We start from the raw sequence: 53,446 nt of genomic DNA on the forward strand, positions 1-53,446 counted from the left end.
GACGATGATCCCGAGACGGTCCAGGACGATGAAAACGGGTCGTTGGAAGACCGTGAAGTCCCAGTCGTGTCCACCATCCTTCGCCCTGCGGGCTTCGGATGAATAGCCGGGTTCCCTACATTCAAGGCAGTGTGCCGCGTCGAAGGCGGACGGCTGATCACCGCCCCTCGAACTTCGGCGCCCGCTTCTCGCGGAAGGCCTTGATCCCCTCGCGGACGTCGGCGCTCGGGTTGGCGATCATCACCGCGTGCTGGGCGTCGATCATCGAGTCCTCGAGGCTGATCTGGCCGGCGCGTTGCATCATCGTCTTGCTCAGGCGGACGGCCAGCGGGGCGCGGGTGGCGAGGGCGGCGGCGAACGCCAGAGTCCGCTCTTCGAGGGCGGCGTCGGCGACGACTTCCGTCACCAGCCCCAGCCTCGCCGCCGTCGGCGCGTCGTAGATCTCGCTCAGCAGGGTCATCTTCAGCGCGCGGTCCAGGCCCATCAGGCGCGGGAACAGCCAGGCGCCGCCCTCGTCGGGCAGCAGGCCGACCTTGTTGCTCGTGTCGCCCAGCTTCGCGCTCTCGGCAGCCAGCCGGAAATCGCAGGCGCAGGCCAACGCGAGCCCGCCGGCCACCGCATATCCGCGCACCATGGCGATCGACGGCTTGTCCAGCCGATGCAGGGCCAGCACAACGGCCTGCATGCCCTCGCGCATCTCGCGCCCGTGGCCCATGGGCGCGGAGGCGACATGGGCCGAGTGCTCCGGGTCGTCGCCGGAGATATCGCCGCCCGTGCAGAAGGCCCGCTCCCCGGCGCCTGTGAGGATCAGCACCTTCAGCGCGTCGTCGTCGCGGAACGCGCCGACGGCCGCCTGCAGGTCCTGGGTCATGCCGAAGCTGTAGGCGTTCATCGCGCCCGGCCGGTTCAGGGTGATGCGCGCCACACCCGCCGCCGGCCGGTCGCACAGCAGGGTCTCGTAGGTGGTCCGTCCGAACGCCACACCCTTCATCGCCTCGACTCCCGCTGCTGCTCGTCTACGCTCCCGCCAAACAGAACCGGGAGGCCGCCATGAGCTATCAGGACATTCTCTATCAGGTCGAGGACGGCGTCGCGGTGGTGACCCTCAACCGGCCCGACCGGCTGAACGCCTGGACCGGCCAGATGCACGTCGATGTGCGGGCCGCGATGCGCGCGGCGAGCGATGATCCGGCCGTGCGGGTGATCGTGCTGACCGGCGCGGGCCGCGGCTTCTGCGCCGGGGCCGACATGAACGCCCTGCAGGGCATCGGGGCAGGGACGCGGGCGGCGGTCGCGGACGGCCCGTTCGATCCGCAGGCCCGCGAGGATTTCCGCAAGACCTATTCCTACTTCCCCAGCGTGCCCAAGCCGATCATCGGGGCGATCAACGGCGCCTGCGCGGGGCTGGGCATGGTGATGGCGCTCTACACCGACATCCGGTTCGCGGCGGACAACGCCGTCTTCACCACCGCCTTCTCGCGACGCGGCCTGATCGCCGAGCACGGGATCAGCTGGTTGCTTCCGCGACTGGTCGGCATCGCTCACGCCGCCGACCTGCTGTTCTCCGCGCGCCGGGTGACCGCCGCGGAGGCCGAGCGCATCGGCCTGGTCAATCGCGTCATCCCCGCCGAGGGCTTCATGGACGAGGTGATGGCCTACGCGCGGATGCTGGCCACCGAGGTCTCGCCCCGCTCGATGCGGGTGATGAAGGCCGAGATCTGGGGCGCGCAGTTCCAGGGTCTCGGCGACGCCATCGAGACCGCCAACGGCGACATGCAGGACAGCTTCACGTCGGCGGACTTCAAGGAGGGCGTCGCCCACTACGTCGAGAAACGGGCGCCGGCGTTCACGGGTCGGTAGCGGCTCGCCGTCGCTCCAGCAGGCCGACGATCCCGCCCCAGCCGAGAGACGCCAGCACCAGGTAGCTCCAGATCATGTAGGCGGTGATCGAGGCGCGGGGCCAGATCCGGGGATCGAGGATCATGGCGAAATGGGTCGCCATGGTCAGGACCTGGAAGGCGGCCAGGGCGGTCAGCCAGAGCGGGCGCCAGCGCAGGGCCAGGGAGATGAAGACCACCGTCAGGACGACGTCCAGGGCCATGGTGAGAAACTGCGGATGGCGGAAGGTTCGGTCCTCGGCCGCGGCCGAGGCGATCCAGCCGACAAAGACGACAGCCGCCGCCACCTTCTGCGGGCGCCGGCCGGCCCAGCCGACGAACAGGCAGACGGCGGCCATGATCACCAGGCCGATCTGCGATGCAGGGGTCTGAAACATGGCCGGAACGTCCCCCAGGGGTTGCTCCGGCCATCAGACCCCAAACCGGGGCCGGACGTAAGCCTCAGGCGGCGCGGCTTCTGGCCACGGCGCGCAGGCGTCCTTCCAGGGGCGGCTCGTTTTCATCGGGCTTGTCGTGGCCGCCGAGAGCGACGGCGCCCAGGCCGATGCTGTGCTGCAGTCGGGTCAGTTCATGGTGGGTCTCCACGATGCCCCGGCGCGCCTCGGTGAGGGCGGCGATGGTCTGGCAGGACCGGTCGAACACGCCCTGGCCGACGACGGCCGACAGGCGCGCCTCGATGCGGGCATTGGGCAGCATCGCCGTCAAGGTTGCGACGGCCGACAGGGCGCCGTCGATGGCGGCTTCGGCGGCGAACAGCTGGTCGGCCACCTGATGGCCGAGAATTTTGCGCTTCATGGCATGCTCCTCCGGTCCGCGCCGAAGGCTCGACGCGGCGGTTCCGTGCGAATTTTCTGAAGGGGTGTGGGACCCTCAGGTCCCGGCTAGTTGTCCCAGCCCGACATGCTCTGCTGGATCACGTAGGCGAACTGGTGGCTCGCGATGATCACGGCGCTCAGCAACAGGGCGGCCAGGACGGCGGCGCCTCCGATCAGCGCCAGGCGGCCGAGGGGTCCTAGGTCATGGAGGAGCCCTCCTCGCGACCGCCCTTGAACGTCTCGTCCGCGATCACCCAGGCGATGCAGAGAATCTCCTTCAGGATGTGTCCCGAAGGCAGGTACCGGGCCTGCTTGCGCGTGGCCGAGACCAGGTTCTCGATCATGTCGTGCTGTTGCCGGCTCGCCGCCAGCTCGCTCAGCGCGTCCTCCAACTGGCTCCAGGTCCACACCGGCATGTCCGCCGCCGCGTTCCAGAGTTCCGGCTCCGCCGCCGGTTCGATGATTGGTGGGACTCCCACGTCCCAGGTCGTCTGATCCTTGATGCCGTCCATTTCCCGCCTCCCGCAGCAACTGCGTCAAGGCTGATGGATCATCGGGCAGGACGGCTATCCCCGCCGCGGCGCCCCCTAGATCATTGAGGGGGTCATGGCCGTTCTCCCAGTCGCGCAACAGGCGGGCGGCGTCGCGGCGGCTGGCCACGCCGAGGCGTCGGCGCGCCTCGTTCAGGTGGCCATCGACGGTATGCTGCGAGATGTGCAGCCGCCGGGCGATCTCCTTGGAATGGAGGTGTTCCGCGACCAGACGGAGGCATTCCCGCTCACGCGGGGTTAGCCGTTCTATCGCCAACGGGTCGTGCTGCTCCCCCATGAACGCAGAGGTAAATGCCGACGGCGCCGTTCGTCCATCCCCCTTGTTAGCCCTGCGATGAAGAGACATTGACGCATTGGCCGCGCAGGGCATGTGGAATAAGGATTGCTTGCGCCAGAGACGCATTCCCAAAAAGGGCAGGCCGTGAAGATTTTGAGTATCGATCTACCGGCGCCGATGGCCGCGGCGTTCCGCGCCTGCCGGCCCCATTTCATCGGTATCGCCGTGTTCAGCGGCCTGCTGAACCTGCTGTTCCTGACGCCATCGATCTACATGCTGCAGGTCTACGACCGGGTCGTGCCGACCGGGGGGCTGATGACGCTCGCCTTCATCACCCTGGTGGTGGCGTTCGCCCTGGCGACCCTCGCGGCGCTGGACGCCCTGCGCGCCCGCCTGCTCGTGCGCGCCAGCCTGAGGCTGGACAAGATCCTGGCCGGTCCGCTGCTTGAAAAGCTGATGGCCCGCAGCGCGCCCGGCGCGCCGATCCTGGGCATGCGTGAGTTCGACGTCCTGCGGCAGGCGATTTCGGGACCCGCCGCGCTCGGCTTCCTGGATGCGCCCTGGACGCCGATCTACGTCATCATCGCCTTCATGCTGCACCCGGCCCTGGGCGGGCTGACCATTCTCGGCGGGGTAATCCTCGTCGGCCTGGCGATATTCAACGAGCGGTCGACCAAGTCGAAATCGCAGGACGCCATGAAGGCGACCAACGCGGCCTACGCCTCGCAGGAAGCGGCCGCCCAGAACGCCGACATCGTCCGGGCGCTGGGCATGCGCGGCGCCCTGCGCGAGCGGCAACTGGCCGACCGGCGAACCGGCCTCAGCCTTGCCGGCCAGGCCCAGTTCACCGGCGGCGGTTATGCGGCCGGCACCAAATTCCTGCGTCTGTTCCTGCAGTCGGCGGCGCTGGGCCTGGGCGCCTGGCTGGCGGTTGAACGCCAGATCTCCGCCGGCGCCATCATCGCCGCCTCGATCCTGATGAGCCGGGCGTTGCAGCCCGTCGAGCAGGTCGTCGGGTCCTGGAGCACCGTCGTCCAGGCGCGCGGCGCCCTGAAGACGCTCGCCGAACTGTTTTCCTCCGCCGAGCCGGAGACCCCGCGCACCCAGCTGCCGGATCCGAAGGGCGCCCTGCTGTTCGACAAGGTGGCCCAGCGCGCGCCGGGATCGGACACAGTGGTGCTGAAGGGCGTGTCGTTCGCCCTCGCGGCGGGCGAGGTGCTGGGCGTGGTCGGTCCCAGTGGGGCCGGCAAGAGCACGCTGGCCCGTCTGGCCGTCGGCGCCCTCGCGCCGGACGCCGGGGTCGTGCGGCTGGACGGCGCCAATCTCGCCGACTGGGACCCGGACCGGCTCGGCCGGCACATCGGCTACCTGCCGCAGGACAACGCCCTGATCGCCGGCACCGTGCGTGACAACATCTCCCGCTTCGCGGTCTGGCGCGGCGAGGATCCCGTCGCGATCGACGCCGCCGCTGTCGCCGCGGCCCAGGTGGCCGGCGTCCACGACATGATCCTCAAGCTCCCCCAGGGCTACGACACCGTGCTGGCCCACGGCGGTCGCGGATTGTCCGCCGGGCAGGGGCAACGCGTGGCCCTGGCCAGGGCGCTCTACGGCGACCCTGCCCTGCTGGTGCTTGACGAGCCCAACTCCTGCCTCGACGCCGAGGGGGAACTGGCCCTGTCCAAGGCCTTGACCAACGCCAAGGCGCGCGGCGCGTCGATCATGATCATCGCCCACCGCACCGGCGTCCTCGCCGCGGCCGACAAGCTGCTGGTTCTGCGCGATGGCATGGTTGAACGCCTCGGCCCGCGCGCCGAGGTGCTGGCGGCCATGACCGGCGCGGGCCGGCCCGCGCCGAGCTCCAACGTCGTCGAGCTGAAGGGCCAGTAATGAGCGTCTCCGATATGACCGTCGCGCTGGACCATCCCGGGACGGCCTCGCCGACACCCGACAGCCTCAGCGACGACCCCCGCAGCGAGCTGCGCTGGGGGACCATCGTCGCCGGCGCCTTCTTCGTGTTGTTTCTCGGCTGGGCGGCGATCACCCGGCTCGACGCGGGCGCCTATGCCCAAGGTGTGATCGCGGTGTCCGGCAACCGGCAGAGCGTCCAGCACCGTGAGGGCGGACTGGTCAGCGCCATCCACGTCACCGAGGGCCAGACCGTCGCCAAGGGCCAGATGCTGGTCGAGATCGCCGCCGGCGACCTGCGCGCCAACGAGCGGGCCGCGACCAGCGAGGTCTTCACCCTGCTGGCCCAGCGGGCCCGGCTCGACGCAGAGCGGCGGCAGCTGTCGAGCTTCTCCGCGCCGCCCGAGTTCTCGAAGCTGGCCCCGGAAGACGTCACGCTCGCCGCCGAGGCCATGATGTTGCAGCGGCAGCAGTTCGACGCGCGCCGCAACGCCATTGCGGCGCAGCGCGGCGTGCTCGGCCAGCGGATCGGGCAGCTGACCGAACAGGTCACCGGCTTCCAGCGCCAGCTCGACGCCAACGCCGAACAGCAGCGGCTGATCGGCGAGGAGCTGGACGGCATGCGCAAGCTCGCCGCCCAGGGCTATGCGCCGGTCAACCGGGTTCGGGCGCTTGAGCGCAACGAGGCCGCCCTGGCTGGCGAGAACGGCTCCTACCGCGCCCAGATCGCCCGCTCGGGCGAGGCCGTCGGCGAGACCCGGATGCAGCTCCTGTCCCTCGACCGCCAGATGATCGAGGAAGTCACAAGCCAGCTGCGGGATGTGGGCGTCCGGCTGGACGAACTGCAGCCCAAGCTCAGCGCCATGCGCCAGCAACTGTCCCGGGCGACCGTCCGGGCGCCGGAAAGCGGGAAGGTCGTGGGCCTGAAGGTCTTCACGGTCGGCGGCGTCGTCGGTCCAGGCGACGTGCTGATGGAGATCGTGCCGCAGGATCGCGCCCTGGTGATCCAGGCGATGGTCGCGCCGAACGACGCGGACGATCTCAAGCTCGGCCAGGAAACCCAGATCCGCTTCACCTCGCTGCACGAGCGCAACCTGCCCATTCTCAAGGGCCGGCTGACCAAGCTCTCGGCCGACAGTTTCGTCGACGAACAGTCGGGCCAGCGTTTCTTCCGCGCCGAGATCTCGGTTCCGCCGACTGAACTGGCGCGGATCCAGAAGGTGCGTGGCGCCCAGACGGGTCTCCAGGCGGGCCTCCCGGTCGAGGTGCTTGTCCCGCTGCGCAAGCGCACCGCGCTGGACTATCTGCTGGAACCGCTCACGCAGACCTTCTGGCGCTCCGGCCGCGAGCACTAGAGCGGGAGCGTCAATCCACGCGCCGGTGGAAGACGGTCATCTGTCCGACCGGCAGGCCCCAGAGGAAGACGCGGACGTGTTTCAGCGCGACCGTCGACGAGATCTGGGTGAAGCGGGTCAGGAAGCGGGGCCTGGGCCCGCCGTCGGATCTCAGCGGCCGTCGGAACGAGAGCACATAGTCCGCGCCCTCGTAGCGCCCCTGAATGCCGGGTCCGGCCAGGGCCTCGGCGGCGACATACTGGCCGTTCAGCCCGCGAGTCATGGCCCAGCGCCACTCATCGAACTCGCCATCTTCCCAATGGAAGGCTTCGTCGAACTTGATCGCGCGGTAGGCGTCGTCCAGTCGTCCCTCGGTGATGACCTGGCAGCGCCGCTGCAGCCTGCCGGTCGGGCCGCGGGTCAGCCCCCAGCCCTCCGTGCGGCCCACGAAGAAGACCTCCGGCCTGAAAGGACCGATCCTGCCGTGCGCGTCTCCGTCCAAACGATTGTCCCCCGCCGAGGGTGAACGGCGTTCGGCGACCTTATGGCCGGCCACGCGCGTCCACCACGACGCGGAATGTCGCGGGGCGGGATTGGTTGCCGATCCGTCCTGCGACAGGCTGTCGCGGCGGGCGTGGAGCGTCAGCGCCGCTTGCTTGCGGCGAGGGCCTTGGCCTCTTCAGGCGTCAGCCTGGTGATCTTCGACACAGGACAGCGGTAGGGCCCGACCGAGGAGTTCGTGATCAGGGTGACGTCCAGCCCGTCGCAGATCGCCGTACCGCCGCCGCGGGTCTCGACGCCGATGGAGATCGCCTCGTTGAGGCCGTTGCAGGGCCCGAACATGTCCAGCCGGTAGACGTCGTGCGCGTTCACATCGAGGTAGACGACGTTGTCGCGCGCGGACCTGTCTTCCCGCCACCCGTTGATCTGGTGAGAGAAGAAGCATGCTCGCTTCGCAGGAGGGTTCGCGGCCGGCCCGGGCGCGGCGTCGGACGCCAGCGCCGAGGCGCCGGCGGTGAGGGCCAGTCCGACAATCAGGCATGCTGTGGTCAGTGTTTTCATAGCGGTCTCCAGACGTGTGGCTCCCGGTCCCGGTTGCATCCTGACACGCGGTTACGTCCGGATCGAGGCGCGGCGCCGCGCACGGGCCGCGAACCGGTCGGGATCGACCAGGGCGGCCAGGTCAGCCGGCAGGGGGGAGGGCGAGCCCGTGACCAGCGCCGCGAGATGTTCGGCCAGCAGCGGCGCCGTCGAAAAGCCGCGCGAGCCGAGCCCCGCCAGAATGAACCGCCCCGGAGCATCCGGAACCGGCCCGGCCAGCGGCAGCCGGTCGCGGGTCGCCGCCCGGATCGAGGCCCGCCCCTGCAAGTCACGGTCGGCGACCCGCCCGGCGAGCCGGGGCAGGGTCTCGGCCAGCAGGGTGCGGTTGCGGTCGTGATCGGCCGGCGTGGTCGCCGTGTCTGTCCGGTCCCGGTCGAAGGTGGCGCCGAACAGGACGCCGCCACCGCGCAGCGGGATCACATAGCCGCCCTTCGAGAGCGCGACGGCGGGCTCCGGATCGACGGTCCAGCTGGCCTGGCCGCGGATCGGTTGCAGGGTCAGATCCGGGGCAAAGGTCGCGCTGGCGTGGCCGCCGGCGATACAGACGGCGTCGACGGTGCAGAGCACCACGCCCTGCGCATCGATCAGGGCCTGGCGACCCTCTCGCGCCTCGATCCGGTCAACGGTCGCGACCCGGACCGGCCCTGTCCAGGCCTCCAGCGCCGCCGCAGGGTCGAGCACGACGGCGTCGCGGATATCGAGGCCGGCCGGAGCGTGTTCGCCGAGGCGGGCGCCGACCTGCGCGGCGTCCAGGCGCGCCAGGGTTCCCGCCTCGAACAGGTCCGCCCCGGCCAGGGTGTCGAACCGGGCGGCGTCCCTGGGCGTCGCCTCCAGCTGCAGGGCTCCGTGCGCGATGACGGCGGAGGGCAGGGCGCGATAGAGGTCCACGGCATGGGCGAAGGCCTGCGCATGCAAGGCGGCCGACGGGCCGAGGCCGGCGTCGAGCCGCGGCGAGACCAGCGCCGCGGGATTTCCGGACGCGCCGGCCCCTGGTCCCGCCGTGTCGATGAGCACAGGCTCTACGCCCAGCCGGCGAAACGCCCGCGCCAGCGAGGCCCCGGCGATCCCCGCGCCGAGGATGGCGACCGTGGGCAGGGCCGGGATGATCGTCGGCTCCCCGGCGAAGCGGGCTTCCAGCCGCTCGCGCTTGCGACCGTGGCCAGGGTGCTTCTCGACGGTGAATCCGGCGGCCTGCAGACCACGCCGGACGACTCCGGCGACGGTGAAGGTGGCGACGCGGGCCGCGGGCGCGCTTGCGGCGGCGATCCGGTCCAGAACCGGCTGGCTCCACATCGCCGGATTGGTCGCCGGGGCGAAGCCGTCGAGGAACCAGGCGTCGGCGCGCCCGGTCCACTGGCCGAGGGCGCTCTCGACGTCCATCACCGCCAGATCGAGCGTCGCGTCGAGTTCCGGCAGGTCGAGGCGATGGAAACCCGCCGCCCGCCGCGGCCACTGCGCCAGCATCCGGTCGGCGACCGGCGCCAGCTCGGGCCAGCGCCCCAGCGCGCGCGCGGCGTCGTCCCGCGAAACGGGAAAGGCCTCGACGGAGAAGATGTTCAGCCTGCCGCCGGCAGGCCGGCGGCGGCTCCACAGATCCAGCAGGGCGGCGATGTTGAGCCCTGTGCCGAAGCCCAGTTCACCGACCACGAAGCGACGTCGTCCGGCCCAGGCCTCAGGCAGGCCGCATCCGGTCAGAAATACCGCGCGCGTCTCGGCCAGACCGTCATCGCTGGAGAAATAGACATCGCCGAACCGGCCCGACCGGGGCAGGCCGTCATCGCCCCAGACGAGGGCCGGATCGGCGGCGCGGGTCGAGTCTGACGTCATCTGAACCGGAAAAAGAAAAAGGGCCGCCCCGGAGGACGGCCCTTCCTTACAACGCGTGAAGCGTTGTGACGTGTCTTACTGCGCGGGCGCGGGCGCGGCCGGAGCAGCGGCAGCGGCGTCAGCGGCCGGAGCAGCAGCGGCGTCAGCGGCCGGAGCGGCGGCGGCGGCGTCAGCGGCGGCCTTCGAAGCGTCGGCGGCGGCGGCGTCAGCGGTCGCGGCGGCGTCGGTCGCCGTAGCGGCGGCGGCGTCGGCGGTCGCGGCGGCGTCTTCGGCCTTTTCAGCGGGCTTGCCGCAGGCGGCGACGGAGAGAGCGGCGACGGCGGCGCCGGCGACGAGCAGCTTACGGAGCATATCGGAGGTCATGTCCTGGAGTCCCCTGTGAGGATTTTCTAACGCGCCCCGTCGGGGAGGCGCACACCGGACTATGCCGCTCTCAGCGAGGAGCGCAAGGGCCGACTTCACGCCCCTGTGATCACTTTTTTCCGCGACGAAAGGCCTCAGGCTTCATTCGGTATGGTGGACAGGGCTTCCTCGAGTTCGAGGAAGCTGGGCTGGGCCGCCGAGGGGACGCTGCCGCGGCCGATCTCGACGGAGATCTGCGCAGCATTGCCGTGCAGGTGCGCCACCAGCACCGCCTGGATGATTCGATAGAAGGCGGCCTCCTCGTCCACGACGGCCTTCAGTCGCGCGGCGATCGGACCGACCAGGCCATAGGCCAGGAACACGCCGAGGAAGGTGCCGACCAGGGCGCCGCCGATCATCCCGCCCAGCACGGCGGGCGGCTCGGTGATCGAGCCCATGGTCTTGATGACGCCGAGCACGGCGGCGACGATACCCAGCGCGGGCAGGGCGTCGGCCAGGTTCTGCAGGGCGTGCGCGGGCTCGCCGTGTTCGTGATGGTGCTTTTCGAGCTGCTTCTCCATCGCGTCCTCGACCTGGTGGGGATCTTCCAGGTTCATGGTCATCATCCGCAGCGTGTCGCAGATGAAGTCGACGGCGAAGTGGTCCTTCATGATCCGGGGGAAGCGCGAGAAGATCGAACTGTCGCCGGGCTTTTCAATGTGGCTTTCGAGGGCGATCACGCCCTTGGATTTCATCGTCTTGGTCAGCAGGAAGAGCAGCGACAGCAGGTCGCGGTAGTCGCTCGCCTTCCACTTCGGGCCGGCGAAGGCCTTGCCCAGACCCCCCAGCGAGCCCTTAACGACCGTCATCGAGTTCGAGATCAGGAAAGCGGCGACGCCGGCCCCGCCGATGGCCATCATTTCGTGAGGCAGGGAGTGAAGGATCACCTCCATCTTGCCGCCGGAGATGATGTAGCTGCCGAACACGAGGCCGAAGAGCAGCACGATGCCGATGATCTGGAACATGGAGTGAGACGCCGCCTGTCGGGGTTAACGGACGAAGAATCCGCCGGAATGCTTAATGGGCGATGAGCGCGGGGGCCGTTGCGCCGCTGTTTCGACGCGCCCTAGACTGCAGCCATGACCTCACAGGCGCGATCCGTCCCGAAGCTCGCCCCGCGATCCTTCGCCATCCTGTTCGCCGTCTCGATCGTGGTCGCGATCGGCAACACGGGCCTGATGTCCATTCTGCCGGCGATCGGGCGGCAGATCGGCATTCCGGACGCCTTCATGGCGGCGATCTTCTCGCTGTCGGCGCTGCTCTGGGCCGTCATGTCGCCGATCTGGGCCCGGGAGTCCGACAAGCGCGGCCGTCGCCCGCTGATCATGCTCGGTCTCGCCGGGTTCGCGGTGTCGATGCTTTGCTGCGGCCTGGTCGTGACGGCGGGGTTGCATCACCTGGCGCCCTGGCCGGTGATCTTCATTGTCTTCCTGCTGGCCCGCGCGCTGTTCGGCCTGATCGGGTCGGCGTCCAACCCGGCGACCCAGGCCTATGTCGCCGAGCGGACCTCGCGCGCCGAGCGCACCCAGATGATGGCCAGCCTGGCGGGGGCCTTCGGTCTCGGCACCGTGGTCGGGCCGTTCCTCGCGCCGATGTTCATCCTGCCGGTAGTGTCGCTGGCCGGGCCGCTGTTCAGCTTCTCGCTGATCGCGCTGTGCATGCTGATCGCGGTCTGGCGGATGCTTCCCGAGGAGTCCGTCCCCCGCGAGACCCGCCGCCTGGCCGGGGCGGCGCTGTGGAAGGACAAGCGGCTCGCGCCGTTCCTGATCTACGGCTTCCTGGTGGCCACCTGCCAGACGGCCCAGGGCTACACCCTCGGCTTCATGATCATCGACAAACTGGGCGTTTCGCCGGTCGAGGCGCTGGGCTTCATCGCCGTCTCGATGGCCGCCGGGGCGATGGCGGGCCTGCTGGCGCAGTGGGGCCTGATCCGCATCTTCAACATGGGGCCCAAGACGCTGCTGCGCTGGGGCGTCGCGCTGGCCTGCGTCGGCAACCTGATCACCGCGTTCGCGCCGGACTACTGGACCGTCGTGGCCGGCTACGCCATCGCCTGCCTCGGCTACGGCTTCGCCCGGCCGGGCTTCACCGCCGGGGCCTCGCTGTCGGTGCAGATGCACGAGCAGGCGCAGGCGGCGGCGGCGATTGCGGCGGTCAACGGCCTGAACGTGATCATCGCCCCGCTGTTCGTGACGCTCTACGAGGCAATCCACCCCGGTCCGTTCCTGCTGAACGCGGTGATCCTGGCCGGTCTGCTGGTGTTCGCCCTGAAGAACGGCATCCTGCGCAAGGCGGGCGAGGCCGGCGACGCGGACGAGGAAGCGACCCTGGCGCTGCTCGAGCGGAGCGACGAGGGCGGGGTCTAGAGGACGCCCGCCTCGTCCCGCAGCTTCTTCACCAGATCGATCGACAGGTAGCCGTCCGCAGGCAGGCCGCGCGCTTTCTGCCAAGCGCGGAGGGCGGTGCGGGTGCCTGAGCCGATCACGCCGTCCGGCGCGCCCGGGTTGAAGCCCAGCTTCGCCAGCGCCGTCTGGGCCGCCATGCGGTCAGCCAGAGACAGCGGAATCTCGTAAGGCCAGGGCGTGACCAGCGGGCCTTCACCGCCGAAGCGGTCGGCCAGCAGCCCCACGCCGAGCGCGTAGGCGGTCGAGTTGTTGTAGCGCCGGATCGCCATGTGATTGGGGAAGGTCAGGAAGGCCGGGCCATTGACGCCGGACGGCAGGATCAGGCCCGCCTCCGCCGTCTGGTCGGCGCTGCTCCACGGCAGGCCGTCGGCGCGCCGCACCCCCTTCGCAGCCCAGCCGGCCGGCGTGTCCTTCGGACCCTCGACCACCGAATAGTCGAAGCCCGACGGCAAAATCACTTCCCGCGCCCAGCTCTGGCCACGCTTCCAGCCGGCCTTCGCCATGTAGTTGCCGGTCGAGAACAGGGCGTCCGCGGTGGAGCCCCAGATGTCGCGCAGGCCGTCGTTGTCGCCATCCACGGCGGTCGCCAGGAATACGGACGGCAGGAACTGGGTCTGGCCCATGGCGCCGGCCCAGCTGCCCTTCAGCCGGGTGCGCGTGGCTTCTCCGGAACCGACGATCTTCAGCGCCGCGATCAGCTCGCCTTCGGCCCAGTTGCGCCGGCGGCCGTCGGCGGCCAGGGTGGCGAGCGAGCGGATCACGTCCATGTCGCCCTGGATCTTGCCGAAGGCGGATTCCATGGCCCAGATCGCCAGCACGATCTCGCGCGGCGCGCCGTAGCGCTGCTCGATGGTCGCCAGGTAGGGCAGGCTGTCGCGGAACTGGCGGCCCTGGGCGACGCGGACGTCGCTGACCACGCCCTTCACGTAGTCGCCGACCGGCTTGGAGAACTCCGGCTGGCGCGAGTCCTGCGCCGAGGCGCGGACATCGGGCGCCAGCCCGGCCAGTTCGCGGTCGAGGACGGCGACCGGCACCCCGGCGTCGCGGGCGCGATTGTAGAAGCCGGACAGCCAGGCGTCGAAATTGGGGTCGCCGGACGGCGTAAGGCTCGCCGAGGGCGCGGGAACCGACGGCACGGCCGGTGTTCCGGGCGCGGGCGGCGGGGCCGGACTGGTGACGCCCAGCGACGGCTCCAGCGAGGGGTCGGCGCAGCCGGCGACAATCAGGGCGAGAAACGAACGACGGTCCATGGGTCTACGCTACAGGGGTGCGGGGGCGCACCCTAAATCACAAGCCTGCGAATACCGTGCCGAGATTGACCTGACGCGCAGGCTCGCAGGATAGTCGGGCTCTGGGATTGTAGGGATACAAATCATGCGTTTGTTGCTCGGAGCCGTTTTTTCGTCGGCGCTGCTGATGTTCTCCGGGGCCGCCTCGGCGGCGGAAACCGACTGCGCCGACCCCGCGGGCGGCCCGTCCTTCGCCAACACCCGCTGGTCCGGCACGTCGGAATGGGAAGGCGTCGCCCCCAACCCGATGACCCTGTTCCTGCGCCAGGACTGCGTCGTGGAGTACGTTTCGCGTGGCGTGACCTACACCAACGGGACCTGGGTCCAGCGCGGCAACCTGATCGAGTGGCAGTCCAACGACCACTTCGCGGTCTATGTCGGCCAGGCCGGCCTCGGCCAGATCGGCGGGGTCATGTACAATCGTCGCGGCCAGCAGGGCGTGTGGCGATTCAAGCGCGCGGACTGATCCGGGCGGTCGTCAAAAGGGGACAGAGAACCATGCGTCTGATGCTCGGAATCGCCCTGGCGGCGTCCCTTCTGCTCGCCGGCGGCGCGGCGGCCCAGTCGAAAGGCGGATGCGGACGCCCCGGCGAGCCCGCGACCCTGACCGGCTCAAGCTGGAAGGGGACCTTCACCTGGACGGGCGATCCGGCGGTGGCCCAGACCATGACCCTGCTGCCCGACTGCACGGTGAAATACAGCTACAAGGGAGCCACCTACACCAATGGACGCTGGCTGCAGCGCGGCGACATGGTGATGTGGAACACCAACGATCATTTCGCCATCTACCTCGGTTTCGTCACCGGCGGCGAAATGGGCGGCACCATGGCCAACCAGAACGGCGCCTATGGCGCCTGGACCTTCAAGCGCGCGGATTGACTCAAAAGCCGTCGCCGCCTATAGCCGCCCGCTCTGGAACAACCGGGTTTCCGCAGGCGCCGCAGATGGCGCCCGGACGTCCCGCAAACGGTAGACGGGTCATGAAAGTCAGAAGCTCGCTCAAGTCGCTGAAGAATCGCCACCGCGACTGCAAGCTCGTGCGTCGCAAGGGCGTGATGTACGTGATCAACAAGACCGATCCGCGCTTCAAGGCCAAACAGGGCTGAGCATGCGCACGCCCCGGGGAGTACTCTGGGACGTCGGCAATGTGATCGTGGGCTGGAGCCCGCGTCGCCTCTACGAACAGATCTTCCAGGAGCCGGCCGCTTGCGACCGGTTCCTTTCGTCTGTCTGCACCCTCGACTGGCACCTCGAACACGACCGCGGCGTCTCGTTTGCGGACAATGCAACGGCGCTGATCGCGCAACACCCCGAGCATGAGGCGGAGATCCGCCTGTGGGGCGACCGGTTCATCGACATGGTCGGTCCGGTGATCGGCGAGAGCGAGTCGGCGATCCTCGCCCTCGCCGCGCGGGGCGTTCCCCAGTTCGGTCTGACCAACATGCCCAGCGAGGCCTGGCCCGGCGTGACGACCCTCTCACCCGCGTTCGCCTGCTTCGGCGATACGGTGGTGTCCGGCGACGAGGGGCTGGTGAAGCCTGATCCGGCGATCTTCCGGCTGGCCGCCGAGCGGGCAGGGATGGCGCCGCAGGATCTGCTGTTCATCGACGATTCGGCCGCCAACATCGCTTCCGCCGCCGCGCTGGGCTTTCATGTCCACAGGTTCGAGGACCCTGCCCACCTGTTTCCGGTCCTCGTCGGCCACGGACTGCTTGAGGCCTGAGGCCCGGAGGGCTAGAGGGTCGGCCTTCCCGATCCCTCCGTCCTGTGAGAGCCTTCCCCCATGGCCGACGACGCCTCCACCATCGACGTGCTCAACAGCACGGCCCAGACGCAGCTCAAGACCATTCTTGAGCGCATCGAGCGGCTGGAAGAGGACAAGGCGGCGGTGATGGCCGACCTCAAGGAGGTCTATGCCGAGGCCAAGGGCAACGGCTTCGACGTCAAGATCATCCGCAAGGTGGTGCGCATCCGGAAGATGGACCGCGCCAAGCGCCAGGAAGAGGACGCGCTGATCGACCTCTACCTCTCGGCCATCGGGGAAGTTTGAAGCGCGGCGCGCCAGATCTGAAAGCGCAGGCCAAACGGGCCGCGCTGAACGCCCTGAAGCGCGCCCGCCGCACGGCTGACAAGGCCGGCATCGAACTGTCCGACTGGGAAGGCGAGTTCCTCGGCAGCGTCGAGGATCGCCTGAAGACCTATGGCCGCGCCTTCGGGGACCCGGAGAAGGGCGGCGCGGGCCAGGCCCTGTCGGTGCTGCAGGCCGTGAAGCTCAAGGAGATCACCGCCAAGGCCAAGGGCGAGAAGAAGCCGATGAAACGCAAGGCGTTCGGGCGGCGACCATCGCCCGCCGAGCAGGACTGACCGGATGGTGCACCGCTTTTCGCCCCTGCTGCTTTCTCTGCTGATCGCCGGCTGCGCTGCGCCCGCCGGGGTGGAGCAGGCCGCCACAGCGCCGGCCTGCGTGCTGCCTGCCGCGATCACGCCTGCGCCCGCCTACGACCCGCCGGCCGATGAGATCGAGGCGGACGAGCCGACCGCCTTCTACATGCTGGCCCTGACCTGGGCGCCGGAGGACTGCCGCGCCAATGGCGACCGGCGGGGCTACGAGATCCAGTGCCGCGACAACGCCTTCGGCTTCGTGCTGCACGGCCTGTGGCCCAACGGCGCCGCGCGCCGCCATCCGCGATACTGCGGTCCGGCCCCGGCGATCAGCCCCGCGACGGTGCGCAAGACCGCCTGCATGACCCCCTCGACCGTGATGCAGCAGCATGAGTGGGCCGCCCATGGCACCTGCGGCTGGGACACGCCGGAGGCCTATTTCCAGCAGGCCGCGACGCTATGGTATGCGGTGAGGATGCCCGAGCTTTCGGGCCCGTCGATGACCGCCGGCGCGCTGCGCGACGCCTTCGTGGCGGCCAACCCGTGGATGAAGCGCGACGGCATCTACATCAAGACCGTCGACGACAACCGGTTGATGGACGTGCGGTTCTGCTACGACCTTGCTTACCGGCCGATGGCCTGCCGCGGCTCGTTGGGCGCGGGCGATGGCACAGTGCTGGCGATCACGCCGCGCCGCTGATCCGGTGACCTAACCGATCCAGCGCAGGGCGCGTTCGAAGAGGGCGATGGTCTGGGCGTGCAGCCGGTCACCCGTGGCCACCGGGGCCTTGCCGGCGCAGGCGCGGGCGTGGGTGCCCTCCAGAATGATGCCCAGCTTGTAGCAGGCCAGGACCCCGTACCAGTGGATCGCCGAGAGATCCCGCGTGGTCCGTGAGCGGTAATGCTCAACCAGCTCCGCGGCGGTGGCGAACCCCTTCCAGGGCCGCACGGCGACGCTGGCCGGATCGGGATCCTCGCCCTCGGGCCAGGTCGCCAGCAGCCAGCCGAGGTCGAGCAGCGGGTCGCCGATGGTGGTGAGCTCCCAGTCGACGATGGCGGCCAGCTCCCCGCTGTCCGGGCGGACCAGCACATTGGACAGATGAAAGTCGCCGTGGATGATCCCCGGCAGGAAGCTCGCGGGGCGGTTCGCCTCGAGCCAGGCCGCGACCGCGTCGACGCCCGGAATCTCGGCGGGGCCGGTCCAGTCGGCGAACTCCGCGTAGGAGGCCAGCTGCGCCTTCCAGCGTTCGACCTGCCGCTCGAGGTAGTTGTCGGGACGGCCCAGGCCTTCCAGGCCGACGGCGCGATAGTCGAGCGCGCCGAGCTTCGCGATCCCCTCGACCATCGCCAGGCCGATCCGGTGGCGGATCGCTTCTGAGCCGGCGTGCAGCGGCGGCAGGCCGGCGGTCGGGTTGAAGCCGTCGATCGGCTCCATCAGGTAGAAGGCTGCGCCGAGCACCGTCTCGTCGCCGCAGGCTGCGATCAGGGCGGGGTGGGGCACGTCACTGCCGGCGAGGGCCGCCAGCACGCGGGCCTCGCGGCGCATGGTCTCGTTGGAGTTGGCCCGCAGATGCGGCGGCGGACGACGCAGGACGTAGCTGCGCCCGGCGCGGCTGAAGCGCAGCAGGATGTTCTGCGTCCCGCCCGTCAGCCGGACGGCGTCCTCGACGGGTCCGGAGCCGAGCCCCTGTCCGTCCATCCAGCCGGCCAGGACTGTCAGGTCAACGGTCGATTCCACGCTGGTCGCCCCTTCGGAAGCCGGATTTCACGCCCAGCTAGAGCGATTGACCCCGCGAGAAGCAAGCGCCGTGAGGTCAGGCCGTGGCGGGCGTCGGAAGGGTCGCCGCGCGGGCGGTCGCCAGCTTCATCCGGTGCATCAGGGTCTTCAGCCGCGTGTCGCGCGGCGTGGACGGGCGGATCTGTATGCGGCGGCGCATCAGCTGGCCTCCTCAAGGCTTCCATCGACGTCGAGGCCCTGTTCGCGGACCTTGCGGTAGAGGGTCGAGCGGCCGATGCCCAGGCGGCGGGCGACCTCGCTCATGTGACCGGCATAGATCTCGATCGCCAGCTGGATCAGGTCGCGCTCGACCTCCTCCAGCGGGCGGACGTGACCGCGACCGTCGAGAATGCGCACGGGGGAGTCCTGACCCTGGCCGGCCTCGGCGATGATCTCCTGCGGCGTCGGCATGCTGGCGGCGGCGGCCATCAGCTCCTGCGGCGCGATCTTGACCCCCGAAATGGCCGGGAAGTCGTGCGGCTGCAGGAACGGCGCGTCGCTGAGGACGATGGCGCGATAGACCGCGTTCTCCAGCTGGCGGACGTTGCCCGGCCAGTCGAAGCCGTTGAGGATCGCCGCCGTCTCCGGCGCCAGGCCGGCGACACGCTTGCCTTCCTCGACGTTGAACCGGCGGATGAAGGCCTCGGCCAGGGCGGGGATGTCCTCGCGGCGTTCGCGCAGGGACGGCGCCTCGATCGGATAGACGTTCAGGCGGTAGAACAGATCCTCGCGGAAGCGGCCCTCGGCGATGTGGTTGCTGAGGTCGCGGTTGGTCGCCGAGACGATCCGCACGTCCACCCGCACCGAGCGCTTGGCGCCGATCGGATCGATCTCGCTCTCCTGCAGCGCCCGCAGCAGCTTGACCTGCATGTCCAGCGGCAGCTCGCCGACCTCGTCGAGGAACAGCGTGCCGCCGTCGGCCTCGCGGAACTTGCCGAGGTGCTTTTCCGAGGCGCCGGTGAAGCTGCCCTTCTCGTGGCCGAACAGGATCGATTCCACGAGGTTCTCGGGGATCGCGCCGCAGTTCACCGCCACGAAGGGCTTGCCGGCCCGGTCGCTGGCGCCGTGCACCGCGCGGGCGATGACTTCCTTGCCGACGCCGCTTTCGCCGCTGATCAGGATCGGGATCGAGCTCTTTGCCGCCCGCTCGCCGAGGCGCTTGACCATCTGCATCGGGGCGCTGTCGCCGATCAGGTCGGCGAAGGTCGTGCGGCCGGTGACCTGCTTCTTCAGCCGGTCGACCTCGCTGCGCATGTCGCCCATCGACAGGATGTTGCGGATAGAGACGATGATCCGCTCGGGGCTGGCCGGCTTGACCATGAAGTCGCCGGCGCCGGCCTGCATGGCCTTGACCACCGTCTCCACGCCGCCCCCGGCGGTCAGCACGATGACGGGCTGGCCGTAGCCCTTGGCGCGCATTTCCTTCAGCGTGTCGTGGCCGTTCAGACCGGGCATCTGAAGATCAAGCAGCACCACGTCGGCCGGTTGGCCGCTCATCAGGTGCTTGATCGCGCTGTCGCCGTCCTCGGCCTGGGCGACGGCGAAGCCCTCGCGTTCCAGCACCGCCTGGATCAGACGCCTTTGCGTCGGGTCGTCGTCGACGACCAGGACCGTTTTGGTCATATGAAGCTCACCCACCGAACCGGCGTGCGCCCGACATGGAGCGCCGCTCTTGTTGACCCGGATTGAAACACAGGGGGGTAAAGGCCGGGTTTCGGAGACCTGAGTCGGGGGTTAACGGCGGCGGACGTAGAGCCCCAGTTCAGCGGCGAGAAAATCATACATCGTCCGCACCCGGCCGACCGGCTTCAGGTCCTCGTGCATGGCCAGCCACATCTCCAGTTCAAAGCGGAGCAGGTCGGGCAGGACCGGGATCAGATCCGGCGCGTCTGCGGCGATGCCCAGCTGGCAGCCGCCCAGGCCATAGCCGGCCCGCAGCGCGGCCAACTGGGCCAGGTCGCTGTCACAGCGAAAGGCGAACCGGTCGCGTTGGAGGAAGGCGGCGGCCCCTTCGAGCGAGCGCAGCGAGATCTCGTCCCGGTCGAAGCCGATCAGGGGATGGTCGGCGACCTCCTCGATGCTCGACGGCAGGCCGTGCGCGTCCGCGTAGCGGCGGTGGGCGAACAGGCCGATGGCCACCGCGCCGATGCGCCGGGCGACCAGCGCCGCCTGCGCGGGCCGCACCATGCGCACGGCGATATCCGCGTCCCGCCGCAGCAGGTCCTCATTGCGATTGGTCAGCACCAGCTCGACGACGATCGCCGGGTGCGCCTCCCGGAACCTCGCGAGGATCGGCGGCAGCACGACCCCGCCGATGATCTCGCTGGCGGTGATGCGGACCACGCCCGTCTCATTGGCAGGGCCGCCGCTGACGGCCCTTGCGGCGGCCTCGGCGGCGGCATGCATCTCCTCGACCCGGGGCAACAGGTCAGCGGCGGCCGATGTCGGGGTCAGTCCCTGGGGGGAGCGGGTAAACAGGGCCACGCCCAGCTCCGCCTCCAGCGCGGCCACGTGCCGGCCGAGCGTCGGCTGGGTCAGGCCCAGCGTTCGCGCCGCCGCTGACAGGCTGCCCTGCCGCATGACCTCGCGGAACGAGGCATAGAGATTCCAGTCCATGCAAAATTGCATATCAAACAGGCGATGATCTGCAATTCACGAATATCCGATTGCAGGCGACACCTTCGGCCTCAAGAGAAGGAGAGACGCCGATGTTCGTCGGACACTACGCCGCCGCCCTGGCCCTGCGCGCCGCCGAGCCCCGCGCGCCGCTGTGGAGCTATGTCGCCGCCTGCCAGTTGATGGACATCGGCTGGGGCGCCCTGATCATGACCGGGGCCGAGAAGTTCAGCGTCAATCCGGACCTGCCGGGCAGTCCGCTTGAACTCTACCATATGCCCTATACCCACAGCCTGCCGGGCGCCCTGGCCTGGTCGGTGGGTGGCGCCCTGCTGGCGCGCGGGCTGCTGAAGACGCCGTGGCGAGCGTCGGTGTTCGTGGGCCTGGCGGTATTCTCGCACTGGCTGCTGGACTTTCTCGTCCACCGACCGGACCTGGAGCTCTGGTTCGGCGCCGAGAAGGTCGGTCTCGGCTGGTGGAACTACCCGATCCCGGAAGCGACCCTTGAGATGGGCCTGCTGGCGACCGCCGGCGCGGGCTGGGCCTGGGTTCGGGCGAGGGAAGGCCTCAGCGTCTGGCCCGCCGCCACCTTCCTGCTGGTGCTGACGGGCGTGCAGATCGCGTCGAAGCTGGCGCCCATGGGAAGCGACCCGGTCCCGACCGGCGCCATGGCCATCGGCATCTATCTGGCGGTCGCCGCCGTCGCCTGGCTTGTGGAGCGGCGCCCCGGGCGGATAGCCTGACACCGGTTTCCTGGAGACGGCGATGGCGGCCTGGACGCGACGCACCCTGCTGACAGCCACCGGCCTGGCCGCCGCCGGCCCGGCGTTGGCGGCGGCGCCCCGGGTCATCCCGATCTGGCCGAACGGTCCGCCAGGCGGGGAGGGGGTCTCCGTCACCGAGGCGGTGGTCGAACGCAATCCGCCGCCCAATCCCCTTCGCGACCGATATGTGAAGCACGTCCGCACCCCGACCCTGACGGTGTTCGCGCCAGCCAGACCCAACGGCGCCTCGCTGCTGATGACCCCCGGCGGCGGCTACAAATGGGTGGTGATGGACAAGGAGGGCTACGAATGCGCCGAGCGCTTCGCGGCCGCCGGGGTCACCGTCTATGTCGCCAGTTACCGCCTCCCGGCCGACGGCTGGGCTGCGGGTCCGGCCGCGCCGCTGCAGGACGCCCAGCGCGCGCTGCGGCTGGTGCGGTCGCTGGCGACCGATCCTGCCCGGGTCGGGGTGATGGGGTTCTCGGCTGGCGGCCACGTCGCCGGTTGCCTGAGCCTGATGTGGGACGCCCCGACCTACGCGCCGGTCGACGCCGTCGATGGTCTGTCCGCCCGGCCGGACCTGTCGATGCTGATGTATCCGGTCGCCACGATGTATCCGGCCTTCGCCCATGCCGGCTCGCGCGAACAGCTGCTCGGCGTCGCGCCGACGGCGGACCAGGAGCGCCGCTGGTCGCTGGAGGATAGTGCTCGCGCCGACGCGCCGCCGACCTTCCTGCTGCATGCGGGTGACGACGCCTCGGTGCCGGTAGAGAACAGTCTGCGCCTCTTCGACGCCCTGCGCGCCGCGAAGGTCCCCACCGAAATGCACGTCTTCGAGGAAGGCGGCCACGGCTTCGGCCTGCGCTTCACCGGCGGCAAACCGGTGGCGGCCTGGCCGGCGCTGGTCGAAGCCTGGTGGAAGCGGAAGGGGTTCGTCTGAGGGAGGGCGTTGCGCCTCGTCTGTCCTCGCGCCATATCCGCCTCCATGAACGCCCCCGTGAAGCCGACCGCCCTCGAGACCCCGCCGGAGTGGAGTCTCATTGATCTCTACGAGAGCCGCACCGATCCCCGGATCGAGCTCGACCTTGCCGAAGCGAAGCGCAGCAACGACGCGCTGGTCGCGCTCAAGGGCCGGTTCGTCGCCGCCCGCTCCGACGCCGCCGCGCTGGGCGCGCTGATCGACCAGGGCGTCAGCCTCTACGAACAGGCGACCAACAGTCTCTGGACCGTCGGCGCCTACGCCTCGCTGGCGTCCTCGACCGCGCGGGACGATCCCGAGTGGTCGCGGTTCGAGGGCGACCTGCGCACCCGCGCCTCGCAGATCGGCGCCGAGAGCCTGTTCTTCACGCTGGAACTCAACGAACTGGAAGACGCCGAGCTCGAGGCCGCCCTGGCTGCTGTCCCGGCGGCGGCCCGCTGGCGGCCGTGGATCCGGCGGCTGCGCCTGAGCCGGCCGCATGAACTGTCGGCCGATCTCGAGCGGCTGCTGATCGATCGCGGCCCGGCGGTGGCCAACTGGTCGCGGCTGTACGACGAGACCCTGGCCAAGCTGACGGCGAAGGTCGGCCGCGAATACCTGACCCTGCCCGAGGCGCTCAACCGGCTGTCCGACCCGTCGGCGGCGCGGCGCAAGCAGGCGGCCAACGGCCTGGCCGAGGCGCTGCATGACCGCACCCCGACCATGGCGCTGGTGATGAACACCCTGGCCTTCGAGAAGCAGGTCGAGGATCGCTGGCGGAAATACGACTACCCGGCCCAGTCGCGGCACCTGGCCAACGAGGTCGACGCCGACGCGGTCAACGCCATGGCCGAGGCGGTCACCGAGGCTTACGCCGCCACCAGCCATCGCTACTACGCCGCCAAGGCAAAGGTGATGGGCCGCAAGACGCTCGACTACTGGGACCGCAACGCCCCGCTCGATGCGGCGACACCCCGCCAGTACGGCTGGGACGAGGCGAAGGGCGTGGTGCTGGAGAGCTTCTCCGCCCTGGCCCCGAAGTTCGCCGACCAGGCCCGGACCTTCTTCGCCAGCCCGTGGATCGACGCCCGGCCGCGCCCCGGCAAGCAGTCCGGCGCCTACAGCCATCCGGTGACGGCCACGCGCCACCCGTACGTCTTCATGAACTTCATGGGCGAACGGCGGGACGTGCTGACCCTCGCCCACGAACTGGGGCACGCCGTGCACCAGACCCTCTGCGCGCCGCTCGGGACCCTGCTGGCAGACACGCCGCTGACGCTCGCCGAGACGGCGTCGATCTTCGGCGAGGGCCTGGTGTTCGAACGCCTGCTGGCCGAGGCGAGCCCGGCCGACCGCCGCGCGCTGCTGGCCGGCAAGATCGAGGACGGGCTGAACACGGTCGTGCGCCAGATCGCCTTCCACCAGTTCGAGACCCGCTTCCACGACGCCCGCCAGGAGGGCGAGCTGTCGCCTGACGAGATCGGCGCGCTGTGGCTGGAGGTGATGGGCGAGAGTCTCGGCCCGGCGATCAAACTCAACGACGGCTACGAGCACTACTGGGCCTACGTCAGCCACTTCGTGCATGCGCCGTTCTACGTCTACGCCTACGCCTTCGGCGACCTGCTGGTGCGGGCGCTGATGGAGAAGCGCCGAGAGGACCCGATCGGCTTCGCGCCGCTCTACGAGGAACTGCTCGCCGCTGGCGGCACGAAGACCTACGTCGAGGCGCTGGCCCCGTTCGGGCTCGATCCGCGCAAGAAGGAGTTCTGGGCCGCCGGCTGCCGCGACATCGCCCGGCTGGTCGAGGAATTCGAAGCGCTGGTGTGAACAGGGACATGTACCGAAGGTACGTGTCCCTCGATCGAGCTTCCGCGGGTTTAGGGACACGTACCTTCGGTACATGTCCCCGGGCTGCTTCCCCCACAATCAAACGCTTGTTAGAGTCGGACCATGTCCGATGATCTGACCGAGGCCCAGGCGGGCGATATTCCGGCGGGGTTCAAGCCGCTGAACTGGACCCGGGGCTTCGGCCGCCAGATCGGTCCGCTCTACGAGCGCTACGAGGATTTCGACTGCACGCTCGGCTTCCGCGTCGAGGAGCACCACACCAACGGCATGGCCAACTGTCACGGCGGCATGCTGATGACGGTCGCGGACGTGGCCTGGGGACGGGTGATCTCGGTGCAGAAGTCGCATTTCTGGGTCACGGTCCGGCTGACCTGCGACTTCCTGTCGGCCGCGAAGCTCGGCGACTGGGTCGAGGGGCACTCGGAGATCGTCTCGGAGGAGGCCGACGTCTACACCGTGCGCGGCAAGCTCTGGTCGGGCGACCGCACGCTGATGACCGGCTCGGCCATCTACAAGGTGATCGGTCCGCGCCCGCCGCGTCCCGGCGAGAAGGCCTTTGTCGAGGCGGCCCATGCCTGACGATCAGAAGCCCTGGCCGGAGTTCCCGGCCCCGCTCGCAACGTTCAACGGTGAAGTCCCGCCGGCGCCGGCCTGGTTCGACGCCGCCCTGGCCGACAAGCCTGAACGGTCGACCTTCGACTTCGAGGGCGCGGAGATCGAGCTGCTGACCTGGGGCGAGGTCGGCAAGCCCGGCCTGCTGCTGCTGCACGGCAACGGCGCCAGCGCCGACTGGTGGACCTTCATCGCGCCGTGGTTCGCGAAGGACTACCGGGTCGCGGCGTTCAGCTGGAGCGGCATGGGCCGGTCCGACTGGCGCGAAAAATACACCGCCGAACAATTCGCCCAGGAATCGTTCGCCGCCGCCGAGGCCGCCGGTCTCTACGCCGCCGGCAAGCCGGTGTTCGTGGCCCACTCCTTCGGCGGCTTTCCGACCATGCTGGCGGCCAGCAAGTACGGCGACCGGCTCGGCGCCGTGGTGCTGGTCGATTCCATGGTCCGCCCGCCGGAGCTGGAATGGCGCGGGCCACCCAAGCGGGTCAGTCCCAATCGCGTCTACCCGACTCTGACCGAGGCGCTCGGCCGGTTCCGGCTGGCGCCGCCGCAGGGCTGCGAGAATCCCTACATCGCCGACTGGATCGCCCGGAACGCGCTGAAGGAGGTCGAGGGCGGCTGGACTTGGCGATTCGACCCCTTCATGTGGTCGTCCTTCATGATGGAGGATCGCGGCCCGCTGCTGGCCAGGATCACCTGTCCCGTGGCGATGATGTGGGGCGACCGTTCGCGCCTCGCTGAGCCGCACATCCTCGACTACATGCGCGGCCTGCTGCCGCCCGGCTCGCCGCAGATCGCGATCCCCGACGCCGACCATCACGTGATGATCGATCAGCCGCTGGCGTTTGTGGGGGCATTGCGGGGGTTGCTGGCGGGGTGGCCGGGGGAAAGGGCTTAGGGAGTAGGGCGTAGGGCGTAGTTCGACCGGTTCACGCCGCGGACTCCGCGCCTGCTCTTTAGCTACGCCCTATTCCCTACTCCCTACTCCCTAACCGCCCCCTTGAGCCAACGCCCCTCCCATAGTAATCCCGGCCCATCAGATCGCAGGAAACACCGATGGCTTCCGAATATCACCGCGGCGAGATGGATATCTCCGAGCAGACGGCCACCTATCATGCCGTGATGGGTATGACGAAGTGGGGCTCGCTGGCGCTGGCCGTGGCGCTGCTGATGCTGACGCTGTGGTTCTGCACCCCGGCCGGCTTCCTCGGCGGCCTGATCCCGGGCGTGGTCCTGGCGGCCGCGGGCATCTTCTTCCTGCGCGAAAAGAAGGGCGGCGGGCACTAAATCCCGCCCCCGATGCTGCGGCGCGGCATAGTTTTTCGCATCGCACCATCGACAGGCTCGACAACGGGCAAGATCATCCCCTAAACAAGCTCCTCAGGGACGCGACTCGAAACGCGTCCGGATGGGGAGTTCCATGCCAGTCATCGCCGTCACCCGCGAACGTCGAGCCGGTGAAACGCGGGTCGCCGCGACTCCTGAGACCGTCAAGAAGCTGATCGCCGCCGGCTGGTCGCTGACGGTTGAAGCGGGCGCCGGAACCACGGCCTCCTTCCCCGACGCCGACTACGCCGCGGCGGGCGCGACCGTCGTGAAATCGCTCAAGGACGCGCTGGCCAAGGCCGACGTGCTGTTCAAGGTGCGCGGCCCGGAGGCCGAAGAGATCGCCGCGCTGAAGCCCGGCGCCACGGTCGTCGCCACCCTCAACCCCTACCAGGACCGCGCCACCCTCGACGCGCTGGCGAAAGCGAAAGCCTCGGCCTTCGCCATGGAGTTCGTGCCCCGGATCACGCGGGCCCAGGTCATGGACGTGCTGTCGTCCCAGGCCAACCTCGCCGGCTATCGCGCCGTGATCGAGGGCGCCGAGGCCTATGGTCGGGCCATGCCGATGATGATGACTGCCGCCGGCACCGTCGCCGCGGCCAAGGTGTTCGTCATGGGTGTCGGCGTCGCCGGCCTGCAGGCCATCGCCACCGCCCGCCGCCTGGGCGCCGTGGTCACGGCCACCGACGTGCGTCCCGCCACGAAGGAGCAGGTCGAGTCGCTGGGCGCCAAGTTCCTCGCCGTCGAGGACGAGGAGTTCAAAAACGCCCAGACCGCCGGCGGCTACGCCAAGGAGATGTCCAAGGAGTACCAGGCCAAGCAGGCCGAGCTGGTCTCCTCGCACATCGCCAAGCAGGACATCGTCATCACCACGGCCCTGATCCCGGGCCGGCCGGCGCCGCGTCTGGTGACCGCCGCCCAGGTGGCCTCGATGAAGCCCGGCTCGGTGCTGGTCGATCTGGCCGTCGAACAGGGCGGCAACGTCGAGGGCGTCAAGCTCGGCCAGAACTTCGTCACCCCCGGCGGGGTCAAGATCATGGGCATGCCCAACCTGCCCGGCCGCATCGCCGCCGACGCCTCGGCCCTCTATTCCCGCAACCTGATGGCCTTCGCAGTGCTGCTGCTGGACAAGGAGGGCAAGCTGGCGCCGGACCTGGAGGACGAGATCCTCAAGGCCGCGCTGGTCACGCACGGCGGGGCGATCGTTCATGAGCAGCTGAAGAGTGCTCCGGCGGCCTCGAAGGCGGCTGCTCCGGCCAAGGCCGCGCCCGCAAAGGCGGCGGCTAAGCCGGCCGCTCCCAAGGCTGCTCCCAAGGCCCCCGCGAAACCTGCCGCCAAAGCTGCTGCCAGACCGGCGGCCAAGGTTGCCGTGAAGCCGGTCGCGAAACCTGCCGCGAAGCCCGCTCCCGCCAAGGCCGCCGCCAAGGCGCCCGCCAAACCCAAGGCCCCCGCCAAGCCGGCTGCGAAGCCGGCCGCCAAGTCCGCCCCGAAGAAGAAGTAGAGAGCGCGAAGATGGAAACCGCCGTCGATCCCACCGTCTTCCGCCTGGCCATCTTCGTGCTGGCGATCTTCGTCGGCTACTATGTGGTCTGGAGCGTGACGCCCGCCCTGCACACGCCGCTGATGGCCGTGACCAACGCCATCTCCTCGGTGATCATCGTCGGCGCGCTGCTCGCGGCGGCTGCCAGCGGCGGCGGTGACCTCGCCGGCGGCGGGGCGATCCCGACCAACGTCTGGATCTCAAAGGGCGCCGGCGCCCTGGCCGCCGCCTTCGCCGCGGTGAACATCTTCGGCGGCTTCCTGGTCACCCAGCGCATGCTGGCGATGTACAAAAAGAAAGAGCCCGCCAAGGGCAAGAGCGGCCATTGAGCGCGCGTTCGAGGGATCTGACATCATGAACGCCAACATCGCCGCCCTGCTCTACATCGCCTCGGGCGTCCTCTTCATTCTGGCGCTGCGGGGGCTGTCCAGCCCGGTGACCAGCCAGGCGGGCAACCGCAACGGCATGATCGGCATGGCCATCGCCGTTGGGGTCACGCTCGCCACGCTCTGGGGCGAGAACAAGCTCGACACCATCACGCTGGGCCTGATCGCCGGCGGCGTCGCCATCGGCGGCATCGTCGGGGCGGTGATCGCGCGCAAGGTCGCCATGACCTCGATGCCGCAGCTGGTCGCCGCCTTCCACAGCCTGGTCGGCATGGCCGCCTGTCTGGTGGCCGTCGCCGCCATCTACACGCCCGCCGCCTACGGCATCGTCGACGAGGCGACCGGCCATATCCACCTGCAGTCGCTGATCGAGCTGGCCATCGGCCTGGCCATCGGGGCGGTGACTTTCACCGGCTCGGTGATCGCCTTCGCCAAGCTGAACGGCAACATGAGCGGCGCGCCGATCCTGCTGCCCGCCCGCCACCTGCTGAACCTGGCCATCCTGGGCGGCATCGTCGCCCTGACGGTGGTGCTGATCATGAGCGGCGGCACGGCCATCTGGGCCTTCTGGGCGATCTTCGCTCTCAGCCTGCTGATCGGGATCACGCTGATCATCCCGATCGGCGGCGCGGACATGCCCGTCGTGGTCTCGATGCTCAACAGCTACAGCGGCTGGGCAGCGGCGGCGCTGGGCTTCACGCTCGAGAACGTCACCCTTATCATCACCGGCGCCCTGGTCGGCAGCTCGGGCGCCATCCTCAGCTACATCATGTGCAAGGGGATGAACCGCAGCTTCATCTCGGTGATCCTTGGCGGCTTCGGCGCCGACGACAGCGCGGCGGCCGCCGGCGGCAAGGTCGAGACCCGCCCCGTGAAACAGGGCAGCGCCGAAGACGCCGCCTTCATCATGAAGAACGCCTCCAAGGTGATCATCGTCCCCGGCTACGGCATGGCCGTCAGCCAGGCCCAGCACGCCCTGCGCGAGATGGCTGACAAGCTGAAGGAAGAGGGCGTGGAGGTGAAGTACGCCATCCACCCCGTCGCCGGCCGCATGCCGGGCCACATGAACGTGCTGCTGGCCGAAGCCAACGTGCCGTACGATGAGGTCTTCGAGCTGGAAGACATCAACGCCGAGTTCCCGACCGCCGACGTCGCCTTCGTCATCGGCGCCAACGACGTGACCAACCCGGCCGCCAAGACCGACACCACCAGCGCCATCTACGGCATGCCGATCCTCGATGTCGAAAAGGCGCGGACCGTGCTGTTCGTGAAGCGTGGCATGAGCTCGGGCTATGCCGGCGTCGAGAACGAGCTGTTCTTCCGCGACAACACCATGATGCTGTTCGCTGACGCCAAGAAGATGGTCGAAGGGATCGTGAAGAACCTCTAGGGGCTCGTCGAGCCGCTCGGCCCCGCAGTCATGCTCCGCCAGGCGATCCATGGCGGGCTTCCGATGCTGCGGCAGGGCTCGGGGACATGTACCGCCTTCGGTACGTGTCCCTGCTGCCTCCCCGATAGCGAGGGTCCGAACCGGGAAGCGGCGAAGCGATGCGCGCCCGGGCGCCAGACCCTTCTGTCCGAGCGCCGATCTGGCTAGGCTGGCCGGGCAGGAAGGACCGAAAGCCATGGCATCCGAACCCAAGACCAAACCCACTGACGCCTCCGTCGCCGACTTCCTCGATGCGGTCGAGCATCCCGGCCGGCGCGAGGACGGCAAGGTCGTCGCCGCCATGATGGCGGAGATCAGCGGTGAAAAGGCCATCATGTGGGGGCCGAGCATTGTCGGCTACGGGTCCTACAAGGGCCCGACCGGCGACTGGCCGCGGATCGGCTTCTCGCCGCGCAAGGCCAACCTGGTCCTCTACATGATGCCCGGCTTCGAGGCGCAGGCCGACCTGCTCGGGCGGCTCGGCAAACACAAGACCGGCGCCTCCTGCCTGTACCTCAACCGCCTCGCGGATGTGGACATGGGCGTGCTGCGCGAGCTGGCCTCGGAGTCGGTCCGGATGATGCGCGAGAAGTACCCTGTCTGACGGTCACTTGCGCGGGCCCGTCGTCTTGTCGACCAGACTAACGCCTGCCTCTGCAGAGCAACGGTGAATGCCACAGCAATCCCGCGCGGCCTGGCCGGGGTTGCCTCTTCACCCTCCAGAGAATAGAACCCGCCCCTCCCGGTCATAGTCTCGCCGGGTTTGGCCAGCATATGCCCGGCCTCATTCTCATTGAACGTCGAAGCTGGTGCGTCAGACCTCGTCGCACCGCGCGTATAGCTCGACAACAGTCTACGAGGCCGACCCTTGTTCCGTGATTTGCTGTCCCGCGAGAGCCGCTTTCCGCCGTTGCTCGGCACCGGCCTCGCCGCCGTCCTGATGGGCGCCGTCGCCGTGGCGTCCGCCCAGGCCAGCCTGCCCTCCCGCGAGGAGCGCGCCGCCCGGATGGTTCCCGCTGTCGCGCCGTCCCTGCCGGCCGCCCGGCCGCACATCGCCCAGCCCAAGTTCACCTTCGCCTCGCCCCTGACCGGCTTTGCGGTCAACTCGCCGTTCGGACTGCGCAAGATGCCCTGGGAAGAGGGCGGCCGCCTGCATGAGGGCGTCGACATCGCCGCCCCGATCGGCACGCCGATCCGCGTAACCCTGGCCGGCACGATCCTCCGCACGGGCGTCGACGGCGGCTACGGCCGGTTCGTCGAGGTCTCGCACGGTGACGGCCTGACCTCGCTCTACGCCCACCTGGGCCGCACCGCGAAAGGCCTGAAGCCCGGTATGGTCGTGCCGGCGGGCTACGTCGTGGCTTTCGTCGGCTCAAGCGGCCGGTCGACCGGCGCCCATCTGCATTTCGAGATCCGCCAGGATGGTCGCCCGCTCGACCCGACGGCGTTCGTCGGCCGCACGTTCGCCACCGCGGCCGATCTGCCCCTGACCGCCGCGGCGCGTGTTTCTCGCCGGGTGCGCGTGGCCCAGGTGTCCACCTGGCCGACCGGCGCTGCGGCTGTCCGAAAGACCGACGGCGGCATCGTCCAGCCCGTCCGGGCCGATGTCCGGGTGCGGGCGACGATCCTGCCCGTCGAGGCCGCGACCAACGCGCCGCCCCCGCGCCGTCCGACCCCCGCGTCGCCGGCCGAGGCCGCCGCCAACGCGCATGAGGCCCCGTCCGCGGGCTAGGGGCTTTTCGTTCACCGACGGACGACTAGATTAGCGGCATGCTCAAGTTCGCCGCTCGGGGGACGGCGGGTTTCGTCCTCGCTCTCCTTGTTCTCATCGCCCTCGGAGGCCTGATGTCCGCCGCCAGCCAGACGCCGCTGCGCGGCCGGATGATCGATATTGGCGGGCGCTCCCTGCACATGGTCTGCGCCGGCCCGGCCGGGGGAAAGCCGGTCGTGGTGTTCGAGGCCGGCGCCTTCGGCCTGTCCGCCGACTGGGGCGCGGTCCAGGCCCGGCTCGCGGCGCGCGGCGTGCGTTCCTGCGCCTATGACCGGGCCGGTCTCGGCCAGTCGGACCCCGGCCCCCGCCCGCGCGACGGCCTGGCTGTGGCGTCAGACTTCGAGAAGATGCTCGCCGCCTCGGGCGAGCCCGGGCCCTACATCTACGTCGGACATTCGATGGCCGGCCTCTACGGACGGCTGTTCGCCGGTCGCAACCCCGACAAGGTCGCCGGTCTGGTGCTGGTCGACGCCGCCACGCCGGAAGCCGCCGACAGCCCGATCGCCCGCACCTGGATCGGCCGGTTCGGGACGGCGTCAAAGCTGGCGGGCTGGACCGCCTCAACGGGCCTGTTCAAGCCGGTGTCGCCCTGGATGGGCGATCGAATCGGCCTGCCCGCCGAAGCCGCCCGCGACAAGCGCCGCGCCTTCGCCTCGGGCGCCCACAATCGCTGGTCCGCCGAGGAGGTGACCCAGTGGCTGACCGCCTCGAAGCAGGCGGCGGACCTGCCCGGCTACGATCCGACATGGCCGGTGGCCGTGGTCACCGCCGGTCCCAGCGCCGGCCGGGAGGCCTGGCGCGAAGTCCAGACCGCCCCCGCGCGCGCCTCGCAAAGCCCGTTCATCGCCAATGTCGACGCCGCCGGCCACGCCACCCTGCTCGGCGAGACCTTCGCGGACGAGATCGTGAAGGCGGTGCTGTTCGTTCGCGACGCAGCAGCCGTTAAGTCATAGGCGACAGCTTCGATTCGGCGGGACCATGGACGCGGCGCTTGAACTTTCCGGGGTGACCAAGCGCTACGGCGACTTCACCGCCGTGAACGACCTCTCCTTCTCAGCCCGGCGGGGCAAGATCCTGGGCTTCCTTGGGCCGAACGGCGCGGGAAAGACCTCGACCATCCGTATGGTGCTGGGCCTGGTCGCGCCCACGTCCGGAACGATCAACCTGCTCGGCGCGCCGGACGCCCGGTCCGTGCGCGAACGGATCGGCTTCCTGCCCGAGGAGCGCGGCCTCTACCGTCGCATGACCCCGATCGACGCGATCGCCTTTCTCGGCGGCCTGAAGGGGCTGCCGACGGCGGAGGGGCGCCGGCGGGCGGCGACCATGCTGGAGGCGATGGGCCTGGGCGACGCCGCCAAACGCCAGATCCGCCACCTGTCCAAGGGTATGGCCCAGAAGGTCCAGCTGATCAGCGCCATCGTGCATGAGCCGGAACTGGTGATCCTCGACGAGCCGTTCAGCGGTCTCGACCCGGTCAATCAACAGACGCTGGAACAGGTCATCCGCGACCTCGCCGCGCGCGGCGCGACGGTGATCTTTTCCACCCATGTGATGCAGCACGCCGAGCGGCTCTGCGACCAGGTCGTGCTTCTCGCCGCCGGCTCCAAGGTGTTTGACGGCTCGGTGCTGGAGGCCCGCGGCCACGCGCCGCGCGCGCTGGTGCTGGAGGGCGCGCTGGACGCGGCCGACGTCGCCGCCCTGCCGGGCGTGTCCGGCGTGACCAGCGAGGCGCTGGAAGACGGCGGGACCCGCTTCACCGCCGCCCTCGGCAAGGGCGCTGCCGGCCAGGACGCCCTGCGCGCGGCTTTCGCCGGCGGCCTCGACATCCACCGTTTCGAAATGCGCGAGCCCAGTCTGCACGACGCCTTCATCGCCCTGACCGGCGGGGAGGCGGGCCAATGATGCGCCTCCTCCGCATCGCCGGCCGCGAGTACGGCGCCTATGTCCGCACGGTCGGCTTCTGGCTGTCGATGCTGATGATGCCGGTGGTCGGCGCCCTGTCGTTCGGCGCGCCGGCGTACCTGGAAAAGACCTCGCCCCTGCCGACCATCGCCATCATCGACCAGTCGGGCGAGGCCCTGCGCGATCCCGTGGCGCGCGCGCTGGAGCAGGCGACGGAGGGCAAGCCGACCGCCGTGGTGGTGTCAGCCGCGCCGGATCAGGCCCGGCCCCTGGACGCGCAGGTCCGGGGCTGGATGACCGACGGCTATCCGAAGCCGGGCGACCCCGTGCTCGGCGCGGCGGCGATCATCAAGGGCGCCGGCGAGACGGTGACGATCGATTTCTGGAGCAACAATCTCGCCGACCGATCCCTGGAGCGGCGTGTCAGCGGCGCGGTCGCGGACGAGATGCAGACGCGCCGGCTGGCGAAGCTCGGCGTGGATCCCGCCTCGCTCAAGGCGGCCCAGGCGCTGGAGCCGAAGGTGGCGTCCTTCTCGCCCAAGGCCGGCGGCGGCGGAAAGGTCGCGCTCCGCGACCGGTTGCCGGGCATCGTCGGGTTCGGCGCGGCCATGCTGCTGTGGATGATGATCTTCACCGGCGCAGGCATCCTGCTGAACAGCGTCATCGAGGAGAAGTCCAACCGGGTGCTGGAGGTGCTTCTGGCCTCGGCCTCGGTGCCCGAGATCATGTTCGGCAAGATCCTTGGCGTGGCCGGCGTGACCCTGACCGTGCTGGCCGTCTGGGCCGGCGTCGGCGGCTCCCTGCTCGTCGCGGCCCAGCCCGACGTCGCCGCCGATGTCGCCGCCGTGCTGATGGGCAAGGGGCTGATCTTCTACTTCCTCTTCTACCTGGTCGGTGGCTATCTGATGTACGCGGCGATCTTCACCGCCATCGGCTCGTTCTGCGAGACGACGCGCGAGGCCCAGACCCTGCTGGGGCCGGTGATGGCGCTGCTGACCATCCCGGTGATCTTCCTGACCCAGGCGATCCGCCGGCCCGACTCGCCGATGCTGGAAGCGCTGTCCTGGTTCCCGCCGTTCACGCCGTTCCTGATGACCGCCCGCGCGGCCAGCGAGCCGCCGCTGTGGCAGGTGCTGGGCACCGGAACCCTGATGGCGCTGACGGTGGCGCTCGTCGTCTGGGTCGCCGGCCGCGCGTTCCGCACCGGCGCGCTGTCGACCGGCAAGATCGACCTGAAGGGCCTGATCATGAGGGTGCGTGGCGGGGAGTAGCAAAACCGTCGTTGCGTCCTTCGAGACGCGATCCTGAGGGATCGCTCCTCAGGATGACGAGCAGTGGTGGCTGGCGCTTTCCTCGTCATGGTGAGGAGCGAGGCATCAGCCGAGCATCTCGAACCACGCACCAACGCATAGCAAAAGGGCCGCCCGGTCGCCCGGACGGCCCTTTGACGTATCTGGATCGGCGCGAAGCCTACCCGCGCGGAGCGGGCTTCTTCGGGGCGGCGATCAGGCCTTCACGCTGCAGGCGCTTGCGAGCCAGCTTGCGGGCGCGGCGAACCGCTTCGGCCTTTTGACGGGCGCGCTTTTCCGAAGGCTTCTCGTAAGCCACGTGCCGCTTCATTTCGCGGAACGAGCCTTCGCGTTGCATCTTCTTCTTCAGGGCTTTCAGCGCCTGGTCGACATTGTTGTCGCGGACGAAAATCTGAACCAGGGGAGACTCTCCTTCGTACGGCCCGCCGCTAGCCGTGCGGCATGGCGGACGAATAATGGGTTGCCCCGAGAGAAGCCTCCCGTGGCGAGGCGCGCGAGATAGCAGAGGCGGGCGGGCTTGTCTATCGGCGACGGCGCGCGCGAGGCGGTGTATTACAAGGCCATGACCGCACCCGACGACTGGGCCGTCCGGACCGAGCAGCAGGTTCTGGACGAGGCCATCAAGCTGGCTCCCGCCAAGGGCTGGGGCCGCGCGACCACGTTCGCCGCCGCCAGGGCCGCCGGCCTGTCGGCGGGCGACTGCGAGCTGTTGCTGCCGAATGGCGCACGCGATCTGGCCGCCCTGTTGTCGCGGCGCCACGACGCCGCCGCCCTTGCCGCCCTGCCTGATCCCGGTGGCCTGAAGATTCGCGAGCGGATTCGCACCGCCGTCATCGCCCGGCTCGACGCCGCGGCCGCCGACCGTGAGGCGCTGCGCCGCTGGGCCGGCTTCCTCGCCCTGCCGACCAACCTGCCGCTGGCCCTGCGTCTGGTCTGGGAGACGGCGGACGGCCTCTGGCGCTGGGCCGGCGACACGGCGACCGACGAGAACCACTACTCCAAGCGCGCGATCCTCAGCGGCATCCTGGTCCAGGTCATGGCGCTCGACCTCCAGGCCGGCCGCGCCGACGCGCTGGAGGTCCTCGACACCCGTATCCAGAACGTCATGGACTTCGAGAAGTGGAAGGCCGGCTTCAAGCCGTCTGACCTGGCCAAGGACTTCGCCGGCGCGCTGGCGAAGGTGCGGTTCGGGTAGCTGAATTGCGTCCTTCGAGACGCTCGCCTGGGGGCTCGCTCCTCAGGATGACGTAAAGCGTCGGGCTTCAAAGGTGTTCGTCATGGTGAGGAGCGAGGCATCAGCCGAGCGTCTCGAACCACGCACGCTCTAAAGCCGCTTCACCCGGTTCACATGCCCCATCTTCCGGCCCGGACGGGGTTCGCCCTTGCCGTAGAGATGCAGCCGCGCGTCGGGATCGGCGGCGAGCGTCGCCCAGTCGAGCACCTCGTCGCCCAGGAGATTGGTCATCTCGACCGAGACCGCCGGAGTCGTGTCGCCGAGCGGCCATCCGGCCACGGCGCGGATGTGTTGCTCGAATTGGTCGACCTCGCAGCCGTCCTGGGTCCAGTGGCCGGTGTTGTGGACGCGCGGCGCGATCTCGTTGACCAGCAGCGTCCCGTCGCCGAGGTCGAACAGCTCAATCCCCATGACGCCGACATAGTCCAGCCGCCCCAGCACCTCGCCGGCGATCCGCTCGGCCTCGGCCTGCAGCGCGGGCGTGACGCGGGCCGGGGCGAAGGTGGTGCGCAGGACCCCGCCCTCGTGCACGTTCTCCGACAGCGGATAGAAGGCCGTCTGGCCGTCCCGCCCGCGCGCCGCGATGATCGACAGCTCGCGGATGAAGGCCGCCCGCGCCTCGAGGATCGAGGGCACGCCGCCCACCGACGCGAAGGCCGCCTCCGCCTCGTCGGCCGCGCGGATCCACGCCTGGCCCTTGCCGTCATAGCCCTCGCGGCGGGTCTTCAGCAGGGCGGGCAGACCAATGCGGGGCAGGGCGGGGACAATATCGGCCGCGCCGTCGATGGTCGCGAAGGCCACGGTCGGCGACTGCGCTTCATTGAGGAAACGCTTCTCGGCCACACGATCCTGCGCCACCGCCAGCGCCAACTGGCCCGGCGCGGTCGGCGCGCCCAGGCCGTTCAGCGCCTCGACGGTCGCTGCCGGCACATTTTCGAACTCGTAGGTGACCACATCGGCCAGCGCCGCCAGGCGGGCGAGGGCGGCCGGATCGTCATAGGCCGCCACGAGGGTCTCGCGGGCGACCTTCGAGGCCGGCGAGCCCGCGTCCGGCGTCAGGATGACCACGTCCAGCCCGAGCCGCGCGGCGGCCAGCGCCAGCATCCGGCCCAGCTGCCCGCCGCCGAGAATGCCGATGGTCGAACCCGGAGGCAGCGGAAAAGGCATCAGTCCTCGACCGTTTCGGCCACGGCCTCGGTCTGGCTCGCGGCATAGGCCGCCACCCGCCCGGCCAAGGCCGGATCGGACAGCGCCAGGATGCGGGCGGCCAGCAGGCCGGCGTTCTTGGCCCCCGCCGCGCCGACCGCCAGGGTCCCGACCGGAATGCCGCCCGGCATCTGGACGATCGACAGCAGCGAATCGAGGCCGTTCTGAAGCTTGCTCTCCACCGGCACGCCCAGCACCGGTAGATCGGTCATCGAGGCGGTCATGCCCGGCAGATGCGCCGCGCCTCCGGCCCCGGCGATGATCACCTGCACCCCGGCGGCCTTGGCCCCCCGGGCGAAGGCGAACATCCGGTCCGGCGTGCGATGGGCCGAGACGATCTTTGTCTCATAGGCCACGCCCAGCGCGTCGAGGCTGTCGGCGGCGTGCTTCATCGTGGGCCAGTCAGAGCGGCTGCCCATGATGATGGCGACCGGCGGGCTTGCGCTCATTTCGATGTCATCCCCTGCCCAGCCACCCGGAAATCCCTGTGCTGGAAGGTCGCGGAGTATAGGCGCCGCTTGTGACGCCGCAACCGATGCGTCAGATTCCCATACGGGTGGGTAACGCGGTATGATTCTCTCATGAAGATCGGTGGCGCACGGGCGGAGTCTTTTTCGGCGATCCGCAAGCGCGCGTTGGCGCAGGCGGGCGCCCAGGCGACGGCGTCGTCCGCCGCGCCGGTGGACAAGACCGCCTTCCTCGGCCTGTCCGAAGCGGACCTGACCCCCGCCGTCCAGGGCGCGATCAAGACGCTGCTGACCGAGGTCGAGGACCTTCGCGGCGAGGTCTCGCGCCTCAAGGGCCGCCTTCAGGAAGTCGAGGCCCTGGCCGACCGCGACGTGCTGACCCCGCTGCTCAACCGCCGTGCCTTCGTGCGTGAGCTGCACCGCATCGGCGCCTTCTCGGCCCGCTACGGCGCCCCGGCCAGCCTGGTCTATTTCGATCTCGACGGCTTCAAGAGCGTCAATGACCGCTTCGGCCACGCCGCCGGAGACGCGGCCCTGCGCGAGGTGGCCGACCGCCTGCTGGCCAATACGCGCGAGACTGACATCGTCGGACGGCTGGGCGGCGACGAATTCGCCGTCATCCTGGTCCAGGCCGACATGGAAACCGCCGGCGCGAAGGCCGAGACCCTGCGCAAGGTGATCGAGGACCAGCCGATGAACCTCGGCGACTGGTCCGCCCCGATCCGCGTCAGCTACGGCATCCGTCCGGTCGAACCCGGCATGGACCCGGAAACCGCCCTGGCCGAGGCCGACGCGGCGATGTTCGTGCGCAAGAAGGCGCGGGCCTAGGACCCGGGCGGCTACCGCGTCACATTGTGCCAGGACTCGGCGATGCCGAAGCCCTCGCGCCCGTCCATGACGAACTTCGCCAGACCCTCGTTCACGAATGTGGCCCCGCCCGGAAACGGGATCTTGGTCGGGCACATGCTCTGCACCTGGCCCTCGATCCTCACGGCGCGGCCCTTGCCGGTGCGCCCGGTCAGGGTGACGGTCTCGTGCAGGATGGAGCCGGCGCGGAAGGTCGTCTCCACCGCGACATCGTCGAAGGTGTCCATCCCCTCGCCGTCCTGGATCCAGCCCTTGCCCTTCATCGTCCCGTCGGCCCGGCGGAAACAGGCGCCGCCCAGGGAGACATCGGCCCCGAAGTTCATCGAGAACCAGAAGACAAACGGGCTGGGCGCCGCGGGGGTGGAGCCGGCCACCGGCGCGCCGCCGCCGACGCTTGATCCGCCCCAGTTGCGCGGGCCCCAGGACTTGTCCCGCACGCCGTAGCCATCGAAGGCGATCTCCTCGCCGCCGAGAGTCAGACTGCCGATCGCGTGAATGCTCTGTTCAAAGTGACCGTGCGCGCCGTTGGCGGCGTAATGCGGCTCGGTCAGCGTCTCGATGGTCACGGTCATGGAAAGATCGGCGGGGATGAACCAGCCTTCCGGCCGCTCCCTGGCAGGCGTCACCAGAATGGCTCCGTCGGCGATGTCCTGCGCCGGGCCATGGTAGGCGACCGTCCAGTGCTTGAACGGCGTCACGCAGGTCAGGGCCAGATCACCGACCTTCAGGTCGCCGTCATAGGCGGTCAGGTCCTTGCCGATGTCGCGGCGGCCATAGGTGAAGGCCACCCGCTGGCCGCCCAGATAGACGGCGTGCAGGGCGTCCGCCCAGCCGCTTCCGGGCCGGAAGCCCATGCGCGTGAACATCCCCACGCCAGACGTCGGATCGATGAAGTTGAAATAGTAGCTCTCGCTCCAGGCGCGGTCCTCGCCGGTCGGGTGCATGGCTTCGTCGGTCTTGAGGGCGGTGGACATTCGCTTCTCTCCCGGGCGCGACGACGTGTCGTGGGCCCCGTGTCATGTTTCGCGCCGGCAGCCCTGCGACTGGAACGCCGGCCCTGACCCCATAGATGGCGTTCCCCAGAGTGATGGAAGCCTCCTCCATGTCCGGGAAGGCGGCGATCCCGCCTCGGCAACCGCACTGGCGTCCGCGGGCCCGGCGCGCTACCTCCCTGCCATGGCGCGCAAGCAGAACCCGGAATTCGAGATCACCGTCGACGGGGAGCCGTATGTCTGGCGGCTGCAACGGCGGCCGCAGTGGTCGAGCGACACCAACGCCTTCCAGGGCATGGCCGTCGCCGCGCGGCATGCCGAGGGGCAGCGGGAGGCGGTGATCGAGTTTCCGGCCGGGCCACAGCCCCGCTACGGCGCCCCGATGCTCAAGCCCGAGATGATCAATCCTGACCTGGTCGCCCGGGCCATCGCCTCGGCGATCGAGGCGGGATGGGAGCCGCACTCGCGCGGCAAGACGGTCTCCATCGTCGTGGACGAGACCGGGGCCTGACGGCGCCCGCCCTCCGGCGCGGACAATTCCATCAAGTCTTTCTGTCATCCGGTGCGGGCGAAGCGGCCCCGGCCATGACGCATATCAACGCGCCGTCGTCGCAACCGCGCTCTCTGCCAGCCGTTAGCAGGCTCCAGAGACTCCAGAGGACACGCGATGATTCTTCCTACAGGCGCCACGGTGGCCGTCGTCGACGGCGGCAAGCTCGTGATGTTCCACAATGTCGGCCATGAGGTCGTGAAGCTCGAGGCGATGCCGGCGCCGGCCGTCGCCAGCGGGGGCGCGTCCGCGGGCCATCACACCAGCTCGGCCAACCCTGACCATGGCGCGCGCGAGGAAGGCGACTTCGCCGCCGGCGTCGCCGCCATGCTCAACAGCCAGGCGTTGTCGGGCAAACTCGGCGAGCTGGTGGTGATCGCCGCCCCGCGCACGCTCGGCGAGCTGCGCAAGCACTGGCACAAGGCGCTGCAGGCCAAACTGATTGGCGAGATCGCCAAGGACCTGACCGGCCAGTCGCCCGACCATATCGCCGCGGCGATCCTGGCGGCCTGACCACCGAACCGCTCCTCTCCCACCGGGGGAGGAGCGTCGTCCGGTTCTAACCCCCGCCGGCGACCGGCGGGGCCCAGTGGACCTGCGCGCCCGGGCCGAGCGGCAGGTCGAGCAGCACCCAGCCGACCGTCATGCTGATCCCGACGGCCATGAAGCAAAGCGCGTAGGGCAGCATCAGCGCCAGCAACGAGCCGACGCCCATCTGCCCGTCCCACCGGCGGCTGAACGCCAGGATCAGCGGGAAGTAGCTCATCAGCGGCGTCATGATGTTGGTGTAGCTGTCGCCCATCCGGTAGGCGGCTGTGGTCATTTCCGGGCTGATGCCGAGCAGCATGAACATCGGCACGACGACCGGCGACAGCGCGCTCCACTTCGCCGAGGCCGAGCCGATGAACAGGTCGAGGAACGACGACAGCAGCAGCACGCAGACCAGCAGGAAGGCCGCCGGGAGCGCCATGCCCTGCAGGATCTCCGCGCCGTTGATGGCGATGATCGGTCCGATCCGCGACCAGTTGAACATCGCCACGAAGTGGGCGGCGAAGAACACGAACACCAGGTAGGGCGCCATGGTCCGCACGCCGTGCTGCATCATGTCGACCACGTCGCCGGGCGACTTCACCAGGCCCGTCGCCCGTCCGAACGCCGCGCCGGTGGTGAGGAACAGCAGGAAGAAGCCGGCGATCAGCGAGGCGTACAGCGGCTGCAGCCGGGCTGCGCCCTCGGCCTCCTCGTTGATGAACGGGGTATAGCCCGGCCACAGGGCCAGGGCCGCGAAGGCGCCGACGACCAGCAGGGCGACGAGGCCCGCATGGCGCAGGCCCTTGCGCTCGTGCGGTGTGAGGTCAGTCTTGTCCAGATCGGCCTGAAGCTCGGCGTCGACCACCCCGCCCCAGGGCCCGAGCCTCGGCTCGACCACCCTGTCGGTGATGAACCAGATGATCGGCGTGAACAGCACGACGATGCCCAGGATGAAGTACCAGTTGCCCAGCGGGTTCATCGTCCAGTTCGGGTCGACGATGCGGGCGGCTTCCTGGGTGAAGCCCAGCAGCAGCACGTCGATCTGGCCCGGCATCACGTTGCCGGCGTAGCCGCCTGACACGGCCGCGAAGGCCGCGGCCAGGCCCGCCAGCGGATGTCGACCGGCGACCGCGAAGATGATCGCCGCCAACGGAATGAACACGACATAGGCCGCGTCCGAAGCGTGGTGCGAGACCATCCCGATGACCGCCACGATCGGGGTCAGCAGGCCCTTGCTGGCGTTGCGCAGGGAGGCGCGGATCAGGGCCGAGAACAGGCCGGTCCGCTCGGCGACGGCCGCGCCGATCATGATCGTCAGCACCAGACCCAGCGGCGCGAAGCCGGCGAAGGTCTTGGGCATCTCGGTGAACAGGTGGGCGATGTTCTCTTCGGAGAACAGGCTGGAGGCGCGGTAGGTCAGCACCCCGTTGGCGAGCTCGGCGTACTGCGGCGCCTTCTCGCCAGAGTAGGGCAGCGAGGCCTCCCAGCCGAGCGCCGCGCCCAGGGCCGAGACCAGCATGAGGACAAAGATCAGATAGACGAAGATCATCGTCGGATCGGGCAGCAGATTGCCCACGCGCTCGACAAGGCCCAGCAGGCCGCGCTGGCGGTCGGGTCGGGTTTCGTCGGTCATGGGCGGCGAGGCTCCGGCGCTGATACGGCCGGCCAACCTGCCGAAGTTTCCATCGGGGCGCCAGTCCCGCGCAAGCCCGGGCCGGGATCACCAGGGCTCTGACCGGGCGGTCGACGGATCACCTCATCACGGCCATCAGAACCGCCTGACCCATCCGCGAGCGGTTAGAACAGCCCTGCGCGCTGGCCGATGACGAAGGCGGCGGCGATCAGGATCAGGGCCTGAATGATCGCGCCGAACGGCGAGGGCAGGGGCAGCTTCTGTACTGCCCAGGCAATCAGGGAGGCGACGATCAGAACGATGATGGCGAAGATCAAGAGGGACATGCGCGATTTCCTGAAGCGACCCTGGTCGCGGTGCGGAAGGTAAAGCGCATGCTTGGCTGTTCTGTTCCGTCGCCAGGCCTGGGGGACATGCACTTCAGTGCGTGTCCCCTTCGGCTTCAAGCGGCGGGGACCCGTACCGAAGGCGGTACATGTCCCCGCTGGGTCAGAACACCAGCGCGCGCGCTTCCTTCACGTGCGGCAGAGCCTGGATCCGCGCCAGCAGGGCGGCGTCCGGGGCCTGGTCCACGCCGACCAGCGCGATGGCGTCCTCGTCAGCGCTGACCCGGCCGAGGTTGAAGGTGGCGATGTTCACGCCCGCCTCGCCCAGCAGCATGCCCAGCGCGCCGATGAAGCCCGGCTTGTCGAGGTTGTTGACGTACAGCATGGCCGGCGAGAAGGCCGCGTCCAGTTCCATGCCCTTGACCTCAACGATGCGCGGCGCGCCGCCGATCACCGTGCCGGCGAAAGAGCGCTTGCCCTTCTCGGTGGTGATGGTGATGCGCATCAGGCTCTCATAGACCGGGCTCTGCTCCTGGCGGCTCTCGGAAACGACGATGCCGCGCTCCTTCGCCACGGCCGGCGCCGAGACCATGTTGATCTCGGCCAGCATCGGCCGCAGCACGCCGGCGAGCGCCGCGCTGGTCATCGGCTTGACGTTCAGGGCCGAAACCTCGCCCTCATAGGCGATGTCGATGGCGGTGATGCCGAAGTCGACCATCTGGCCGGCGAAGGCGCCGATCTTCTCGGCCAGCGCCACGAAGGGCTTCAGGCGCGGGGCTTCCTCGGCCGTGATCGAGGGGCTGTTGAGGGCGTTGGTCACCGCGCCGGTCAGCAGATAGTCGCTCATCTGTTCGGCGACCTGCAGGGCGACGTTCTCCTGCGCCTCGTTGGTGCTGGCGCCCAGGTGCGGCGTGGCCACGACCTTGTCGCTGCCGAACAGCGGGTTCTCCTTGGCCGGCTCGGTGACGAACACGTCGAAGCCCGCGCCGCCGATGTGGCCGCTGTCGAGCAGTTCGCGCAGGGCGACCTCGTCGACCAGGCCGCCGCGGGCGCAGTTGACGATCAGCACACCCTTCTTCGTCTTCGCCAGCGCCTCGGCCGACAGGATGTTGCGGGTCTTGTCGGTCAGCGGGGTGTGCAGGGTGATGACGTCGGCGCGGGCGAGCAGGTCTTCCAGCTCGACCTTCTCGACACCGATCTCGATGGCCCGTTCCGGCGACAGGAACGGGTCGAAGGCGATGACCTTCATCTTCAGACCCAGCGCCCGGTCGGCGACGATCGAGCCGATGTTGCCGGCGCCGATCAGGCCCAGCGTCTTGGCGTAGAGCTCCACGCCCATGAAGCGGTTCTTCTCCCACTTGCCGGCCTGGGTGGAGGCGTCGGCGGCGGGCATCTGGCGGGCCAGGGCGAACATCATCGCGATGGCGTGCTCGGCGGTGGTGATCGAGTTGCCGAACGGCGTGTTCATCACCACGATGCCCTTGGCCGTGGCGGCGGGGATGTCGACGTTGTCCACGCCGATGCCGGCCCGGGCGATGACCTGCAGCTTGTGGGCGGCGGCGATCACGTCCTTGTCGAGCTTCGCGCCCGAGCGGATGGCGATGCCGTCGTAGTCGCCGATGACGGCGATCAGTTCGTCCTTGGTCAGGCCGGTCTTGATGTCGAAGTCGACGCCGCGGTTCTTGAAGATGTCGACGGCGGCGGGGCTGAGCTTGTCAGCGATAAGAACGCGGGGAGCCATGGGCGGATTTCCTTTGGGATGCACGGGCGCCGCATCGCGGTCCTCCCGGCTTGTCATGATGGAGAGGTTGTCCCCGGCCGGCGCGAGCGGGCCGGGGACAAGGGATCAGGCGGCGGCCAGCTCGGCGGAGACGGTCGCAAACGCCCAGTCGAGCCAGGGCGTCAGCGCCTGCACGTCGGCCGTATCGACCGTCGCGCCGCACCAGATGCGCAGGCCCGGAGGCGCCTTGGCGTAGCCGCCGATGTCGTAGGCGGCCTTTTCCTTCTCCAGGACGGACGCAAGCTTCTTGGCGAAGTCGGCCTGGACGTCTTCGGACAGGGCCGTGATCGCCGGATCCACGACCTTCAGGCAGACGGAGGTGTTGGACCGGATCGCCTTGTCTTCGGCGAGGAACGCGACCCAGGGCGTGACCGCGACCCAGTCCTCGATCGCCTTCAGATTGGCTTCCGAGCGGGCCTTCATGCCGGCGAAGCCGCCGACAGTGTCGGCCCAGGCCAGGGCGTCCAGGGCGTCCTCGACGCAGAGCAGCGAGGGGGTGTTGATCGTGGCGCCGTCGAAGATGCCGGCGTTGAGCTTGCCCTTGTCGGTCATGCGGAACAGCTTCGGCATCGGCCAGGCGGGCGTGTAGCTCTCCAGCCGGGCGACTGCGCGCGGCGACAGGATCAGCACGCCGTGGGCGGCCTCCCCGCCGAGCGCTTTCTGCCAGGAGAAGGTCACCGCATCGAGCTTGGTCCAGTCGAGGTCCTGGGCGAAGGCGGCGCTGGTGGCGTCGCAGATGACGATGCCTTCGCGGTCGGCCGAGATGAAGTCGGCGTTCGGCACGCGCACGCCGCTGGTCGTGCCGTTCCAGGTGAACACCAGGTCGGCGTCGGGACGGACCTTCGATGTGTCCGGCAGCTGGCCATAGGGGGCGTCGAGCACCTCCACGTCCGGCAGCCTGAGTTGCTTGGTGACGTCCGTGACCCAGTCCTTGCCGAAGGACTCGAAGGCCAGCAGCTGGACGGGCTTCGGCCCCAGCATCGACCACATGGCCATCTCGACGGCGCCGGTGTCGGAGCCGGGGACGATGCCGATCAGGAAGTCGGCCGGAACGCCCAGCACCTCACGGGTGCGGTCGATCGCCAGCTTCAGCTTCGCCTTGCCGGGCTTGCCGCGATGCGAGCGTCCGAGGACGGCGTCATTGAGGGATTGTGGGGTCCAGCCGGGCCTCTTGGCGCATGGGCCTGAAGAGAATTCGGGGCGCGCCGGGCGCAAAGCCGGCTTCTGCGGAGTCGTGTTCACTGCGATGTCTCCCATCCTTGCAGATGGACTGCGCTCCGTTGGGAGAGCGTGGCCCGCCGCCGAAAGAACCGATTTCGCTGCGCCGCACAAGCGGAGTTTTTCCGACGCGGCCGACAGGAACCGCTGGCGCGCCGGCGGAGAGCGCCTTACGTCCGGGCGCAATCAGGGGGAAACCGGTGACGTCACGGGCGAAGATTGACTGGGTGGTGCTGGGCGTCCTGGTGATCATCTGGGGCTCGGCCTTCGCCGGCCTGAAGATCGCGGTCGGGGGCATTCATCCGTTCTGGGTGTCAGCCTTCCGGCTCTGGGTCGCCGCCTTCACCCTGTGGATCGTCAGCGCCTCGCGCGGCGAGCAGCTGCCGCCGGTGACCTTTGATCGACAGGGCGTGTGGTTCGCCTACGCCATGCTCGGACTCGTCGGGTTCGCGGCCCCGTTCTTCATGTTCTCGACAGCGGCGACCAGCCTGCCCAGCGCGGTCAACGCCATCTGCAACGGCGCCTCGCCGGTGTTCACCGTGCTGCTGGCCCACCTGTTCCTGCACGACGAGAAGATGACCGCCCGCAAGGGGGTCGGTGTCGCCCTGGGCTTCGCCGGGCTGCTGGTGCTGGTCAGTCCCCGATTGCTGGCCGGCGTCGCGGTCGAGGCGGCGGCGCTCGGGCTCGCGATCGGCGCGGCGGCGTTCTACGCGGCGTCCAACATCATGATGCGCAAGACGCCGCAGGTCAGCTCGACGGTCGGCGCGCTGATGATGTGCCTGACCGGCGCGATCCTCGCCACGATCGGCGCGCTGGTGCTGGAGGGGCCGCCGCCGATCCCGCCGTTCTGGCCGCTGGTCGTGACCATCGTGCTGGGCGTGTTCTCAAGCGGGCTGGGCACGGTCGGCTGGGTCTGGCTGATCCAGCGGCGCGGTGCGGTGTTCACCAGCATGACGGTCTATCTGCTGCCGCTGTGGGCGACGGTGATCGGCGTGGGGCTGATGCATGAGCGTCCGGGCTGGAGCGCGTTCGCGGCCCTCGCCCTGATCCTCGGCGGAGTCGGTCTGACGACCGTGCGTCCCAAGGCGGCCGCTCAGGCGGCCTGAGACGCGGCGGCCTTGCTGCGGCGGCGCCAGGCGATCAGCGTTCCGACGAGAATGCAGGCCAGGATGCCGATGGTCACCAGGTTGTTGGCGACGGCGTAGAGGCGGTCGCGCTCGAGGCCGCTGACCAGATACCAGGCGTGCAGGCTGAACTGGCCGGCCTGGAGCAGCATCGCCGCCCCGAGCCACAGGCTGGCGTAGCGGATCGTCAGCGCCAGGAAACCCATCGCCAGCACGCCGTCCGCTGTGAGCAGGGCGCCGGAGATCGCATCCTGTTTGAGGAGATGGTGAACGCCCAGGGCGATCAGTGACGTGGCCAGCTTCAGGGCGGCGCCCAGTTGCTCAGGTCGCTCGCCTTTCCACCATGCCAAGGCGCACACCACGAAGGTGGCGCCCCAGCCGATCAGTGGAATGAGCGAGTGATACATCTCTTGCGCCTCTACACGGAGTTAGAGGCGCAAGAGAGTTAAACTATCGCAACCTTGGCCGGTCAGGAGACCTGGCGCAGGTCCTGACGATTCTTGGGCGTATCCGACTCGGGGGGCTTGTCTTCCCATCCGGTCATCTTCGTCCGCACGCCGATGCGAAGCTTCACGTCGTTGAGTTCGTTGTGCACGCTGACGATCGCGGTGCGGGCTTCCGCCAGCGCCGAGAGCGCTTCAACCAGCTTGGCGGGGGCGGCGTCGCCGACCACGGCCGAGAGGTTGAGATCCTTGCGGGCCTTGAGCAGGTCCGCCATCAGTTCCGCCGCCTCGGTCATCGCCGCGTCGAGTGCGTGCTCGGTCGCGAACAATTTCCTGGCCACGCGTTGGGCCACGAAAGCTTTTTCCACCTGAACTCTCCTTCAACTGTTACGCGAGCCGAAGGTAAACGAAACCTTAATTTCTGACTAGGTGAATAAACGGTTAAAATGTCGCGGAAGCGAAGCGTTAGGGAGATTGCGCGATAAGGGTCCTCCGAGGGGCTGTTGTTTCGCGCAGATGAGCCAGAAGACGGACACTTCCCAGACGTTGAGCCACGCGCCGTTTCAGGCGCGAATTGCGAGCGTTGCGCTGGTCACGACCGTCGCCGTGCTGGTCGCGGCCTGCGTCACTTTCATGCTCCAGCAGTGGGCGGTCTCCCGCCAGGAGACCCGGGTCGTCAATGCGGCGATGAACGTCGTGGTGGCGGAAATCGCCGCGCCGGCAGTCGCCCGCGGCGACGAGGGGCGCGCCCGGAGCGCCGTGGAGTCGATGATCGACGCCCCGGGCATCCGGTCGGCCAGCCTCATCGACAGCCGGGGCCGCATCCTTGCGGTTCACCGAGATCCCGCTTCGGGCGGCGGCCGGGAAATCACGATCCGCACGCCCGTCATACTCGACGGCAAGGCGGTCGGCACCCTGATAACCACTGTCGAGTCGCCGCGGCTTTCGGCGCTCCTGCCACGCTATCTCGCGCTGACGTTCGCGCTGTTCTTCGGTGCGGCGGGCATCGCCACGTTCGTCGCCAACACACTCGCCCGTCGCGTGATCCAACCGGTCAACAGGCTGTCCACGGCCATGGGCGAGGTGGCCGAGAGCGGCCGGTTCACGCCGGTCGCCGAGGACGCGGACGACGACCTGTTCCGCAGCCTGGCCAAGAGCTTCAACCAGCTGCTGACCAAGCTCGACGCCAATGACCGCGAGCTGCGCCAGACGATGGGCGAGCTGGTCGAGGCGCGTGACATGGCCAATGCGGCCAATGTGCTGAAGTCGCAGTTCCTGGCCAACATGAGCCACGAGATCCGCACGCCGCTGAACGGCGTGCTGGCGATGGCCGACGTGATGGCGCGGGATGATCTCGATGGCCGCCAGCGCCAGCGCCTCGGCGTGATCCGCGAGTCCGGCGAGCTGCTGCTCAGCGTCATCAACGACGTGCTCGACCTGTCCAAGATCGAAGCTGGCCGGCTGGAGCTCGCCGAGCATGACTTCTCGCTCGACGAGGCGGCCGAGACCGCGGTCAGCGCCTTCTCGGTCATGGCCGCGCAGAAGGGCCTCCGTTTCGGGATGACGGTCGATCCCGAGGTCGCCGGCTGGTGGCGCGGCGATTCCGACCGTATCCGGCAGATCCTCAGCAACCTGCTGTCCAACGCGGTGAAGTTTACGGCCGAGGGCGCGGTTGCGGCCCGGTTCTCGCGCTCCCCGTCGGGCGGGCTGCGGCTGACGGTCTCCGATACCGGCATCGGCATCGCCGGGGACAAGCTGCCGACCCTGTTCGAGAAATTCATCCAGGCCGACAACTCCACCACCCGCCGCTTTGGCGGAACGGGTCTGGGTCTGGCGATCTGCCGCGAATTGACCCAGCTGATGGGCGGGGCGGTATTCGCGCGCAGCATCGAGGGCGAAGGCTCGACCTTCACCGTCGACCTGCCGCTGCACCGCGCGGCGATGCCGGCGGAGCAGGCCGCCCCGATCTCGGCGCTCGACGCGCTGGAGGAGCGCAAGCTGCGAATCCTGGCGGCGGAGGACAACGCCACCAACCAGAAGGTTCTGCAGGCGGTGATGGAGCCGCTGGATGTCCACCTGCATATCGTCCCGGACGGCAAGCAGGCGGTCGAGGCCTGGCGCGAGGGCGGGTTCGACCTGATCCTGATGGACGTCCAGATGCCGGTCATGGACGGCGTCGAGGCGGCGCGGGCCATCCGCGCGGCTGAGGCCGCCCAAGGCGGCGCGCGCATCCCGATCCTCGCCCTGACCGCCAACGCCCTCGTGCATCAGGTGGAGTCCTATATGGCGGCGGGCATGGACGGCCATGTCTCCAAGCCGATCGAGCTGACCCGTCTGTACGAGGCGATCGAAACCGCGCTCGCCAACGCCGCGGTCGCCAGGGCCGAAGCCGCCGCCGCCTGAGACCTTCCGGAATCTGAACGGAAGACAACGAGCGCGTCAGAACCGTTTCAGGTCCCACGTGTTTCTCTAGCTCATGGTCGTCGACAAGGCGGCGTGAGCGAAGAGGAAGTTCGATATGAAAAAGTTTCTGATCCCGCTGCTGGCCGCAACCGCCCTGGCCGGCGCCGCCGTCCCCGCCGCCGCCGCGCCGTGGATGAACATCAATCAGCGTCAGGCCCAGCTCGACCAGCGCATCGACGTCGGCGTTCGCAACGGTTCGCTGACCCGCCGCGAGGCCCTCAATCTGCGCGCCGAGTTCCAGGACATCGCCCGTCTCGAGTACCGCTATCGCCGGACCGGCGGTCTGCAGACCTGGGAACGCCGTGACCTGGATCGTCGCTTCGACATCCTGAGCGCCAAGATCCGCTACGAGCGCCGTGACCGCGATGACCGTGGTCCGCACCCCCGCCCGGGTCCCGGTTTCGACAGCGACCGCGACGGTCACCCCGATCGTTACGACCGGTTCCCGCACAACCCGCGCCGCTGGTAGGCTCCCCCCGGACCAGCACTAGCGCGAAGGAACGCCCCGGCTTCTCCCCGAGCCGGGGCGTTTTCCTGTGGTCAGAGCCGCAGCAGGCTCTCGATCACCGTGACCGCCTGGCCGCGCAGCAGCACCCGATCGCCGCGATGCTCGCAGTTCAGGTCGCCGCCCCGGCCCGGATAGGCCTGGTGGAAGTTCAGCTCGGCGCGGCCCAGCTTGCCGGCGAACAGCGGCGAGAGGATGCAGTGCGCCGAGCCCGTCGCCGGGTCTTCGGGAATCCCCGACCCAGGGGCGAAGAAGCGGCTGACGACATCATGGCCCGACCCCGGATCGGCGAGGGCCGCGACCGAGATGTTTCCGCGCCCGCCGGTGGCCTCGCCGACGATCTTCTCGATGGCCGCCAGATCGGGCGTCAGGCCGCGCACCGCCGCCTCACTGTCGAACACCGCCACCAGATAGCTCGCGGCCCAGACCTCGGCCGGCGTCGCGCCCAGCGCCTCGACGAGGCCGGCCGGAATCGCGGTCTGTTTCGGCGGATTGGCGGGGAAGTCCATTTCATAGCCGTCGGCGCGCCGCCGCACGGTCAGCGGTCCGGACAGCGTGTCAAAGGTGATCATGTCCGCGGCAACGCCGAGCTCGGCGAACAGCACATGGGCTGCGGCCAGGGTCGCGTGACCGCACAGCGGCACTTCCAGCGCCGGCGTGAACCAGCGCAGGCCGAACCGGGCCGGGTCTTCCGTGGTCAGCAGATACGCCGTCTCGGCCTGGTTGTTCTCCGCCGCCAGCGCCTGCATCCAGGCCGTGTCGCGCCAGGCCGCCTGGGGCTCGACCACGCAGGCGGGATTGCCCTTGAAGGGGGCGGCGGCGAAGGCGTCGACTGTCCATTGGCGCATGTGCGGAGTTCCCGGGTAACGGCGAAACGCGATAGGTGGGTGACATGACCTTTGAACTCAATGCCGGCAAGCTGCTCGGGATGTTCGCACCGCTCTGGCTGCTGCTCGGGGTTTCGCTGGCGGTGAACCCGGAGCCCTGGCGCGACGCCCCCTGGAGCTTCGCCTGGGTGGCGATGACGCCGCTGGCGGCGACGGGCCTGCTCTGGCTGTTCGGTCGGCGGCGCTGGCGTCTGGAACTGACGCCCAAAGCCATGATCCACCACACGCTCGGCCGCACGGAGGCGTTCGAGTGGTCGCGCATGGGGCCGATCGGCGTTGATGCCGTGCCGGGGCTCGACCTCGTCACGCCCTCGACCCTGCATTTCGCCTACGCCGGCGAGGGCGTGGAAGGGATGGTCGGCAAGGTGATCGGTCGGCGGCTGCTCACGGTGTTCGGCGATGGCGGGGCGAGGCGACTGGTGCGGCACATCGAGGACTACCGGCGGCTGCACGCCCCGGCTCAGACCCCGACGATCTGAACCTCCGGCCAGCGGGTCCGGGCCGAGGTGGTGGTCTTCTCCCAGCCCTTCGCCAGCGGCCGGTGCGGATTGGGCCGCAGCGTCATGGCGAACACGTCCTCCAGCCCGAACGGCGCGGCGATGGTCAGGCTGTCGTCGGCCTCCAGACGCACGCCCACGCCGAAGGCCGGCGCGACGAACCGGCTCAGGGCCTCGGTGCTGCTCGACAGCGGTTCGTAGGGTTCGCCGAAGTGGTCCTCGAACCACAGATGCACCCGCGCCTGGTTGCGCACCTCGACCAGCGCATCCAGCGGCGGCGGGAACAGCGCCGCGGCGCGCTTGATGAACACGTCCTCGGCGTCCCAGCTGGTGTCGGGATCGAAATAGACCAGGTCGTAGTCGCGCACGCCGTAGTCCGGCTCGCGGCCCGTCACATGGTTCCACACCCGCTGATAGACCGCGCCGGAGACGATCAGCCAGTCGGGCAGGGCGAGATCGCGGGCCAGGGTCATCACCGTCATAATCGACGGCGAGGCGCGGAGGATGTCCTCCAGCTGTTGTTCGAGTGTGCGGCTCATCGATATTGCGTCCTTCGAGACGCCTGCTGCGCAGGCTCCTCAGGATGACGAACGGGGAGGGCGGCAACACTATTCGTCATGGTGAGGAGCGGCGAAGCCGCGTCTCGAACCACGCATTGCATAAGCAGCGTCATTATCCCCTCATCGGCCAGGCGTGATCGAGCGGCCCGTGCCCGGCGCCGAACCCCGGCGCGTGCAGCATGGCCTCGTGGACATAGTTCCAGGCCCGGGCCACGGCTGAGGTAAGGTCCAGCCCCTGGGCCAGTCCGGCCGCGCAGGCGCTGGCCAGGGTGCAGCCGGTGCCGTGGGTGTGGCGCGTGTCGATCCGCTCGCCCTCGAACATCGTCTCTCCGGCGGCGGTCATCAGGACATCGGCGACGCGGTCGCCGGGCACATGGCCGCCCTTCATCAGGACCGCCTGCGCGCCCATCGCCAGCAGGGCCTCGCCCGCGCGGCGCTGGCCGTCGAGATCATGCACCGGCAAGCCGGTCAGCGCCTCGGCCTCCGGCGCATTGGGGGTCAGCAGGCGCGCGCGCGGGACCAGCAGGGTCCGCACCGCCTCGACCGCGGTGCTCGCCAGCAGCGAGGCGCCGCCCTTGGCGATCATCACCGGATCGATGACCGCGGGGATGCCTGTCGCGCCGTCCAGCAGGCGCGCGACCAGCGCGACGGTGGCGACGTCGCCGAGCATCCCGGTCTTGATCGCGTCGGCGCCGATGTCGTCGAGCACGGCCCGCGCCTGGGCCTCGATGATGTCGATGGGGATTGCGTGCACGCCGGTGACGCCGAGGGTGTTCTGGACGGTGACGGCGGTGATCGCCGTGGACGCATAGCCGCCCAGCGCCGTGACCGTCTTGATATCCGCCTGGATGCCCGCTCCGCCCCCGCTGTCGGATCCGGCGATGATCAGCACGCGGCCGCGGGGGGAATCAGGAGCAGGCATGAGGCGGTTGTAGCCTCGCGCGGCGACGGCCGGGAGTCCGTCTGTCCAACCGATCTCCGACGGGACGCCGCAGGCTCCGGGGTGAGCGTCCGTCTGACGCCCTACAGCACCCATCCCCCGTCCGTATCCCCTCCGCCGGTGTAGAGGTTGGCGGTGGTGGCGGTGATGTTGCCGTTGATCTCGACGATCAGGTCGGCCTTGCGGTCGCCATCGACGTCGAGGGACAGGATGCTCTTGCCGCCGCTGAGCTTCAGCGTCGCCTGGCCGGCCAAGCCGGTGAAGTTGGCGACGAACGTGAACGCCTGGTCGCCGCCGAGGAGGGCGTTGGCGTCGACCCCGCTGAGGTCGATCCGGTCGTTGGCGGCGAAGCTGAGGTCAAGGATCTGGTCCTTGTCCGCCGTCAGCCCGAACCCGGGGCCGGTGCGACGGATGTCCAGATCGGTAAAGGCGAAGGTGTCGGCGTTCGCGCCGCCGGTCAGCCGGTCCTGGCCCGCGCCGCCGAACAGGAAGTCGTTGTCCTGGCCGCCATCGAGGGTGTCGGCGCCGTTGCCGCCATAGAGGGAATCCCCGCCCGCCAGGCCGATGAGCACATCGGCGCCGTCGTTGCCGATGAGGGTATTGCCGTTGGCGTTGCCGTTGAGGGTGTTGGCCTGCGCATTGCCCTCGCCGACCACGCCGCCGGTCAGGGTCAGGCTCTCGATGTTGGCCGACAGGGTGTAGCTGACGGACGACGTGACACTGTCGGTCCCGGCGCCGGCAGCTTCGGTGATCGCGTCGTCGGCGTCATCGACGACATAGCTGTCGTTGCCCATTCCG

At 69.2% G+C, this 53,446-nt stretch carries 61 protein-coding genes and 1 pseudogene (1 of these 62 cut by a window edge); 33 read left to right on the forward strand and 29 right to left on the reverse strand.

The window, feature by feature from the left end:
* Positions 1-157: 157 nt before the first annotated feature.
* Entirely contained in the window at positions 158-991 is an 834-nt protein-coding gene (locus AC3WJT_RS16330; RefSeq protein ID WP_492344195.1) for an enoyl-CoA hydratase/isomerase family protein, read from the reverse strand.
* 59 nt (positions 992-1,050) lie between these two features.
* On the opposite strand from AC3WJT_RS16330, the gene AC3WJT_RS16335 reads away from it, so the two are divergent.
* Entirely contained in the window at positions 1,051-1,860 is an 810-nt protein-coding gene (locus AC3WJT_RS16335) for an enoyl-CoA hydratase (protein WP_492344196.1), read from the forward strand.
* On the opposite strand, the gene AC3WJT_RS16340 is transcribed toward AC3WJT_RS16335, so the two are convergent.
* The 4 genes and pseudogenes from AC3WJT_RS16340 to AC3WJT_RS16355 form a co-directional block, all read right to left on the reverse strand.
* The gene (locus AC3WJT_RS16340) at positions 1,847-2,275 is read right to left on the reverse strand and encodes a hypothetical protein (protein WP_492344197.1); all 429 of its coding nucleotides are present in this window, start codon (positions 2,273-2,275) and stop codon (positions 1,847-1,849) included. The genes AC3WJT_RS16335 and AC3WJT_RS16340 overlap by 14 nt on opposite strands.
* Before the next feature lie 64 nt (positions 2,276-2,339).
* Positions 2,340-2,693, reverse strand: coding sequence for a hypothetical protein (locus tag AC3WJT_RS16345; RefSeq protein ID WP_492344198.1), 354 nt, complete (start codon positions 2,691-2,693; stop codon positions 2,340-2,342).
* A gap of 217 nt (positions 2,694-2,910) precedes the next feature.
* Positions 2,911-3,225, reverse strand: a complete 315-nt coding sequence (locus AC3WJT_RS16350; protein ID WP_492344342.1) for a hypothetical protein — start codon at positions 3,223-3,225, stop codon at positions 2,911-2,913.
* Positions 3,226-3,403: 178 nt separating this feature from the next.
* Positions 3,404-3,667: pseudogene (locus AC3WJT_RS16355) on the reverse strand (helix-turn-helix domain-containing protein); the annotation flags it as partial.
* Between the two features lie 18 nt (positions 3,668-3,685).
* On the opposite strand from AC3WJT_RS16355, the gene AC3WJT_RS16360 reads away from it, so the two are divergent.
* Positions 3,686-5,428, forward strand: a complete 1,743-nt coding sequence (locus tag AC3WJT_RS16360) for a type I secretion system permease/ATPase (RefSeq protein ID WP_492344199.1) — start codon at positions 3,686-3,688, stop codon at positions 5,426-5,428.
* Complete coding sequence (locus AC3WJT_RS16365) at positions 5,428-6,801, forward strand: HlyD family type I secretion periplasmic adaptor subunit (protein ID WP_492344200.1); 1,374 nt, start codon at positions 5,428-5,430, stop codon at positions 6,799-6,801. Before AC3WJT_RS16360 ends, AC3WJT_RS16365 begins: the two co-directional genes overlap by 1 nt.
* 10 nt (positions 6,802-6,811) lie before the next feature.
* Here AC3WJT_RS16365 and AC3WJT_RS16370 read toward each other — a convergent pair whose 3' ends face one another.
* From AC3WJT_RS16370 to motA, 5 genes are all read right to left on the reverse strand, one after another.
* Positions 6,812-7,336: a DUF3833 family protein gene (locus AC3WJT_RS16370; RefSeq protein WP_492344201.1), complete on the reverse strand. Its 525-nt coding sequence runs from the start codon at positions 7,334-7,336 to the stop codon at positions 6,812-6,814.
* 86 nt (positions 7,337-7,422) lie between these two features.
* A complete protein-coding gene (locus AC3WJT_RS16375; protein ID WP_492344202.1) occupies positions 7,423-7,842 on the reverse strand; it encodes a DUF6491 family protein in 420 nt (139 codons plus the stop codon).
* Between the two features lie 51 nt (positions 7,843-7,893).
* Positions 7,894-9,708 carry a tRNA (5-methylaminomethyl-2-thiouridine)(34)-methyltransferase MnmC2 gene (mnmC2, locus tag AC3WJT_RS16380; RefSeq protein ID WP_492344203.1) on the reverse strand — a complete coding sequence of 605 codons (1,815 nt, stop codon included), beginning with the start codon at positions 9,706-9,708 and terminating at the stop codon, positions 7,894-7,896.
* Positions 9,709-9,783: 75 nt separating this feature from the next.
* Positions 9,784-10,059: a hypothetical protein gene (locus tag AC3WJT_RS16385; protein WP_492344204.1), complete on the reverse strand. Its 276-nt coding sequence runs from the start codon at positions 10,057-10,059 to the stop codon at positions 9,784-9,786.
* A gap of 146 nt (positions 10,060-10,205) precedes the next feature.
* On the reverse strand, positions 10,206-11,075 hold the full coding sequence (gene motA, locus AC3WJT_RS16390) for a flagellar motor stator protein MotA (protein ID WP_492344205.1): 870 nt from the start codon (positions 11,073-11,075) through the stop codon (positions 10,206-10,208).
* Positions 11,076-11,189: 114 nt separating this feature from the next.
* On the opposite strand from motA, the gene AC3WJT_RS16395 reads away from it, so the two are divergent.
* Positions 11,190-12,476, forward strand: a complete 1,287-nt coding sequence (locus tag AC3WJT_RS16395) for an MFS transporter (RefSeq protein ID WP_492344206.1) — start codon at positions 11,190-11,192, stop codon at positions 12,474-12,476.
* Here AC3WJT_RS16395 and AC3WJT_RS16400 read toward each other — a convergent pair.
* Positions 12,473-13,765 carry a lytic murein transglycosylase gene (locus AC3WJT_RS16400; protein WP_492344207.1) on the reverse strand — a complete coding sequence of 431 codons (1,293 nt, stop codon included), beginning with the start codon at positions 13,763-13,765 and terminating at the stop codon, positions 12,473-12,475. The two genes, AC3WJT_RS16395 and AC3WJT_RS16400, sit on opposite strands and share 4 nt — an antisense overlap.
* A 124-nt stretch (positions 13,766-13,889) precedes the next feature.
* On the opposite strand from AC3WJT_RS16400, the gene AC3WJT_RS16405 reads away from it, so the two are divergent.
* From AC3WJT_RS16405 to AC3WJT_RS16435, 7 genes are all read left to right on the forward strand, one after another.
* Positions 13,890-14,270, forward strand: a complete 381-nt coding sequence (locus tag AC3WJT_RS16405; protein ID WP_492344208.1) for a hypothetical protein — start codon at positions 13,890-13,892, stop codon at positions 14,268-14,270.
* A 32-nt stretch (positions 14,271-14,302) separates the two neighbouring features.
* Positions 14,303-14,683: a hypothetical protein gene (locus tag AC3WJT_RS16410; protein WP_492344209.1), complete on the forward strand. Its 381-nt coding sequence runs from the start codon at positions 14,303-14,305 to the stop codon at positions 14,681-14,683.
* A 101-nt stretch (positions 14,684-14,784) separates the two neighbouring features.
* Positions 14,785-14,910 (forward strand): type B 50S ribosomal protein L36, encoded by a 126-nt coding sequence (ykgO, locus tag AC3WJT_RS16415; RefSeq protein ID WP_492344210.1) that lies wholly within the window; start codon positions 14,785-14,787, stop codon positions 14,908-14,910.
* 2 nt (positions 14,911-14,912) lie between these two features.
* Positions 14,913-15,527, forward strand: a complete 615-nt coding sequence (locus tag AC3WJT_RS16420) for an HAD-IA family hydrolase (RefSeq protein ID WP_492344211.1) — start codon at positions 14,913-14,915, stop codon at positions 15,525-15,527.
* 60 nt (positions 15,528-15,587) lie between these two features.
* Positions 15,588-15,854, forward strand: a complete 267-nt coding sequence (gene gapR, locus AC3WJT_RS16425) for a nucleoid-associated protein GapR (protein ID WP_488899696.1) — start codon at positions 15,588-15,590, stop codon at positions 15,852-15,854.
* On the forward strand, positions 15,851-16,168 hold the full coding sequence (locus AC3WJT_RS16430; protein ID WP_492344212.1) for a hypothetical protein: 318 nt from the start codon (positions 15,851-15,853) through the stop codon (positions 16,166-16,168). Before gapR ends, AC3WJT_RS16430 begins: the two co-directional genes overlap by 4 nt.
* A 4-nt stretch (positions 16,169-16,172) precedes the next feature.
* Positions 16,173-16,886, forward strand: a complete 714-nt coding sequence (locus tag AC3WJT_RS16435) for a ribonuclease T2 family protein (RefSeq protein ID WP_492344213.1) — start codon at positions 16,173-16,175, stop codon at positions 16,884-16,886.
* A 9-nt stretch (positions 16,887-16,895) separates the two neighbouring features.
* Here the strand turns inward: AC3WJT_RS16435 and AC3WJT_RS16440 are convergent, their stop codons facing one another.
* The 4 genes from AC3WJT_RS16440 to AC3WJT_RS16455 form a co-directional block, all read right to left on the reverse strand.
* On the reverse strand, positions 16,896-17,924 hold the full coding sequence (locus AC3WJT_RS16440; RefSeq protein WP_492344214.1) for a phosphotransferase family protein: 1,029 nt from the start codon (positions 17,922-17,924) through the stop codon (positions 16,896-16,898).
* A gap of 76 nt (positions 17,925-18,000) precedes the next feature.
* Positions 18,001-18,123 (reverse strand): hypothetical protein, encoded by a 123-nt coding sequence (locus tag AC3WJT_RS16445; RefSeq protein WP_492344215.1) that lies wholly within the window; start codon positions 18,121-18,123, stop codon positions 18,001-18,003.
* Complete coding sequence (locus AC3WJT_RS16450) at positions 18,123-19,586, reverse strand: sigma-54-dependent transcriptional regulator (protein ID WP_492344216.1); 1,464 nt, start codon at positions 19,584-19,586, stop codon at positions 18,123-18,125. Before AC3WJT_RS16450 ends, AC3WJT_RS16445 begins: the two co-directional genes overlap by 1 nt.
* A gap of 111 nt (positions 19,587-19,697) precedes the next feature.
* Positions 19,698-20,579: a LysR family transcriptional regulator gene (locus tag AC3WJT_RS16455; RefSeq protein WP_492344217.1), complete on the reverse strand. Its 882-nt coding sequence runs from the start codon at positions 20,577-20,579 to the stop codon at positions 19,698-19,700.
* A gap of 92 nt (positions 20,580-20,671) precedes the next feature.
* On the opposite strand from AC3WJT_RS16455, the gene AC3WJT_RS16460 reads away from it, so the two are divergent.
* The 14 genes from AC3WJT_RS16460 (at position 20,672) to AC3WJT_RS16525 (ending at position 34,386) form a co-directional block, all read left to right on the forward strand.
* Positions 20,672-21,322, forward strand: a complete 651-nt coding sequence (locus tag AC3WJT_RS16460; RefSeq protein WP_492344218.1) for a metal-dependent hydrolase — start codon at positions 20,672-20,674, stop codon at positions 21,320-21,322.
* 22 nt (positions 21,323-21,344) lie between these two features.
* Positions 21,345-22,283, forward strand: a complete 939-nt coding sequence (locus AC3WJT_RS16465; RefSeq protein WP_492344219.1) for an alpha/beta hydrolase — start codon at positions 21,345-21,347, stop codon at positions 22,281-22,283.
* A gap of 45 nt (positions 22,284-22,328) precedes the next feature.
* Positions 22,329-24,128: a M3 family oligoendopeptidase gene (locus AC3WJT_RS16470; protein WP_492344220.1), complete on the forward strand. Its 1,800-nt coding sequence runs from the start codon at positions 22,329-22,331 to the stop codon at positions 24,126-24,128.
* A 123-nt stretch (positions 24,129-24,251) separates the two neighbouring features.
* The gene (locus tag AC3WJT_RS16475; RefSeq protein WP_492344221.1) at positions 24,252-24,728 is read left to right on the forward strand and encodes a PaaI family thioesterase; all 477 of its coding nucleotides are present in this window, start codon (positions 24,252-24,254) and stop codon (positions 24,726-24,728) included.
* A complete protein-coding gene (locus AC3WJT_RS16480) occupies positions 24,721-25,659 on the forward strand; it encodes an alpha/beta fold hydrolase (protein ID WP_492344222.1) in 939 nt (312 codons plus the stop codon). The genes AC3WJT_RS16475 and AC3WJT_RS16480 overlap by 8 nt, the downstream gene beginning before the upstream one ends.
* A gap of 158 nt (positions 25,660-25,817) precedes the next feature.
* Entirely contained in the window at positions 25,818-26,048 is a 231-nt protein-coding gene (locus AC3WJT_RS16485) for an aa3-type cytochrome c oxidase subunit IV (RefSeq protein WP_492344223.1), read from the forward strand.
* Between the two features lie 133 nt (positions 26,049-26,181).
* The gene (locus AC3WJT_RS16490; RefSeq protein WP_492344224.1) at positions 26,182-27,588 is read left to right on the forward strand and encodes a Re/Si-specific NAD(P)(+) transhydrogenase subunit alpha; all 1,407 of its coding nucleotides are present in this window, start codon (positions 26,182-26,184) and stop codon (positions 27,586-27,588) included.
* A gap of 11 nt (positions 27,589-27,599) precedes the next feature.
* Entirely contained in the window at positions 27,600-27,956 is a 357-nt protein-coding gene (locus AC3WJT_RS16495) for a proton-translocating transhydrogenase family protein (protein ID WP_492344225.1), read from the forward strand.
* A 25-nt stretch (positions 27,957-27,981) separates the two neighbouring features.
* Positions 27,982-29,403: an NAD(P)(+) transhydrogenase (Re/Si-specific) subunit beta gene (locus AC3WJT_RS16500; RefSeq protein ID WP_492344226.1), complete on the forward strand. Its 1,422-nt coding sequence runs from the start codon at positions 27,982-27,984 to the stop codon at positions 29,401-29,403.
* Positions 29,404-29,638: 235 nt separating this feature from the next.
* Complete coding sequence (locus AC3WJT_RS16505) at positions 29,639-30,046, forward strand: DUF1801 domain-containing protein (protein ID WP_492344227.1); 408 nt, start codon at positions 29,639-29,641, stop codon at positions 30,044-30,046.
* Positions 30,047-30,310: 264 nt separating this feature from the next.
* Positions 30,311-31,174 (forward strand): M23 family metallopeptidase, encoded by an 864-nt coding sequence (locus AC3WJT_RS16510; protein WP_492344228.1) that lies wholly within the window; start codon positions 30,311-30,313, stop codon positions 31,172-31,174.
* 113 nt (positions 31,175-31,287) lie between these two features.
* Positions 31,288-32,166, forward strand: a complete 879-nt coding sequence (locus AC3WJT_RS16515; RefSeq protein ID WP_492344229.1) for an alpha/beta fold hydrolase — start codon at positions 31,288-31,290, stop codon at positions 32,164-32,166.
* A 25-nt stretch (positions 32,167-32,191) separates the two neighbouring features.
* Positions 32,192-33,115, forward strand: a complete 924-nt coding sequence (locus tag AC3WJT_RS16520) for an ABC transporter ATP-binding protein (RefSeq protein ID WP_492344230.1) — start codon at positions 32,192-32,194, stop codon at positions 33,113-33,115.
* A complete protein-coding gene (locus AC3WJT_RS16525; RefSeq protein ID WP_492344231.1) occupies positions 33,112-34,386 on the forward strand; it encodes an ABC transporter permease in 1,275 nt (424 codons plus the stop codon). Before AC3WJT_RS16520 ends, AC3WJT_RS16525 begins: the two co-directional genes overlap by 4 nt.
* 199 nt (positions 34,387-34,585) lie before the next feature.
* Here the strand turns inward: AC3WJT_RS16525 and rpsU are convergent, their stop codons facing one another.
* Positions 34,586-34,825 carry a 30S ribosomal protein S21 gene (gene rpsU, locus AC3WJT_RS16530; protein ID WP_488899740.1) on the reverse strand — a complete coding sequence of 80 codons (240 nt, stop codon included), beginning with the start codon at positions 34,823-34,825 and terminating at the stop codon, positions 34,586-34,588.
* A gap of 162 nt (positions 34,826-34,987) precedes the next feature.
* Between rpsU and AC3WJT_RS16535 the strand changes: the two genes are divergently transcribed.
* A complete protein-coding gene (locus AC3WJT_RS16535; protein ID WP_492344232.1) occupies positions 34,988-35,620 on the forward strand; it encodes a COQ9 family protein in 633 nt (210 codons plus the stop codon).
* 129 nt (positions 35,621-35,749) lie between these two features.
* Here AC3WJT_RS16535 and AC3WJT_RS16540 read toward each other — a convergent pair whose 3' ends face one another.
* Together AC3WJT_RS16540 and purE are read right to left on the reverse strand one after the other, a co-directional pair.
* Positions 35,750-36,829 carry a 5-(carboxyamino)imidazole ribonucleotide synthase gene (locus AC3WJT_RS16540; protein ID WP_492344340.1) on the reverse strand — a complete coding sequence of 360 codons (1,080 nt, stop codon included), beginning with the start codon at positions 36,827-36,829 and terminating at the stop codon, positions 35,750-35,752.
* Positions 36,826-37,314, reverse strand: coding sequence for a 5-(carboxyamino)imidazole ribonucleotide mutase (purE, locus tag AC3WJT_RS16545; RefSeq protein WP_492344233.1), 489 nt, complete (start codon positions 37,312-37,314; stop codon positions 36,826-36,828). The genes AC3WJT_RS16540 and purE overlap by 4 nt, the downstream gene beginning before the upstream one ends.
* 132 nt (positions 37,315-37,446) lie before the next feature.
* Between purE and AC3WJT_RS16550 the strand changes: the two genes are divergently transcribed.
* Positions 37,447-38,160 (forward strand): GGDEF domain-containing protein, encoded by a 714-nt coding sequence (locus AC3WJT_RS16550; protein WP_492344234.1) that lies wholly within the window; start codon positions 37,447-37,449, stop codon positions 38,158-38,160.
* An 11-nt stretch (positions 38,161-38,171) separates the two neighbouring features.
* Here the strand turns inward: AC3WJT_RS16550 and AC3WJT_RS16555 are convergent, their stop codons facing one another.
* Entirely contained in the window at positions 38,172-39,173 is a 1,002-nt protein-coding gene (locus tag AC3WJT_RS16555) for a DUF7064 domain-containing protein (RefSeq protein WP_492344235.1), read from the reverse strand.
* A gap of 202 nt (positions 39,174-39,375) precedes the next feature.
* On the opposite strand from AC3WJT_RS16555, the gene AC3WJT_RS16560 reads away from it, so the two are divergent.
* Positions 39,376-39,702, forward strand: coding sequence for a hypothetical protein (locus AC3WJT_RS16560; protein WP_492344236.1), 327 nt, complete (start codon positions 39,376-39,378; stop codon positions 39,700-39,702).
* Positions 39,703-39,858: 156 nt separating this feature from the next.
* Positions 39,859-40,254 carry a host attachment family protein gene (locus AC3WJT_RS16565; protein WP_492344237.1) on the forward strand — a complete coding sequence of 132 codons (396 nt, stop codon included), beginning with the start codon at positions 39,859-39,861 and terminating at the stop codon, positions 40,252-40,254.
* A gap of 46 nt (positions 40,255-40,300) precedes the next feature.
* Here AC3WJT_RS16565 and AC3WJT_RS16570 read toward each other — a convergent pair whose 3' ends face one another.
* The 4 genes from AC3WJT_RS16570 to AC3WJT_RS16585 all read right to left on the reverse strand — a co-directional run bounded on the left by AC3WJT_RS16570 (position 40,301) and on the right by AC3WJT_RS16585 (position 45,253).
* Complete coding sequence (locus AC3WJT_RS16570) at positions 40,301-41,905, reverse strand: AbgT family transporter (RefSeq protein WP_492344238.1); 1,605 nt, start codon at positions 41,903-41,905, stop codon at positions 40,301-40,303.
* A 164-nt stretch (positions 41,906-42,069) separates the two neighbouring features.
* A complete protein-coding gene (locus tag AC3WJT_RS16575; protein ID WP_492344239.1) occupies positions 42,070-42,231 on the reverse strand; it encodes a hypothetical protein in 162 nt (53 codons plus the stop codon).
* Between the two features lie 163 nt (positions 42,232-42,394).
* A complete protein-coding gene (gene serA / locus AC3WJT_RS16580; protein ID WP_492344240.1) occupies positions 42,395-43,972 on the reverse strand; it encodes a phosphoglycerate dehydrogenase in 1,578 nt (525 codons plus the stop codon).
* Between the two features lie 105 nt (positions 43,973-44,077).
* Positions 44,078-45,253: a phosphoserine transaminase gene (locus AC3WJT_RS16585; RefSeq protein WP_492344241.1), complete on the reverse strand. Its 1,176-nt coding sequence runs from the start codon at positions 45,251-45,253 to the stop codon at positions 44,078-44,080.
* Between the two features lie 176 nt (positions 45,254-45,429).
* Here AC3WJT_RS16585 and AC3WJT_RS16590 point away from each other — a divergent pair, with 176 nt between their 5' ends.
* Positions 45,430-46,335 (forward strand): DMT family transporter, encoded by a 906-nt coding sequence (locus AC3WJT_RS16590; protein ID WP_492344242.1) that lies wholly within the window; start codon positions 45,430-45,432, stop codon positions 46,333-46,335.
* Here the strand turns inward: AC3WJT_RS16590 and AC3WJT_RS16595 are convergent.
* Positions 46,323-46,760 carry a hypothetical protein gene (locus tag AC3WJT_RS16595; RefSeq protein WP_492344243.1) on the reverse strand — a complete coding sequence of 146 codons (438 nt, stop codon included), beginning with the start codon at positions 46,758-46,760 and terminating at the stop codon, positions 46,323-46,325. The genes AC3WJT_RS16590 and AC3WJT_RS16595 overlap by 13 nt on opposite strands.
* Before the next feature lie 62 nt (positions 46,761-46,822).
* A complete protein-coding gene (locus AC3WJT_RS16600) occupies positions 46,823-47,164 on the reverse strand; it encodes a hypothetical protein (RefSeq protein ID WP_492344244.1) in 342 nt (113 codons plus the stop codon).
* Between the two features lie 148 nt (positions 47,165-47,312).
* Between AC3WJT_RS16600 and AC3WJT_RS16605 the strand changes: the two genes are divergently transcribed.
* Both AC3WJT_RS16605 and AC3WJT_RS16610 read left to right on the forward strand, forming a co-directional pair.
* Positions 47,313-49,199 carry an ATP-binding protein gene (locus AC3WJT_RS16605; RefSeq protein WP_492344245.1) on the forward strand — a complete coding sequence of 629 codons (1,887 nt, stop codon included), beginning with the start codon at positions 47,313-47,315 and terminating at the stop codon, positions 49,197-49,199.
* Between the two features lie 115 nt (positions 49,200-49,314).
* A complete protein-coding gene (locus AC3WJT_RS16610) occupies positions 49,315-49,728 on the forward strand; it encodes a hypothetical protein (RefSeq protein ID WP_492344246.1) in 414 nt (137 codons plus the stop codon).
* A gap of 71 nt (positions 49,729-49,799) precedes the next feature.
* Here AC3WJT_RS16610 and AC3WJT_RS16615 read toward each other — a convergent pair whose 3' ends face one another.
* Positions 49,800-50,612: a PhzF family phenazine biosynthesis protein gene (locus AC3WJT_RS16615; RefSeq protein ID WP_492344247.1), complete on the reverse strand. Its 813-nt coding sequence runs from the start codon at positions 50,610-50,612 to the stop codon at positions 49,800-49,802.
* Positions 50,613-50,656: 44 nt separating this feature from the next.
* On the opposite strand from AC3WJT_RS16615, the gene AC3WJT_RS16620 reads away from it, so the two are divergent.
* Positions 50,657-51,130, forward strand: coding sequence for a hypothetical protein (locus tag AC3WJT_RS16620; protein WP_492344248.1), 474 nt, complete (start codon positions 50,657-50,659; stop codon positions 51,128-51,130).
* On the opposite strand, the gene AC3WJT_RS16625 is transcribed toward AC3WJT_RS16620, so the two are convergent.
* The 3 genes from AC3WJT_RS16625 to AC3WJT_RS16635 form a co-directional block, all read right to left on the reverse strand.
* Entirely contained in the window at positions 51,112-51,687 is a 576-nt protein-coding gene (locus tag AC3WJT_RS16625; RefSeq protein ID WP_492344249.1) for a nucleotidyltransferase family protein, read from the reverse strand. The two genes, AC3WJT_RS16620 and AC3WJT_RS16625, sit on opposite strands and share 19 nt — an antisense overlap.
* A gap of 133 nt (positions 51,688-51,820) precedes the next feature.
* Positions 51,821-52,630 (reverse strand): bifunctional hydroxymethylpyrimidine kinase/phosphomethylpyrimidine kinase, encoded by an 810-nt coding sequence (thiD, locus tag AC3WJT_RS16630; RefSeq protein WP_492344250.1) that lies wholly within the window; start codon positions 52,628-52,630, stop codon positions 51,821-51,823.
* A gap of 101 nt (positions 52,631-52,731) precedes the next feature.
* On the reverse strand, positions 52,732-53,446 hold the end of the coding sequence (locus AC3WJT_RS16635) for a beta strand repeat-containing protein (RefSeq protein ID WP_492344251.1). 2,474 nt of this gene lie beyond the right edge of the window; the window shows 715 of its 3,189 coding nt (coding positions 2,475-3,189); the start codon falls outside the window, past its right edge; its stop codon occupies positions 52,732-52,734.

This window comes from Caulobacter sp. FW305-C-30-S16 (assembly GCF_058783025.1).

What these genes read in the sequence shown, in the direction of transcription:
- AC3WJT_RS16330 (WP_492344195.1), bottom strand. Translation starts at nt 991, where the DNA reads ATGAAGGGTGTGGCGTTCGGACGGACCACCTACGAGACCCTGCTGTGC.
- AC3WJT_RS16335 (WP_492344196.1), top strand. Translation starts at nt 1,051, where the DNA reads ATGAGCTATCAGGACATTCTCTATCAGGTCGAGGACGGCGTCGCGGTG.
- AC3WJT_RS16340 (WP_492344197.1), bottom strand. Translation starts at nt 2,275, where the DNA reads ATGTTTCAGACCCCTGCATCGCAGATCGGCCTGGTGATCATGGCCGCC.
- AC3WJT_RS16345 (WP_492344198.1), bottom strand. Translation starts at nt 2,693, where the DNA reads ATGAAGCGCAAAATTCTCGGCCATCAGGTGGCCGACCAGCTGTTCGCC.
- AC3WJT_RS16350 (WP_492344342.1), bottom strand. Translation starts at nt 3,225, where the DNA reads ATGGACGGCATCAAGGATCAGACGACCTGGGACGTGGGAGTCCCACCA.
- AC3WJT_RS16365 (WP_492344200.1), top strand. Translation starts at nt 5,428, where the DNA reads ATGAGCGTCTCCGATATGACCGTCGCGCTGGACCATCCCGGGACGGCC.
- AC3WJT_RS16375 (WP_492344202.1), bottom strand. Translation starts at nt 7,842, where the DNA reads ATGAAAACACTGACCACAGCATGCCTGATTGTCGGACTGGCCCTCACC.
- mnmC2 (WP_492344203.1), bottom strand. Translation starts at nt 9,708, where the DNA reads ATGACGTCAGACTCGACCCGCGCCGCCGATCCGGCCCTCGTCTGGGGC.
- AC3WJT_RS16385 (WP_492344204.1), bottom strand. Translation starts at nt 10,059, where the DNA reads ATGCTCCGTAAGCTGCTCGTCGCCGGCGCCGCCGTCGCCGCTCTCTCC.
- motA (WP_492344205.1), bottom strand. Translation starts at nt 11,075, where the DNA reads ATGTTCCAGATCATCGGCATCGTGCTGCTCTTCGGCCTCGTGTTCGGC.
- AC3WJT_RS16395 (WP_492344206.1), top strand. Translation starts at nt 11,190, where the DNA reads ATGACCTCACAGGCGCGATCCGTCCCGAAGCTCGCCCCGCGATCCTTC.
- AC3WJT_RS16400 (WP_492344207.1), bottom strand. Translation starts at nt 13,765, where the DNA reads ATGGACCGTCGTTCGTTTCTCGCCCTGATTGTCGCCGGCTGCGCCGAC.
- AC3WJT_RS16405 (WP_492344208.1), top strand. Translation starts at nt 13,890, where the DNA reads ATGCGTTTGTTGCTCGGAGCCGTTTTTTCGTCGGCGCTGCTGATGTTC.
- AC3WJT_RS16410 (WP_492344209.1), top strand. Translation starts at nt 14,303, where the DNA reads ATGCGTCTGATGCTCGGAATCGCCCTGGCGGCGTCCCTTCTGCTCGCC.
- ykgO (WP_492344210.1), top strand. Translation starts at nt 14,785, where the DNA reads ATGAAAGTCAGAAGCTCGCTCAAGTCGCTGAAGAATCGCCACCGCGAC.
- AC3WJT_RS16420 (WP_492344211.1), top strand. Translation starts at nt 14,913, where the DNA reads ATGCGCACGCCCCGGGGAGTACTCTGGGACGTCGGCAATGTGATCGTG.
- gapR (WP_488899696.1), top strand. Translation starts at nt 15,588, where the DNA reads ATGGCCGACGACGCCTCCACCATCGACGTGCTCAACAGCACGGCCCAG.
- AC3WJT_RS16435 (WP_492344213.1), top strand. Translation starts at nt 16,173, where the DNA reads ATGGTGCACCGCTTTTCGCCCCTGCTGCTTTCTCTGCTGATCGCCGGC.
- AC3WJT_RS16445 (WP_492344215.1), bottom strand. Translation starts at nt 18,123, where the DNA reads ATGCGCCGCCGCATACAGATCCGCCCGTCCACGCCGCGCGACACGCGG.
- AC3WJT_RS16450 (WP_492344216.1), bottom strand. Translation starts at nt 19,586, where the DNA reads ATGACCAAAACGGTCCTGGTCGTCGACGACGACCCGACGCAAAGGCGT.
- AC3WJT_RS16455 (WP_492344217.1), bottom strand. Translation starts at nt 20,579, where the DNA reads ATGGACTGGAATCTCTATGCCTCGTTCCGCGAGGTCATGCGGCAGGGC.
- AC3WJT_RS16460 (WP_492344218.1), top strand. Translation starts at nt 20,672, where the DNA reads ATGTTCGTCGGACACTACGCCGCCGCCCTGGCCCTGCGCGCCGCCGAG.
- AC3WJT_RS16465 (WP_492344219.1), top strand. Translation starts at nt 21,345, where the DNA reads ATGGCGGCCTGGACGCGACGCACCCTGCTGACAGCCACCGGCCTGGCC.
- AC3WJT_RS16470 (WP_492344220.1), top strand. Translation starts at nt 22,329, where the DNA reads ATGAACGCCCCCGTGAAGCCGACCGCCCTCGAGACCCCGCCGGAGTGG.
- AC3WJT_RS16475 (WP_492344221.1), top strand. Translation starts at nt 24,252, where the DNA reads ATGTCCGATGATCTGACCGAGGCCCAGGCGGGCGATATTCCGGCGGGG.
- AC3WJT_RS16480 (WP_492344222.1), top strand. Translation starts at nt 24,721, where the DNA reads ATGCCTGACGATCAGAAGCCCTGGCCGGAGTTCCCGGCCCCGCTCGCA.
- AC3WJT_RS16485 (WP_492344223.1), top strand. Translation starts at nt 25,818, where the DNA reads ATGGCTTCCGAATATCACCGCGGCGAGATGGATATCTCCGAGCAGACG.
- AC3WJT_RS16490 (WP_492344224.1), top strand. Translation starts at nt 26,182, where the DNA reads ATGCCAGTCATCGCCGTCACCCGCGAACGTCGAGCCGGTGAAACGCGG.
- AC3WJT_RS16495 (WP_492344225.1), top strand. Translation starts at nt 27,600, where the DNA reads ATGGAAACCGCCGTCGATCCCACCGTCTTCCGCCTGGCCATCTTCGTG.
- AC3WJT_RS16500 (WP_492344226.1), top strand. Translation starts at nt 27,982, where the DNA reads ATGAACGCCAACATCGCCGCCCTGCTCTACATCGCCTCGGGCGTCCTC.
- AC3WJT_RS16505 (WP_492344227.1), top strand. Translation starts at nt 29,639, where the DNA reads ATGGCATCCGAACCCAAGACCAAACCCACTGACGCCTCCGTCGCCGAC.
- AC3WJT_RS16515 (WP_492344229.1), top strand. Translation starts at nt 31,288, where the DNA reads ATGTCCGCCGCCAGCCAGACGCCGCTGCGCGGCCGGATGATCGATATT.
- AC3WJT_RS16520 (WP_492344230.1), top strand. Translation starts at nt 32,192, where the DNA reads ATGGACGCGGCGCTTGAACTTTCCGGGGTGACCAAGCGCTACGGCGAC.
- AC3WJT_RS16525 (WP_492344231.1), top strand. Translation starts at nt 33,112, where the DNA reads ATGATGCGCCTCCTCCGCATCGCCGGCCGCGAGTACGGCGCCTATGTC.
- AC3WJT_RS16535 (WP_492344232.1), top strand. Translation starts at nt 34,988, where the DNA reads ATGACCGCACCCGACGACTGGGCCGTCCGGACCGAGCAGCAGGTTCTG.
- purE (WP_492344233.1), bottom strand. Translation starts at nt 37,314, where the DNA reads ATGAGCGCAAGCCCGCCGGTCGCCATCATCATGGGCAGCCGCTCTGAC.
- AC3WJT_RS16550 (WP_492344234.1), top strand. Translation starts at nt 37,447, where the DNA reads ATGAAGATCGGTGGCGCACGGGCGGAGTCTTTTTCGGCGATCCGCAAG.
- AC3WJT_RS16555 (WP_492344235.1), bottom strand. Translation starts at nt 39,173, where the DNA reads ATGTCCACCGCCCTCAAGACCGACGAAGCCATGCACCCGACCGGCGAG.
- AC3WJT_RS16560 (WP_492344236.1), top strand. Translation starts at nt 39,376, where the DNA reads ATGGCGCGCAAGCAGAACCCGGAATTCGAGATCACCGTCGACGGGGAG.
- AC3WJT_RS16565 (WP_492344237.1), top strand. Translation starts at nt 39,859, where the DNA reads ATGATTCTTCCTACAGGCGCCACGGTGGCCGTCGTCGACGGCGGCAAG.
- AC3WJT_RS16570 (WP_492344238.1), bottom strand. Translation starts at nt 41,905, where the DNA reads ATGACCGACGAAACCCGACCCGACCGCCAGCGCGGCCTGCTGGGCCTT.
- AC3WJT_RS16575 (WP_492344239.1), bottom strand. Translation starts at nt 42,231, where the DNA reads ATGTCCCTCTTGATCTTCGCCATCATCGTTCTGATCGTCGCCTCCCTG.
- serA (WP_492344240.1), bottom strand. Translation starts at nt 43,972, where the DNA reads ATGGCTCCCCGCGTTCTTATCGCTGACAAGCTCAGCCCCGCCGCCGTC.
- AC3WJT_RS16595 (WP_492344243.1), bottom strand. Translation starts at nt 46,760, where the DNA reads ATGTATCACTCGCTCATTCCACTGATCGGCTGGGGCGCCACCTTCGTG.
- AC3WJT_RS16605 (WP_492344245.1), top strand. Translation starts at nt 47,313, where the DNA reads ATGAGCCAGAAGACGGACACTTCCCAGACGTTGAGCCACGCGCCGTTT.
- AC3WJT_RS16610 (WP_492344246.1), top strand. Translation starts at nt 49,315, where the DNA reads ATGAAAAAGTTTCTGATCCCGCTGCTGGCCGCAACCGCCCTGGCCGGC.
- AC3WJT_RS16615 (WP_492344247.1), bottom strand. Translation starts at nt 50,612, where the DNA reads ATGCGCCAATGGACAGTCGACGCCTTCGCCGCCGCCCCCTTCAAGGGC.
- AC3WJT_RS16620 (WP_492344248.1), top strand. Translation starts at nt 50,657, where the DNA reads ATGACCTTTGAACTCAATGCCGGCAAGCTGCTCGGGATGTTCGCACCG.
- AC3WJT_RS16625 (WP_492344249.1), bottom strand. Translation starts at nt 51,687, where the DNA reads ATGAGCCGCACACTCGAACAACAGCTGGAGGACATCCTCCGCGCCTCG.
- thiD (WP_492344250.1), bottom strand. Translation starts at nt 52,630, where the DNA reads ATGCCTGCTCCTGATTCCCCCCGCGGCCGCGTGCTGATCATCGCCGGA.